The sequence below is a fragment of the Paracoccus sp. MA genome, assembly GCF_020990385.1.
GTDB lineage: Bacteria > Pseudomonadota > Alphaproteobacteria > Rhodobacterales > Rhodobacteraceae > Paracoccus.
In genome coordinates this window covers 394,725-452,395 of the sequence record NZ_CP087599.1, presented here as the reverse complement: position 1 = coordinate 452,395, position 57,671 = coordinate 394,725, and the positions used below count along the sequence as shown (strand labels likewise).

The 57,671-nt window shown below is 68.1% G+C and carries 45 protein-coding genes (2 of these 45 cut by a window edge); 20 read left to right on the top strand and 25 right to left on the bottom strand.

Annotation, left to right across the window (positions count from 1 at the left end; genetic code table 11):
• The 5 genes in view from LOS78_RS21025 to LOS78_RS21005 are tightly spaced (at most 60 nt apart) and all read right to left on the bottom strand, a layout consistent with a single transcriptional unit that may run on beyond the window.
• Positions 1–971: the 5' portion of an ABC transporter permease gene (locus tag LOS78_RS21025; protein ID WP_230378616.1), read on the bottom strand. It extends 22 nt beyond the left edge of the window; the window shows 971 of its 993 coding nt (coding positions 1–971); it begins with the start codon at positions 969–971; its stop codon lies off the left edge, out of view.
• Positions 968–1,939: an ABC transporter permease gene (locus tag LOS78_RS21020; RefSeq protein WP_230378615.1), complete on the bottom strand. Its 972-nt coding sequence runs from the start codon at positions 1,937–1,939 to the stop codon at positions 968–970. The genes LOS78_RS21025 and LOS78_RS21020 overlap by 4 nt, the downstream gene beginning before the upstream one ends.
• Positions 1,936–3,489 (bottom strand): sugar ABC transporter ATP-binding protein, encoded by a 1,554-nt coding sequence (locus tag LOS78_RS21015; protein WP_230378614.1) that lies wholly within the window; start codon positions 3,487–3,489, stop codon positions 1,936–1,938. The genes LOS78_RS21020 and LOS78_RS21015 overlap by 4 nt, the downstream gene beginning before the upstream one ends.
• A gap of 60 nt (positions 3,490–3,549) precedes the next feature.
• Complete coding sequence (rhaS, locus tag LOS78_RS21010; protein WP_028716997.1) at positions 3,550–4,545, bottom strand: rhamnose ABC transporter substrate-binding protein; 996 nt, start codon at positions 4,543–4,545, stop codon at positions 3,550–3,552.
• A gap of 30 nt (positions 4,546–4,575) precedes the next feature.
• On the bottom strand, positions 4,576–5,382 hold the full coding sequence (locus LOS78_RS21005) for a DeoR/GlpR family DNA-binding transcription regulator (RefSeq protein WP_028716998.1): 807 nt from the start codon (positions 5,380–5,382) through the stop codon (positions 4,576–4,578).
• A gap of 186 nt (positions 5,383–5,568) precedes the next feature.
• On the opposite strand from LOS78_RS21005, the gene LOS78_RS21000 reads away from it, so the two are divergent.
• The 7 genes from LOS78_RS21000 to LOS78_RS20970 all read left to right on the top strand — a co-directional run bounded on the left by LOS78_RS21000 (position 5,569) and on the right by LOS78_RS20970 (position 15,668).
• The gene (locus LOS78_RS21000; RefSeq protein ID WP_230378613.1) at positions 5,569–7,671 is read left to right on the top strand and encodes a bifunctional rhamnulose-1-phosphate aldolase/short-chain dehydrogenase; all 2,103 of its coding nucleotides are present in this window, start codon (positions 5,569–5,571) and stop codon (positions 7,669–7,671) included.
• A complete protein-coding gene (rhaI, locus tag LOS78_RS20995) occupies positions 7,668–8,951 on the top strand; it encodes an L-rhamnose catabolism isomerase (RefSeq protein ID WP_230378612.1) in 1,284 nt (427 codons plus the stop codon). Before LOS78_RS21000 ends, rhaI begins: the two co-directional genes overlap by 4 nt.
• Before the next feature lie 542 nt (positions 8,952–9,493).
• Positions 9,494–9,748 (top strand): hypothetical protein, encoded by a 255-nt coding sequence (locus tag LOS78_RS20990; protein ID WP_230378611.1) that lies wholly within the window; start codon positions 9,494–9,496, stop codon positions 9,746–9,748.
• A complete protein-coding gene (locus tag LOS78_RS20985) occupies positions 9,745–9,951 on the top strand; it encodes a hypothetical protein (protein ID WP_230378610.1) in 207 nt (68 codons plus the stop codon). The genes LOS78_RS20990 and LOS78_RS20985 overlap by 4 nt, the downstream gene beginning before the upstream one ends.
• 77 nt (positions 9,952–10,028) lie before the next feature.
• Positions 10,029–11,186 carry an efflux RND transporter periplasmic adaptor subunit gene (locus LOS78_RS20980; protein ID WP_230378609.1) on the top strand — a complete coding sequence of 386 codons (1,158 nt, stop codon included), beginning with the start codon at positions 10,029–10,031 and terminating at the stop codon, positions 11,184–11,186.
• A 4-nt stretch (positions 11,187–11,190) separates the two neighbouring features.
• Positions 11,191–14,295, top strand: a complete 3,105-nt coding sequence (locus LOS78_RS20975; protein ID WP_230378608.1) for an efflux RND transporter permease subunit — start codon at positions 11,191–11,193, stop codon at positions 14,293–14,295.
• The gene (locus tag LOS78_RS20970; protein ID WP_230378607.1) at positions 14,292–15,668 is read left to right on the top strand and encodes an efflux transporter outer membrane subunit; all 1,377 of its coding nucleotides are present in this window, start codon (positions 14,292–14,294) and stop codon (positions 15,666–15,668) included. The genes LOS78_RS20975 and LOS78_RS20970 overlap by 4 nt, the downstream gene beginning before the upstream one ends.
• 602 nt (positions 15,669–16,270) lie before the next feature.
• Here LOS78_RS20970 and LOS78_RS20965 read toward each other — a convergent pair.
• The 9 genes from LOS78_RS20965 to LOS78_RS20925 all read right to left on the bottom strand — a co-directional run bounded on the left by LOS78_RS20965 (position 16,271) and on the right by LOS78_RS20925 (position 25,020).
• Complete coding sequence (locus LOS78_RS20965) at positions 16,271–17,716, bottom strand: aldehyde dehydrogenase family protein (protein ID WP_230378606.1); 1,446 nt, start codon at positions 17,714–17,716, stop codon at positions 16,271–16,273.
• Positions 17,717–17,734: 18 nt separating this feature from the next.
• A complete protein-coding gene (locus LOS78_RS20960) occupies positions 17,735–18,601 on the bottom strand; it encodes a dihydrodipicolinate synthase family protein (RefSeq protein WP_230378605.1) in 867 nt (288 codons plus the stop codon).
• An 11-nt stretch (positions 18,602–18,612) separates the two neighbouring features.
• Positions 18,613–18,954, bottom strand: coding sequence for a ferredoxin family protein (locus LOS78_RS20955; RefSeq protein ID WP_028713583.1), 342 nt, complete (start codon positions 18,952–18,954; stop codon positions 18,613–18,615).
• 5 nt (positions 18,955–18,959) lie between these two features.
• On the bottom strand, positions 18,960–19,736 hold the full coding sequence (locus LOS78_RS20950; protein WP_230378604.1) for an enoyl-CoA hydratase-related protein: 777 nt from the start codon (positions 19,734–19,736) through the stop codon (positions 18,960–18,962).
• Positions 19,733–20,902: a CaiB/BaiF CoA-transferase family protein gene (locus tag LOS78_RS20945; protein WP_230378603.1), complete on the bottom strand. Its 1,170-nt coding sequence runs from the start codon at positions 20,900–20,902 to the stop codon at positions 19,733–19,735. Before LOS78_RS20945 ends, LOS78_RS20950 begins: the two co-directional genes overlap by 4 nt.
• 14 nt (positions 20,903–20,916) lie before the next feature.
• On the bottom strand, positions 20,917–22,281 hold the full coding sequence (locus LOS78_RS20940; RefSeq protein ID WP_230378602.1) for an FAD-dependent oxidoreductase: 1,365 nt from the start codon (positions 22,279–22,281) through the stop codon (positions 20,917–20,919).
• A gap of 80 nt (positions 22,282–22,361) precedes the next feature.
• Positions 22,362–23,165 (bottom strand): ABC transporter permease, encoded by an 804-nt coding sequence (locus LOS78_RS20935; protein ID WP_028713587.1) that lies wholly within the window; start codon positions 23,163–23,165, stop codon positions 22,362–22,364.
• Positions 23,165–23,968, bottom strand: coding sequence for an ABC transporter ATP-binding protein (locus LOS78_RS20930; protein WP_028713588.1), 804 nt, complete (start codon positions 23,966–23,968; stop codon positions 23,165–23,167). The genes LOS78_RS20935 and LOS78_RS20930 overlap by 1 nt, the downstream gene beginning before the upstream one ends.
• 17 nt (positions 23,969–23,985) lie before the next feature.
• Positions 23,986–25,020: an ABC transporter substrate-binding protein gene (locus tag LOS78_RS20925; protein WP_028713589.1), complete on the bottom strand. Its 1,035-nt coding sequence runs from the start codon at positions 25,018–25,020 to the stop codon at positions 23,986–23,988.
• Positions 25,021–25,164: 144 nt separating this feature from the next.
• On the opposite strand from LOS78_RS20925, the gene LOS78_RS20920 reads away from it, so the two are divergent.
• From LOS78_RS20920 to LOS78_RS20890, 7 genes are all read left to right on the top strand, one after another.
• Positions 25,165–26,070 carry a LysR family transcriptional regulator gene (locus LOS78_RS20920; RefSeq protein WP_028713590.1) on the top strand — a complete coding sequence of 302 codons (906 nt, stop codon included), beginning with the start codon at positions 25,165–25,167 and terminating at the stop codon, positions 26,068–26,070.
• A gap of 191 nt (positions 26,071–26,261) precedes the next feature.
• Positions 26,262–27,116: a transketolase gene (locus tag LOS78_RS20915; RefSeq protein ID WP_230378601.1), complete on the top strand. Its 855-nt coding sequence runs from the start codon at positions 26,262–26,264 to the stop codon at positions 27,114–27,116.
• Entirely contained in the window at positions 27,113–28,147 is a 1,035-nt protein-coding gene (locus LOS78_RS20910) for a transketolase family protein (protein ID WP_230378600.1), read from the top strand. The genes LOS78_RS20915 and LOS78_RS20910 overlap by 4 nt, the downstream gene beginning before the upstream one ends.
• A 38-nt stretch (positions 28,148–28,185) precedes the next feature.
• Positions 28,186–28,938: an SDR family NAD(P)-dependent oxidoreductase gene (locus LOS78_RS20905; protein ID WP_230378599.1), complete on the top strand. Its 753-nt coding sequence runs from the start codon at positions 28,186–28,188 to the stop codon at positions 28,936–28,938.
• 61 nt (positions 28,939–28,999) lie between these two features.
• Positions 29,000–29,968, top strand: coding sequence for a TRAP transporter substrate-binding protein (locus LOS78_RS20900; RefSeq protein ID WP_230378598.1), 969 nt, complete (start codon positions 29,000–29,002; stop codon positions 29,966–29,968).
• Positions 29,965–30,528 carry a TRAP transporter small permease gene (locus LOS78_RS20895; protein ID WP_230378597.1) on the top strand — a complete coding sequence of 188 codons (564 nt, stop codon included), beginning with the start codon at positions 29,965–29,967 and terminating at the stop codon, positions 30,526–30,528. The genes LOS78_RS20900 and LOS78_RS20895 overlap by 4 nt, the downstream gene beginning before the upstream one ends.
• A gap of 12 nt (positions 30,529–30,540) precedes the next feature.
• Complete coding sequence (locus LOS78_RS20890) at positions 30,541–31,797, top strand: TRAP transporter large permease (RefSeq protein ID WP_230378596.1); 1,257 nt, start codon at positions 30,541–30,543, stop codon at positions 31,795–31,797.
• Between the two features lie 45 nt (positions 31,798–31,842).
• Here the strand turns inward: LOS78_RS20890 and LOS78_RS20885 are convergent, their stop codons facing one another.
• The gene (locus tag LOS78_RS20885) at positions 31,843–32,799 is read right to left on the bottom strand and encodes a LysR substrate-binding domain-containing protein (protein WP_036698341.1); all 957 of its coding nucleotides are present in this window, start codon (positions 32,797–32,799) and stop codon (positions 31,843–31,845) included.
• Between the two features lie 268 nt (positions 32,800–33,067).
• Complete coding sequence (locus LOS78_RS20880; RefSeq protein ID WP_230378595.1) at positions 33,068–34,306, bottom strand: aromatic ring-hydroxylating dioxygenase subunit alpha; 1,239 nt, start codon at positions 34,304–34,306, stop codon at positions 33,068–33,070.
• A gap of 120 nt (positions 34,307–34,426) precedes the next feature.
• On the opposite strand from LOS78_RS20880, the gene LOS78_RS20875 reads away from it, so the two are divergent.
• The 5 genes from LOS78_RS20875 to LOS78_RS20855 all read left to right on the top strand — a co-directional run bounded on the left by LOS78_RS20875 (position 34,427) and on the right by LOS78_RS20855 (position 39,135).
• Positions 34,427–35,305 (top strand): LysR family transcriptional regulator, encoded by an 879-nt coding sequence (locus LOS78_RS20875; RefSeq protein ID WP_028713599.1) that lies wholly within the window; start codon positions 34,427–34,429, stop codon positions 35,303–35,305.
• 222 nt (positions 35,306–35,527) lie between these two features.
• Positions 35,528–36,160 (top strand): CerR family C-terminal domain-containing protein, encoded by a 633-nt coding sequence (locus LOS78_RS20870; protein WP_230378594.1) that lies wholly within the window; start codon positions 35,528–35,530, stop codon positions 36,158–36,160.
• Positions 36,153–37,094: an HlyD family secretion protein gene (locus LOS78_RS20865; protein WP_230378593.1), complete on the top strand. Its 942-nt coding sequence runs from the start codon at positions 36,153–36,155 to the stop codon at positions 37,092–37,094. The genes LOS78_RS20870 and LOS78_RS20865 overlap by 8 nt, the downstream gene beginning before the upstream one ends.
• Positions 37,091–37,999: an ABC transporter ATP-binding protein gene (locus tag LOS78_RS20860; RefSeq protein ID WP_230378592.1), complete on the top strand. Its 909-nt coding sequence runs from the start codon at positions 37,091–37,093 to the stop codon at positions 37,997–37,999. Before LOS78_RS20865 ends, LOS78_RS20860 begins: the two co-directional genes overlap by 4 nt.
• Positions 37,996–39,135 (top strand): ABC transporter permease, encoded by a 1,140-nt coding sequence (locus LOS78_RS20855; protein WP_230378591.1) that lies wholly within the window; start codon positions 37,996–37,998, stop codon positions 39,133–39,135. The genes LOS78_RS20860 and LOS78_RS20855 overlap by 4 nt, the downstream gene beginning before the upstream one ends.
• Before the next feature lie 106 nt (positions 39,136–39,241).
• On the opposite strand, the gene LOS78_RS20850 is transcribed toward LOS78_RS20855, so the two are convergent.
• The 9 genes from LOS78_RS20850 to LOS78_RS20810 form a co-directional block, all read right to left on the bottom strand.
• Positions 39,242–40,279, bottom strand: coding sequence for a zinc-dependent alcohol dehydrogenase family protein (locus LOS78_RS20850; protein ID WP_028713603.1), 1,038 nt, complete (start codon positions 40,277–40,279; stop codon positions 39,242–39,244).
• Positions 40,280–40,414: 135 nt separating this feature from the next.
• The gene (locus LOS78_RS20845; RefSeq protein WP_230378590.1) at positions 40,415–40,915 is read right to left on the bottom strand and encodes an acetone carboxylase subunit gamma; all 501 of its coding nucleotides are present in this window, start codon (positions 40,913–40,915) and stop codon (positions 40,415–40,417) included.
• Positions 40,916–40,981: 66 nt separating this feature from the next.
• On the bottom strand, positions 40,982–43,297 hold the full coding sequence (locus tag LOS78_RS20840; RefSeq protein WP_230378589.1) for a hydantoinase B/oxoprolinase family protein: 2,316 nt from the start codon (positions 43,295–43,297) through the stop codon (positions 40,982–40,984).
• 20 nt (positions 43,298–43,317) lie between these two features.
• On the bottom strand, positions 43,318–45,408 hold the full coding sequence (locus LOS78_RS20835; RefSeq protein WP_371824733.1) for a hydantoinase/oxoprolinase family protein: 2,091 nt from the start codon (positions 45,406–45,408) through the stop codon (positions 43,318–43,320).
• Between the two features lie 204 nt (positions 45,409–45,612).
• Complete coding sequence (locus tag LOS78_RS20830) at positions 45,613–47,442, bottom strand: sigma-54-dependent Fis family transcriptional regulator (protein ID WP_230378588.1); 1,830 nt, start codon at positions 47,440–47,442, stop codon at positions 45,613–45,615.
• 176 nt (positions 47,443–47,618) lie between these two features.
• Positions 47,619–49,595 (bottom strand): trypsin-like peptidase domain-containing protein, encoded by a 1,977-nt coding sequence (locus LOS78_RS20825; protein ID WP_230378587.1) that lies wholly within the window; start codon positions 49,593–49,595, stop codon positions 47,619–47,621.
• A complete protein-coding gene (locus tag LOS78_RS20820; protein WP_230378586.1) occupies positions 49,592–52,855 on the bottom strand; it encodes an AAA family ATPase in 3,264 nt (1,087 codons plus the stop codon). Before LOS78_RS20820 ends, LOS78_RS20825 begins: the two co-directional genes overlap by 4 nt.
• Positions 52,855–54,729: a serine protease gene (locus LOS78_RS20815; RefSeq protein WP_230378585.1), complete on the bottom strand. Its 1,875-nt coding sequence runs from the start codon at positions 54,727–54,729 to the stop codon at positions 52,855–52,857. The genes LOS78_RS20820 and LOS78_RS20815 overlap by 1 nt, the downstream gene beginning before the upstream one ends.
• Before the next feature lie 10 nt (positions 54,730–54,739).
• Entirely contained in the window at positions 54,740–56,398 is a 1,659-nt protein-coding gene (locus LOS78_RS20810) for a S8 family serine peptidase (protein WP_230378584.1), read from the bottom strand.
• Between the two features lie 1,120 nt (positions 56,399–57,518).
• Here LOS78_RS20810 and napE point away from each other — a divergent pair.
• Positions 57,519–57,671, top strand: the 5' portion of a protein-coding gene (gene napE, locus LOS78_RS20805) for a periplasmic nitrate reductase, NapE protein (RefSeq protein WP_028713611.1). It continues 27 nt past the right edge of the window; the window shows 153 of its 180 coding nt (coding positions 1–153); it begins with the start codon at positions 57,519–57,521; its stop codon lies off the right edge, out of view.

Genomic DNA, 57,671 nt, shown 5'->3' with positions numbered 1-57,671 from the left:
CAGAGCCGCGGGAGGGCGATGACCGAGATCAGCAGCGCGCCGGTGACGATGGACATGACGATGCCGGGAACGTTCAGCAGGCCAAGGCCGAAGGTCACCAGCCCCATCACCAGCGCCGCCAGCACCACGCCCAGGACGCTGCCCGAACCGCCCAGGATGCTGACCCCGCCCAGCACGACGATGGTCACCACTTCGAGCTCGAAGCCGGCGGCGATCGAGGGCCGGGTCGAGCCCAGCCGCGAGGTCAGGCAGATCGCGGCGATGCCGCTCATCAGCCCGGTGAGCAGGAACAGGACGAAGCGGACGCGCTCGACCCGGATGCCCGAGAAGCGCGCGGCGGTGGCGTTGTTGCCGATGGCATAGACCATGCGGCCGAAGCTGGTGCGGTGCAGCAGGATGCCGAAGACCAGCGCGGCCAGGGCGAAGATCACCAGCTCGACCGTAATGACCCAGAAGACATAGCCCTGCCCGAACCAGGCGAAGCTCTCGGGGTAGCCGGTGAAGGCGCCGTCGCCCAGCACGATATAACTGACGCCGCGAAACAGGCTCATCGTGCCGATGGTCACGACGATGGAGGGCAGGCCGAAGCCCGCGACCAGAAGCCCGTTGAACGCCCCGCAAAGCAGACCCGTCCCCAGCCCAAGCAGGACCAGCACCGGGGTCGAGGCGCCTGCCGTCATCGCCAGGCCCATCACCGTCGAGGCCAGCGCGATGATCGCACCCACGGAAAGGTCGATCTCGCCGGCGACGATCAGCATGGCCATGGCGAAGGCGATCATCGCCTTTTCGGTGAAGTTGAAGCTGGCGTCCGACAGGTTCCACGGATCGAGGAAATAGGGCGAGGCCAGCGTGTTCAGGATGAAGATGGCAATGGCGACGACCAGCAGCAGCGCCTCCCAGCTTTTCAGCGCGCGCGCGGCGGGGCTGGTCAGGCGGTCGGGAATGTGGCGTCCGTTGATCGCGGTGGTCATGTCCGATGCTCCGCCTGTTTCAGGATGATGCGGCCGGGATCGCGACGGCTGGCCGCGTTGAAGGCGATGGCCAGAAGGATCGCGCTTCCCGAGATCGCCATCTGCCAGAAGGGCGAGATGCCGACGACCGGCAGCGCGTTCTTGATGATGCCCAGGAACAGCGCGCCCATGACCGCCCCGGCGACCGAGCCCGCGCCGCCCGCGATGGCGATGCCCCCGATCACGCAGGCCGCGACCACGTCAAGCTCGAACCCCGCGGCGATGTCGACATAGGCCACGGCATAGCGCGCGACCCAGAGATAGCCGGTCAGCCCGGCCAGCGCGCCGGAAAGCACGAAGGCCGCGCATTGCGTGCGCCCGACCGAGATGCCGGTATAGACCGCGGCATGGGGATTGCCGCCGACCGCGTAAAAGGCTCGGCCCAGCGGCGTCCGCGTCAACAGCAGCGCCATGGCCGCGATGCCGGCAAGGCCGATCCAGGCCATGACCGGCAAGCCCAGGACGACGGTGCGGGGAAATGCCTTGAACGCATCGCTCATCTGATGGGCGTTGATCCAGGCGCCGCCGGTCATCAGGAAGATCGAGCCGCGATAGATCGTCATCGTGCCCAGCGTGACGACGATGGACGGAATGCCCAGCCGCCAGACCAGCAGCCCGTTCACCGCCCCCAGCACCCCGCCCAGCAGGACCACCGCCAGCAGGATCACCGGCAAGGGCACCCCGGCCCCGTTCATCAGCGCCGCGACCATGCCGCACAGCGCCAGGTTGGCCGCGACCGACAGGTCGATGCATTTCGTCAGGATCACCGCCATCTGACCCAGCGCCAGCAGGATCAGCGGCGAGGTATCGGTCAGCACCCGCGCCAGGTTGCGCGGCGCGACGAAGCCGGGAAAGCGGCTGGCGATGGCGGCCAGCAGCGCCAGGATGGCCAGGGCCAGGATGGTCTCGCGCGATTTCAGCATGCTCATGCGGCTTCTCCTTCGCCGGGGCGCGGGGCATCGCGGTCCAGGCCGACCGCGGCGCGCACCAGGTTTTCCGGCGTCATGCGCTCGCCCGCGAACTCGCCGGCGATGCGGCCCTCGCGCATGACGATGACGCGGTCGGACATGCCCAGCACCTCGGGGATCTCGCTGCTGACCATGATCACTGACAGGCCCTGCGCCGCCAGTTCGGACATGAAGTCATGCACGGCGGCCTTGGAGCCGATGTCGATGCCCTTGGTCGGCTCGTCCAGGATGATGACGCGCGGCCGCGTGGCCAGCCATTTGGCGATGACGACTTTCTGCTGGTTGCCGCCCGACAGCAGCGCCACGTCCTGATCGAGGCTCGCCGCCCGCAGGTCCAGCCGTTGGGTGTATTCGCGGGCCAGCGCGAATTCCTCGGCCAGCCGCAGGAAGCCCGCCCGGCTGGTGCGCGCCAGCGACGGCAGGGTGACGTTCTGAAAGATCGGCAGGCCCTTCACGGCGCCTTGCCGGCCGCGATCTTCGGGCACATAGACGATGCCGGCCTCGACGGCCTGCGCGGTCGAGCGGATGACCCGCACCCTGCCCTCGATCCGGCAGGCGCCTTTCGAGGGCCGGGTGATGCCGAACAGCGCCTGCATCACCTCGGAACGTCCGGCGCCGACCAGCCCGTAGAAGCCCAGGATCTCGCCGCGGCGCAGGGTGAAGGTGATGTCCGCGAACTCGGTCGGGTGGCTGTAGCCTGCCACGGTCAGCACCGGCTCGCCGATCCGGGCCGGGCGTTTGGGATAGATCTGATCGACCGGGCGGCCGACCATCATCCGCACCAGATCGGCCTCGGTCACATCCTCCATCTGCCCCTGGTCGACGAACTGGCCGTCGCGGAACACGGTCCAGCGGTCAGCGATGCGGAAGATCTCGTCGAACTTGTGGCTGATGAACAGGATCGCCTTGCCCTGCGCCCTGAGCTTGTCCACCAGCTCGTAAAGCTCGGCGATCTCCTTGTGCGACAGCGCGGCGGTCGGCTCGTCCATGATGACGACGCGGGCGTCGATGGAGAGCGCGCGGGCGATGGCGACCAGGTGCTTGCTGGCGATGCCCAGGTCGCGCAGCCGCGCCGCCGGGTTCAAATCGGCGCCGATGCCGGCCAGGATGGCGCGGGCGCGGGCGCGCATGGCGCGCCGGTCGATCAGGCCCCAGCGGTTGCGGGGCGCATGGCCGATGAAGATGTTCTCGGCCACCGTCAGCTCGTCGAACAGCACGGTTTCCTGATGGATCGCCGTCACCCCCGCCGCGCCCGCCGCCTGGGCGGTGGGAAAGGCGACGGGCTGGCCATCCACCAGGATCTCGCCCTCGTCGGGCTGGTAGATGCCGGTCAGGATCTTGACGATGGTGGACTTGCCCGCGCCGTTCTCGCCGATCAGCGCCGTCACCTGGCCGGGGTAGAGATCGAGCCGCACGCCGCCAAGCGCGCGCACGCCGGGAAATGTCTTGACGATGCCGCGCAGCGACAGCACCGGGGCCGCGCCGTCCTGCGGCCGATAATCAGCCTGCATGATCACATCCTTTAAGGCGTGGTTCCCCGGCACGCCCTGCGCACCGGGGCGTTTCGGCGGTCAGAAGATCGAGCTGAACTGGTCGATGTTGCCGGCATCGTAGACGAAGGGGTCGGCCATGGCGGCCTCGGTGTTCTCGTCCAGCGTGATCTCGCCCATGCGGCCGATCGGGATGGTGGCGCCCGGCTCGGCCTTGGCGTCGCCCTTGGCCAGGTGATAGGCGGCCATGGTCGCCGAATAGCCCAGGTCGATCGGGTTCCAGATCGCGAAGCTCTTCGATGCTCCCGATTTGACATGCCCCGCCATTTCCGACGGCAGGCCCAGGCCGGTGACGTTCACCTCGCCGATCTTGCCTGCATCGGTGACGGCCTGCGCCGCGGCGACGATGCCCACCGAGGTCGGGGCGATGATCGCCCTGAGGTTCGGATAGGTCTGCATCAGGCCCTGCGCCTCGCGATAGGACTTGTCGGCCAGGTCGTCGCCATAGACCGTCCCCACCACCTTGACGTTCGGGTAGTCGCCCGCGACCTTGTTCATCTCGGCGATCCAAGTGTTCTGGTTGGTCGAGGTGGTAGTGGCCGAAAGCACCGCGACCTCGCCGCCCTCGGGCGGCAGGTGATCGGCGGCCAGCTTGATGATCGTGTTGCCGATCAGCGGCGCGGAGGACGGGTTCAGCTGCATCTGGCGCCCCGCCGGCGCGACGCCGGAATCCCAGCTGATGACGGTGATGCCGCGCTGCATGGCCTTTTTCAGGGTGGGCACCAGCGCATCGGTGTCATTGGCGCTGATGGCGATGGCGTCGACCCTTTGCGCGATCAGGCTGTTGATGACCTCGATCTGGCCCTCGGCCGTGGTGTCGGTCGGGCCGGTATAGATGATCTCGACATCGCCGAGCTCGGTCGCGGCTTCCTGGGCACCCTTGTTGGCCGCCTCGAAAAAGCCGATGCCAAGCGCCTTGGCCACCAGCGCGATGCGCAGGTTCTCGGCTTGGGCGGTGCCGGTCATCAGCGCGCCGGCGATGGCGGCTGTGGTCAGGATCTTGCTCATAATGCTCATGTCTTCCTCCCCTATGAGCGGTGTCGCGCCTTACTCCTCGGCGCGTTTCTTCCGGTTCGACGCCGCCGGCTCGACCACGATCAGGCGGATCTCGGCCGCCTCCAGCATCTTGGCGGCGCGGTCCTCGATCCCGTCATCGGTGATGACGGTGTGGATGCGCGTCAGCGGGCAGAGCAGCAGGCTGGAACGCTGGCGGAACTTCGAGCTGTCGGCCAGCACCACCAGCTCGTCGGCCTGGTCGATCAGCTTCTGCTCGGCCTGGACCAGCAGCGGATCGCCCTCCATCAGCCCCAGCGGCCCCAGGCCGCGGCAACCCATGAACATCAGCCGGGCATAGAAATGGTTGCTGCCGTCCTCGTCGAAGGGCGACAGGATGATGTTCTGTTCGCGATAGATGGCGCCCGCCGGAACCAGCACGGTGTTCTTGGAATGCTTGAGCAGGTGCTCGGCGATGGGAAAGCTGTTGGTAAAGACCTGCAGCCGCCGGGTGGACAGCGGATGCACCATCTGGAAGGTGGTGGTGCCGCCGTTGATGATGATGGCATCGCCATCCTGGCACAGCTCGACCGCCGCCTGGGCGATTGCGCGTTTCTGAGCGATATTGATCGTCTGATCGACCGCGAAGGGCCGCGCATTGATCCCGGCGAATTGCGGCGGCGCAATGGCCTCGGCCCCGCCGCGCACCCGCCGCAGCTTCTTGCCGACATGCAGCTGGGCAATGTCGCGCCGCACCGTCGCCTCGGAAGCGCCGGTCAGCGCACAGAGATCGGCGACGGTCACGACCGGCCGTTCCTGCACGGCGGACAGAATGATGCGGTGGCGCTCGGATTCCAGCATGTCTCACTCCATTGGCGACTCAGTTTCCATCATTTACGCGCATTGTCAATCAATTTTGATCGCATTCTCTGGTATTGATGCGGGATTATGATCGAATATGATTGAAAATGATTGACGGCAAGGCCGCCGCAGGGTTATGTGCATCCTGACCGCGCGGCAAGCCGCCGCCCGCAGGGGGAGGATCGCATGACCACGACAATGACCGCCAACCGCTTGGAAAACCTGTGGGATGACGCCAGGGCGGCATCCATGAGCGAATCGGAAAAACTGCTTTATCGCTCGAACCTGCTCGGCTCGGACAAGCGCGTCACCAATTACGGGGGCGGCAACACCTCGGCCAAGGTGATCGAGACCGATCCGCTGACCGGCGAACCCGTCGAGGTGCTTTGGGTCAAGGGCTCGGGCGGCGATATCGGCTCGATGAAGATGGATGGTTTCGCCACGCTCTACATGGACCGGCTGCAGGCGCTGAAGGGCAAGTATCGCGGCCCCGCGCATGAGGACGAGATGGTCGGCTACCTGCCCCACTGCACCTTCGGGCTGAACCCGCGCGCCGCCTCGATCGACACGCCGCTGCATGCCTATGTGCCCCGTCGCCATGTCGATCACGTGCATTCCGACGCGATCATCGCCATCGCGGGCTCGGTCGATTCCAGGGCGCTGACGGCCGAGATCTTCGGCGACGAGATCGGCTGGCTGCCCTGGAAGAAGCCGGGCTACGAGCTGGGCCTGTGGCTGGAGCGATTTGCCGCCGAGAACCCGCAGGCCAAGGGCTGCGTGCTGGAAAGCCATGGCCTGTTCACCTGGGCCGACGATGCCAGGGAATGCTATGTGACCACCCTGTCGGTGATCAACCGCGCGGCCGAATGGCTGGAGCGGAAATCGGCAGGCAAGCCCGCCTTTGGCGGCGCCTGCCGCCCCACCCTGCCCGCGGCGCAGCGACGCGAGATCGCCGCCCGGCTGATGCCGGCGATCCGGGGCCTGATTTCCCGGGACCGCCACAAGGTCGGCCATTTCGACGATCAGCCCGCGGTGCTGGAGTTTGTCGGCTCGACCATGCTGGAGGGGCTGGCGCCCCTGGGCACCTCCTGCCCGGACCATTTCCTGCGCACCAAGATCCGGCCGCTGGTCGTCGATTTCGACCCCGCCAAGCCGGATCTGGACGCGACCATCGCCGGCCTTGAAAAGGCCGTCGCCGATTACCGCGCCGATTACACCGCCTATTACGACCGCTGCAAGCACCCCGACAGCCCCGCGCTGCGCGACCCCAATGCCGTGGTCTACCTGGTGCCGGGCGTCGGCATGATCACCTTTGCGCTGGACAAGGCCACGGCGCGCATCTCGGCCGAGTTCTACGTCAACGCCATCAACGTGATGCGCGGGGCCAGCGCGGTGTCCACCTATCAGGGCCTGCCCGAGCAGGAAGCCTTCGACATCGAATACTGGCTGCTGGAGGAGGCGAAGCTGCAGCGGCTGCCAAAGCCGAAATCGCTGGCCGGCCGGGTGGCGCTGGTCACCGGCGGCGCGGGCGGCATCGGCGCGGCCACGGCCGAGCGTTTCCTGCGCGAAGGCGCCTGCGTGATGCTGGCCGATATCGATGCCGATGCCCTCAGGCGCGCGCATGACGGGCTGGCCGGCAGCTTCGGCCCCGACGCGATCCGCTCGGTTTCGGTGAACGTCACCGACGAGAACCAGGTCGCAAGCGCCTATGCCGAAACGGCGGTCGAGTTCGGCGGCATCGACATCCTGGTCTCGAATGCCGGGATCGCCTCTTCGGCCCCGGTCGAGGAAACCTCGCTGGCGTTGTGGAACAAGAACATGGACATCCTCTCCACCGGGTATTTCCTGGTTTCACGCGAGGCGTTCCGCCTGTTCCGCATCCAGAAGATCGGCGGCTCGGTGATCTTCGTCGCCTCCAAGAACGGTCTGGCGGCCAGCCCCAATGCCAGCGCCTATTGCACCGCCAAGGCGGCCGAGATCCATCTGGCCCGCTGCCTGGCCCTGGAGGGGGCCGAGGCGGGGATCCGCGTCAACGTGGTGAACCCCGACGCCGTGCTGCGCGGCTCGCGCATCTGGGAGGGCGAGTGGCTGGACCAGCGCGCCTCGACCTATGGCACCGACAAGGAGGGGCTGGAGGAGATGTATCGCCAGCGGTCGATGCTGAAACGCTCGGTCCTGCCCGAGGACATTGCCGAGGCCGCCTATTTCCTTGCCAGCGACCTTTCCGCGAAATCGACCGGCAATATCCTGAACGTGGACGCCGGCAACGTCCAGGCTTTCACCCGGTGACGACCATGATCGAGAAAACCGTGATCGAGGCGGAAAACGCCGCCCGCGAGGCCGATCTGCAGGCCGATTACCAGGCCCTTGGCGCTCGTCTTGCGCGCCGGGGCGTCGATATCGAGGCGTTGACCGCCCGCGCCATGTCCTTCGGCGTCGCCATCCCCAGCTGGGGGACCGGCACCGGCGGCACCCGCTTCGCCCGGTTTCCCGGCGAGGGCGAGCCGCGCGGCATCATGGACAAGCTGGACGATTGCGGCGCCATCCACCAGCTCACCGCCGCGACGCCGCGGGTCAGCCTGCATATCCCTTGGGACAGGGAAGACCCGTCGCTGCTGCGCGAAAAGGCCGAGGAGGTCGGGCTGGGCTTCGACGCCATGAACTCGAACACCTTCCAGGACCAGCCCGGGCAGGCGCGCAGCTACAAGTTCGGCTCGCTCTCGCATACCGACCCGGAGACGCGCCGGCAGGCGGTCGAGCACAACCTGGAATGCATCGAGATCGGCCGGGCCATCGGATCCAGGGCGCTGACCGTCTGGATCGGCGACGGCTCGAACTTTCCCGGCCAGACCTCGCTGTCGCGGCAGTTCGACCGCTATCTCGACTCGATGAAGGCGATCTATGCCGGGCTGCCCGAGGACTGGCGGATCTTTTCCGAGCACAAGATCTATGAGCCGGCCTTCTATTCGACCGTCGTGCAGGACTGGGGCACCAGCCTGATGACCGCGCAGGAGCTGGGCCCGCAGGCGCAATGCCTGGTGGACCTGGGCCATCACGCCCCGAACGTCAATATCGAGATGATCGTGGCGCGGCTGGTGCGGGCCGGAAAGCTGGGCGGCTTCCATTTCAACGACAGCAAATATGGCGACGACGACCTGGACAGCGGCACCATCGAGCCCTTCCGCCTGTTCCTGATCTTCAACGAACTGGTCGAGCTGGAGGACACGCCCGGCCTCGACCTGGCCCATATGATCGACCAGAGCCACAATGTCACCGATCCGATCGAAAGCCTGATCGTCTCGGCCGGCGAGATCCAGCGCGCCTTCGTGCAGGCTTCGCTGGTCGACCGCGCGGCGCTGGAGGGCTTCCGGGCGGAAAACGATGCGCTGATGGCGGCGGCGACGCTGCGCGCGGCCTTCCGCACCGATGTCGAGCCGATCCTGCAAATGGCACGGCTGCGCGCCGGCGCGGCCATCGATCCGGTCGCGACCTTCCGCGCCTCGCGCTATCGCGCCCGCGTTGCCGCCCAGAGACCCAAGGCAATGTCCGGGGGCGGAGGCATCGTCTGACTTCACCTCGATCCGCCCACAAAGGACGAACGCGAGACCTCCCCCCAGGCTCAGCCAATAGACTATCAGTATTCCGATATTCGGAACATCTGTTCACCGAAGCAGCTGTATATATGCTTGCTTATTCCTCCTCAAACATTCGGGTCGCTGGGCCCGTCGCCGCCCTAGGGCGGGGTCCGGTGATTTTGGCGAACCTTCCGGCCTCGTTCTGCGCCGGCGCACCGGCGACCAGCAGGGCGCCGAGGATCAGCGCGACTGGTATGGTCCTGCGGATCGGACATCCCCCGCCCGACTCTGGCGCGAATCATCCGGCTCCGCGCGGCGGCGGAGGCCCGGTTTCCATATAGCCGCGGGCTGTTTCCGCCGTTCGTCCTCGCTGTATCCGTGTGTTTCCCGAAAAACCGAATTTGTAACGAAGCATTTCTCGTCGCCTTTCAGAAACAATTCCTTACAAAACTCTGCGTGCGTCCGGACGATTGATGGGCATCATGGTTTCGGGTGGCGGCAAGACGCCGCCCGAAGACAGGTGACAGGACGCGAAGATGGCCAGCAAGACCCTAGCCGAAGCCCGGCGGCGCATGACGCCTTGCGCGACGCGCGGGGATGCGCAGGCCGATGCCGGCGCGGCGCGGATGGTGTCGTCCAGCCTGATCGGGTTCGGCGGCGAAAGCCTGGTCTTTCGGCCGGGCCATGTTCGCGGCGGCCTGCTGGACCTGGTGCCGAATGCGGCCGTCGCCGACGCCCTTTGCGACGGCCTCCCACTGGCCGGCGCGTCTCGGGAAGGGCGGGTCGGATGACGCTGGGCCACGACCACGACTGGCCGACAAGGCTGTTCGGCGCGCTCATCTGGTTCGCCATGACGCTGGCGCTCAGCGTCGAGGTCTGTGCGCTGATCGGCTGGGCCTTCGGCCATGCCGGGCGCGGCGCCGCCATCGGCGGGCTGCTGAACGGGCTGTTCTGGCTCTGGGTGCTCTGGGACAGCGCGGAGAACCGGCGATGAAACCGCCCCCTCCCGCCCCGGCGCAACCTGTGGCAGGCTGAACCGAACCAATCCGTTTTCGACCAGGGATTATCCGCATGAACTTTCGCTCGTTTCTTCTGGGCCTCGTCCTGGCCGCCCTTTCCGTTGCGGGGCAGGCCGAAGCCCAGCAGCAGCCGGCATCCGGCCCGAAGGAAGTCGGCGTCGTCGCGGTCAAGGCCGAATCCGTGCCGCTGGTCAGCACCCTGCCCGGCCGGGCCGTGGCGCGCGACGCGGTGGATATCCGCCCGCGGGTGGACGGTTTCGTGACCGAGGTGCTTTACAATCCCGGCCAGCCGATCAAGGCGGGCGATCCGATGTTCCGGATCGACCCGACCACCTACGAGGCCGCGGTCGAGGAGGCGCGGGCCAATCTCGCTTCCGCCAGGGCGGCCGTGCCGCAGGCCGAGGCCGCCTATGAACGGGCGCGCAGGCTGCAGGGCTCGGGCTCGACCCAGGCGGCGCTGGAACAGGCCCAGGCCACGATGGAGCAGGCGCAGGCCGCCGCCACTGCGGCCGAGGCGGCGCTGAAGCTGGCCGAAACGCAGCTGTCCTGGACCACGATCGCCAACCCGCTGGACGGGCTGCCCTCGGTCGCCGCGGTCTCGCCGGGCGACCTTGTGACCTCGGGGCAAAGCGACGCGCTGGCGACGGTGACGCAGCTCGACCCGATCGACGTGGACATGTACGAACCCTCGGCCCGGCTGCAGCGCATCCGCGACCGCATCGAGTCGGGCCAGATCGAGATGAGCCAGACGCTGAAGGCGCAGCTGACGCTGGAGAACGGCGCGACCTATGCCGCCACCGGCGAGATGGTGGCGCCGGGCTATACCGTCTCGACCTCGACCGGGGCCATCGATTTCCGCTTCCGCTTCGACAATCCCGAGCGCCGCATCCTGCCCGGCATGTTCGTGCGCGGTCGCATCGAGATCGGCCGGATCCAGGCGATCCTGGTGCCGCAGATGGCCGCGACGCGCAGCCGCGACGGCACGCTTTCGGCCTGGGTGGCCGAGGATGGCAAGGCCGCGAAGCGCGTGCTGACCGAGGAGGGCGTGCATCAGAACAGCTGGATCGTCAGCGCCGGGCTGCAAGCAGGCGATGCGCTGATCGTGAACGGCATCACCGGCCTGGCCGAGGGCGCCGAGATCGCCGCCACCCCCGTCGAGATCGACGAGAACGGCGTGGTCCGCGACCTGCCGGCGACGCAGGCGGAGTGATCCGATGGCCCGTTTCTTCATCCACCGGCCGGTCTTTGCCTGGGTTCTGGCCATCATCACCATGCTGGCCGGGGTCTATGGCCTGTCCAGCCTGCCCATCGCGCAATATCCCGACATCGCGCCGACCACCGTGCGCATCAGCGCCACCTATACCGGCGCCTCGCCCGACATCGTCGAGAACTCGGTGACCTCGATCATCGAGGACGGCATGACCGGGCTTGACGGCTTGACCTACATGACCTCGACCTCGTCGCAGGGGTCGAGCTCGATCCAGCTGACCTTTGACGACAGCGTGGATCCGGACATCGCCCAGGTGCAGGTGCAGAACAAGCTGCAACTGGTGACCTCGCAACTGCCCGACGCCGTGCAGAGCCGGGGGGTCTCGGTCACGCGCTCGACCTCGTCGATCCTGCTGGTGGGGGCGCTGACCTCGACCGACGGCAGCATGACCTCGCTGGAACTGGGCGATCTGGTCGCGCAGGTCATCGAGGACCCGGTCAAGCGCACCGCCGGCGTCGGCTCGATCAACAGCTTCGGCTCGGGCTATGCGATGCGGATCTGGCTCGATCCCGACCGGATGCTGCAATACCAGGTCACGCCCTCGGACGTGGTCTCGGCGGTCAGCGAACAGAACACCAACGTCACCGTGGGCAGCCTCGGCAGCCAGCCGACGATCAAGGGCCAGCAGCTGAACGTGCCGCTTTCGGCGCAGTCGCAGCTGACCTCGGTGCGCGAGTTCGAGCGCATCCTGCTGCGCACCGACAGCGACGGCGCCACGGTCTTCCTGGGCGACGTGGCCGATATCGAGATCGGGCAAGAGGATTACGGCTCGTCCTCGCGCTACAACGGCATGCCGGCGGCGGGCTTCGGCGTGAACCTCGCGACCGGAGCCAATGCCGTCGATACGGCCGCCGCCGTGCGCAACGTGCTGGACGGGCTGCAAGCCTCGCTGCCGGCCGGGGTGCAGATCGTCTACCCCTACGACACCTCGCCCTTCGTCGAGGAATCCATCAACCAAGTCTATCACACGCTGATCGAGGCGGTGGTGCTGGTCTTCCTGGTCATCCTGGTCTTCCTGCAAAGCTGGCGGGCGACGCTGATCCCGACGCTGGCGATCCCGGTGGTGCTGCTGGGCACCTTCGGGGTGCTGTCCTTCTTCGGCATGTCGATCAACACCCTGACCATGTTCGCCATGGTGCTGGCCATCGGCCTTCTGGTCGACGACGCCATCGTCGTGGTCGAGAATGTCGAGCGGGTGATGGAGAAGGAAGGCATCGGCCCGGTCGAGGCGACCGAGAAGAGCATGGACGAGATTTCCTCGGCGCTGATCGGCATCGTGCTGGTGCTGTCGGCGGTGTTCCTGCCGATGGCCTTCATGTCCGGCTCGACCGGGGTGATCTATCGGCAGTTCTCGGTCACCATCATCTCGGCCATGGTGCTGTCGCTGGGCGTCGCGCTGATCCTGACCCCGGCCATGTGCGCCACGCTGCTGAAGCCGCGCGGCCATGGCGGCGGCATCGCGCCCGCGCGCTGGTTCAACCGCAGCCTGGACCGCGCCACGAACGGCTATGCCGGGGTGGTGGGCGCCTTCGTGCGCCGGCCCTTCCGCTTCCTGGTCGTGCTGCTGGCCTTCGGCGCCGGGGCATACATGCTCTATCAGAAGCTGCCCGGCTCGTTCCTGCCGTCCGAGGACCAGGGCGTGCTGATGGTCATGGTCGAGACCCCCGAGGGCTCGACCGCCGAGCGCACCAGGGCGCTGGTCGAGGAGGTCGAGCAATACGTGCTGGGCGAGGAAAGCGACACCGCCGAAAGCGTCTTCGCGGCGCTCGGCTTCGGCTTCGGCGGCTCGGGCGCGCGCAATGCGATGATCTTCATCAAGCTCAGGGATTTCGACCAGCGCGAGGGTTTCGACGCCGCCTCGATGGCGACGCGGGGCAACATGAGGTTCATGTCGAACAAGAACGGACAGGTGTTCTTCATGCAGCCGCCGGCCATCCAGGGCATGGGCAATACCGCCGGCTTCACCATGCAGCTGATCGACCAGGCGGGCAACGGGCAGGAGGCGCTGGCCGCGGCCGCCGACGAACTGGTCCGGAAGGCGACGCAGGACGGCCGCGTCACCAGCCTGCAGGGCAATGACGCGCCCTTCGAGACCTCGCGCCGCATCGACATCGACCAGCAGAAGGCCGCGGCCTATGGCCTGTCGATCTCGGACCTGAACACCACGCTGTCGGTGATCTTCGCCAGTGCGAACGTCAACGATTTCGCGCTGGGGGCCGAGCTGCGCCCGGTGATCGTCCAGGGCGCGGCGGGCGCGCGGATGCAGTCCGACGACATCGAGAAATGGTATGTCAGGAACAGCGACGGCGACATGGTGTCCTTCGCCGCCTTCACCGCGCAGGAATGGGACCAGCAGGCGCAGAGCCTGGCCCGCTATGGCGGCACCCGCTCGATGGAGATTTCCGGCGCCGCGGCGCAGGGCGTCTCCTCGGGCACCGCGATGGAGGTGATGGAGGAACTGGTCGCCGGCATGGATGGCGGCTACGGCACCGCCTGGACCGGGCTGTCCTATCAGGAGCGGCTGTCGGGCAACCAGGCGCCCATGCTGTTCGCGCTGTCCGCCCTGGTGGTGTTCCTGGCGCTGGCGGCGCTTTACGAAAGCTGGTCGGTGCCGCTTTCGGTGATGATGACCGTGCCCATCGGCATCGTCGGCGCCATGGCGGCGGCGCTGGCCTTCGGCCAGTCGAACGACGTCTATTTCAAGGTCGGCCTGCTGACCACCATCGGGCTTGCGGCGCGCAACGCCATCCTGATCGTGGAATTCGCCGAGATGCTGCACCGGCAGGGCAAGCCGCTGCTGGAGGCCGCGGTCGAGGCATCGCGCATGCGGCTGCGTCCGATCCTGATGACCACCCTGGCCTTCATGCTGGGCGTCCTGCCCCTGGCGCTGGCCAGCGGCGCGGGCGCGGCGGCGCAGCACTCCATCGGCATCGGCGTGCTGGGCGGCATCGCGGCCTCGGCGGTGATCGGCATCTTCCTCGTCGCCGTCTTCTACGTCGCGGTCCTCAGGACCGTGCAGCATTTCACCAGCAAGAGAGCCAAGACGTGATTTCCCCTTCCCGATTCCTCGGCCCGGCGCTGCTGCTTCTGGCGGCGGGCTGCACGGCCGTCGGACCCGATCCCGACGACCGACCCGCAATCCCCGTGCCCGCGACCTTCGCCGAAGGCGAGACCGCATCCGCCGGCAAGGTCGCCACCCGCGCCTTCTGGGCCGAATATCGCGACCCGGTGCTGAACGAGCTGATCGCGCGCGGCCTGAAGCAGAACCTGGACGAGGCGGCCGCGCGCGAGCGCATCCGCGCCGCCGCCGCCGACCTGCGCGGCACCGGGGTGCTGGCGGCGCAGACATCCGGCTCGGCCGATGCGTCGCGCGAACGCGGCTCCACGGCGGGCGCGGCGGTGCAGAACGTTACCACCTCCAGCCTTGGCGCGAATTTCGTCTTCGACCTGTTCGGCGGCGCCCGGCGCCAAAGGCAGGGCGCGGCGGCCAGCCTCGAGGCCGCCAAGGCGGATCTGGGCACGGCGCGGCTGGCTTGGATCGCCGAGCTGATCGACGCCTATAGCGACGCGCGCTATTACCAGCAGGCCCTGGCGCTGACGCGGCAGACGGTTTCGAGCCGCGAGGAAACCGTCCGCATCACCCGCGAGCAGCGCGAGTTCGGCGTGGTCAGCGAGTTCGACATGGCCCAGGCCGAGGCGCTGCTGGCTGCCGCGCGGGCCGAGATCCCGGGCTATCAGGCACAGTTCGACGCGCAGGTTTTCAGCATCGCGACGCTGCTCAACGAACCGGCCAGCTCGGTTCAGGCGCAGATGCGGCGCGGCTCGGGCCAGCCCCGCATTCCCGGCAGCGCCCGCGCCGGCGTGCCGGCAGACCTCTTGCGCAACCGGCCCGATGTGCGCTCGGCCGAATACGACCTGGCCGCGGCGCTGGCGGCGGTGGGGGTGGCGACGGCCGACCTGCTGCCCTCGCTGACGCTAACGGGTTCGGTCAGCGAAAGCGGCGGGGCGAAGACCTGGGGCTTCGGCCCGGCGATCTCGTTTCCGGTGCTGAACCAGGGCGCGCTGCAGGCCACCCGCGCGCGGCGCATCGCCGAGGGGCGCGAGGCCGAGATCGCCTGGCGGGCCAGCGTGTCGCAGGCGGTCGAGGACGTGCAGGTCGCGCAATCGAACCTGCGCCGCTATCGCCAGCAGGCCGCGGCGCTGGAAGGCGCGGCAGCGGCCTATGACCGGGCCTATCGGCTGGCCCGGACCAGCTTTGCCGAGGGCGGGCTGGCGCTTCTGGACCTGCTCGATTCCGACCGCTCGACGGCCAGCGCCCGGCTCTCGGCCGCCTCGGCCCGCAACCAGGCCGCCAAGGAATGGGCGGCGCTGCAGATCGCCACGGGCGCCGGTGCCGGCGAGGTGGTGCTGGTCAGACGCTAGCGCCGGCGCCGCATGGTGAGTTGATCTGCGCGTGATGCGATCGCTTTGCGAGTCTTCCGGACTGCGCTGCGCAAATGGCCTGATGGGATGCACGGCGCAGGTCTGCTGAATCCGCCGCCTGGGGCCCGGAGTCTGTTCGGTGACGGCCCTGGACAGCAGCCAGATGGCCACGGCCCGCCGGCGGAATGCCGGCGGAACGACCACAAATGCCCGGCGCGACGGGCCAAGCCGCCCTCTGATGGTCCTGACGCAGCTGAACCTGGCCGCGACCCCCGCCATGACGGGAGCCGCCGGGCGCTGCGGGCAGGCCGACCGGCGCTGTGTGGTCAAGACCGAGGCGGTGGGGCAGCCCGCCGTCCCCGACAGCAGTGAACAGACCCGCGAAGGCCCCAAGGTCGGCAATGTCGTGACGGCGGCCCGCACTGAAGGGTGCCGAGGCGCGCAAGCTGACAAGGCGCCGGTTGCAGCTCCCAATGCTCGCCCGTCTCGGGTCTGGGCAGCGCGTGGTTGCGGTGGTCGACCACACCGCCACGCGCCGCGGGCTCGACAACCGCCGGTGCCGTGCCGCCGGGATAGCGGTAGATATGCGGACGGCACGATTGCTAGGCCAGCTGATAAGCTGTCTTCACCACCGTGTAGAACTCGGCAGCATAGCGGCCCTGTTCCCGCGGGCCGAAGGACGAGCCCTTACGCCCTCCGAACGGCACATGATAATCGACGCCTGCGGTCGGAAGATTCACCATGACCATTCCCGCCTCGACCCTACGGCGGAATTCCGAGGCGTGTTTCAGGCTGCCCGTGCAGATGCCGGCCGAAAGGCCAAATTCCGTGTCGTTGGCAGTGGCCAGGGCCTCGTCGAAATCCTCGACCTGGATGACGGAAGCGCAGGGGCCGAAGATTTCCTCGCGGTTGATGCGGGCGCCGTTCGTCGTGTTCAGGAACAGGGCCGGCGCCTGGTAGAAACCGGGCTTGTCCAGCTCCAGCCGCTCGCCGCCAAGCACCTCGGCGGCTTCGCTTCGGGCCAGGTCCACATAGGCAAGGTTGGAATCAAGCTGGCGCTGATCGACCACCGGCCCGATCTGGGTATCCGGCTGCAAGGCATCCCCGACGCGCAGGGCCCGCATTTCGCGGCCAAGCCTCTCGACAAAGGCATCGTGGATGCCTTTCTGCACGATCAGCCGCGAAGACGCCGTGCAACGCTGCCCGGTCGAGAAGAAGGCGCCATTCAGGCAGGCCTGAACCGCGGTCTGCAGATCGGCGTCGTCCATCACCACCATCGGATTCTTGCCGCCCATCTCAAGCTGGACCTTCCGGCGCAGGGTGCCGCATGTCGCGGCGATGCGCGAGCCGGTCGCCACCGAACCCGTGAAGGACACCGCATCGATTCCCGGATGCGACACCAGGGCATCGCCCAAGACCGAACCCTGCCCCATCACCAGGTTGAAGACGCCGGCCGGGCAGCCATGCTTGTGCAGAAGCTGCGCGATCACATGGGCGCAGCCCGGCGTCAGTTCGGCGGGCTTCAGCACCACGCAATTGCCATAGGCAAGCGCGGGCGCGATCTTCCAGGCCGGGATGGCGATCGGAAAGTTCCAGGGCGTGATCAGGGCGATGACGCCCAAAGGCTCTCTGGTGACGGCGACGTCGATGCCGGGGCGGACCGACTGCTGGGCATCGCCGGCGACGCGCAGCGCCTCTCCGGCAAAGAACTTGAAGACCTGGCCCGCGCGGACGGTCTCGCCCATCGCCTCGGGCAGGGTCTTGCCTTCTTCCCGTGCAAGGAGGCGCCCGATCTCTTCCTTGCGCGCCAGCAATTCGGTGCCGACGGCATCAAGCAGGTCGTGCCGGACCTGCGGACCGGCGGAGGCCCAAGCCGGAAAGGCCGACCGGGCAGCGTGGACGGCCTGATCGACCGCGGCGCGGTCCGCAGAGGCAAAGAACCCGATGATGTCGCGGGTATCGGAAGGGTTCACATCGGGGCGGCAGTCGCCGTCCGACAGCCATTCGCCGCCGATCAGGTTGCCCTGGATTTCGTTCCTGTCTTTCATGGTCTTCTCCTGCTGGGTTCAGGCTGCGACGCGCTCGGACGCCAGCCGATCCAGCGATGCGATGGCGGACGCGCCAAGGGCCGTGAAGGGCGGCAGCACGTTCTGCCATTCGGGGTTGGCGGCGCGGCGGGCCACCAGATACTTGACCGCGGGGATCAGAGGGCATGCCGATATGGCGGCCCGCAACTCGGCCAAGCGGGGCACCAGCCCCGTCTCTCCCCGCCAGAGGCGCGCGCAGATCGGGGCTGTGTGGTTCGCCGTGGCCGAGATGCAGCCTGCGAAGCCGTCCCTTCGTCCCTCGGCCAGCGTGGTTTCCGAACTGGGAAAGACCTGCAGGCCGGGGAGCCGGGAGACCAGGCCGCGGCAATAGGAAAGGTCGCCGGAACTGTCCTTGATGCCATCGAACCGCTGCGGCGCCACGGCGTGCAGATGCGCGATCACCGTCTCGGGTATCACGAAGCCGGTCATCTGCGGAAAATTGTAGAACCAGACCCGGATCGGCCGGTCGCCCAGCGCCGCGTGAAGCGCCAGGTACCAGGCGATCAGCCCGGCTTCGGACGGGGGCGTATAGTAATAGGGCGGCAGAACCAGGGCCACGGGATAGCCCAGGTCATCGGCATGGCGGGTCAGGCCGATGGTTTCGTCAATCGACGGCGTGCCGGTCCCGACCATCAGGCGGCGGCGGTCCAGCGTCTCGGCGGCGTGGGTCATGACGGCACGGCGCGTCCCGGCGTCGAAGGAATTCGCCTCGCCGGTGGATCCCAGGACGTTCAATCCGTCACAGCCGTTGGCCAGGGCCCAGCGCGCATGTTCCACAAAGGCGGCCCCGAGGAAGCGGCCCTGTGCATCGATCGGTGTCGGCACCGCAGCGACGATCCCTTTCATCCTGTTCTCCTTCAGATTGCCTGCATGACGGGACGGGGGCGGACCGGCAGATCCGGATGATCCGGCCGGGGCGCCATGCCACGGGACCAGCCGCCGGGTTCTTCCATCTCGCCGGCCTCGTTGACGAAGACCTCGCGGTTGATGCGCGCGAAGATGGCATTTTCGGGGTCCAGCTCGTCCTCGTATCGGATCGCATCGACGGGGCAGATGCTTTCGCACATGCCGCATTCGATGCATTCGGTCGGGTGGATGTAGAACATCCGCTCGCCCTCGTAGATGCAATCGACGGGACAGGAGGTGGTGCAGATCCCGTCCTTGACGTCGATGCAGCGGCCCTGGATGACAAGCGCCATGGCACTTACCGGCCGCGCCAGACGGGGGCGCGCTTCTCGCGGAATGCGGCGACGCCTTCGATCGAATCCTCGGATTTCAGGGCAGCGATCAGGGCCGGGCGGCGCAGGTCGCGCGCTTCATGCGGATTCAGATGGGCCGTCGAACGGATCGTGTCCTTGATCGCGGCCACCGACAAGGGCGCGCAGGACAGGATGTCCGCGACCCAGGCATCGACTTCGGCATCCAGCCGGTCGGGCGGCACGACCGCGTTGACCAGCCCGAACCGCGCGGCCTCTTGCGCGGACAGCATCCGGCCCGTCATCATCAGCCCGGCCGCGATGTTGCGGGGGATCAGGCGCTGAAGGGCGACCATGCCGCCGTCCAGCGGCAGGCGACCGACCCGTGCCTCTGGCAGCCCGAACCGGGCCTCGGTCGAGGCGATGACGATATCGGCGCCCAGCACCATCTCGAACCCGCCGCCAAGGGCAAGGCCGTTGACCCGGGCGATGACGGGCACGGTCAGGCTTTGCCGCAGGGCGATGCCGCCGAAGCCGTTCGGATTGGCGGCGCCCCAGTATTCCAGCCCGCTGAGCCCGTTCGCGGCCTTCATGTCCGCGCCCGCGCTGAAGGCCCGGTCCCCCGCCCCGGTCAGGACCACGCAGCGGATATCGCTGCGCCCCTCGATTTCCGACCAGATGCGGTCAAGCCTGGCATCGGTCGCAGCATCGACGGCATTCATCCGGTCGGGACGGTCGATGGTGACGCGCGCGACCTGATCGACGACTTCGAAGCGGACGGTCATACCGCCTCCTTCCGCGCGACGGCGTTCAGGTTGAATTCGCGGATGATCTCGTCGGTATGCTCCCCCAGCCGCGGCGGCGCATGGCGGATCACCAGAGGGGCCTCGCTGAGATGAACGGGCGACCCGACCAGGGTGATCTTTCCCAGAATCGGGTGGTCCAGGTCCAGCAACATGCCATTGACCGCGGTCTGGGCGTCATCCAGCGCCTCGCCCAGGGAGCGGACGGGGGCGCAGAGCAGGTCCTGATCCTCAAGCCGCTTGATCCAGTGGGCGGTCGTGTTGGTCGCAAAGGCGTCGCGGAATCGTCCCTGCAGATAGGGCTTGTTGGCCCGCTGCGACGCAAGGTTGGGATAATCGGCCGACAGATCCTCGATCTGCAAGGCCGCGCAGATGTCGCGCAGCGGATGCGGCTTGAAGGCGCCGACCACCACCACCGCCCCGTCGGTCGTGTCGAAGACGCCGGTCAGCGGCATCGCGGCCCAGTTCAGCACCTCGCGGTGCTTCGACCATTGCGCGGCCTCTTGCATCTGCATGGCGATCATCGAGTCATAAAGCGAGACGCCGACCTTCTGCCCGCGCCCGGTCCTGGCCCGCGCCAGCAGCGCCGCAAGGATCCCCTGCACAAGATGCATCCCGGCCGTGTAGTCGCAAAGCGTGGTCGGATAGATCGACTTCGGAACCGCCGGGTCCTGGGTCTTTTCCATGACCCCGGTCATCGCCTGGGCCAGCACGTCCTGGCCGCCCTTGTGGGCATAGGGGCCGACCTCTCCGAAGCCGGTGCCCGAGGCGCAGATGATGGCGGGGTTGATCTTCGACAGCGTGTCATAATCGAAGCCCAGGCGCCGCATCACCCCGGCGCGGAAATTGTCCACGACCACGTCCGACTGGGCGACCAGCTCATAGATCATCCGGCGGCCGGCCTCGGACTTGGTGTCGATCTCCACCGACCGCTTGTTGCGGTTGAGCGAGGCGAATACCGCGTTGTTCATCGCCTCCTCGCTCGGCTCTCCGAAGAAGTTGCGCGACAGGTCGCCCTCGCCGGGGCGTTCGACCTTGATCACGTCCGCACCGAAATCGGCCAGCATCTGCGTGGCGCAGGGACCCATCATCACCTGGGTAAAGTCGAGGACGCGGATGCCCTCCAGCGGAAGGTGCTGTTTCGTCATGGTGGTTCCCTTTCTCAGGCGGCGGCGATTGGTTCGATCAGCGCATTGGCCGAGGGCACGTCGCCCGGATCGGCGCCCTGCGCCCGCATCTGCTTCTGGATGGCCCTGACATCGACGTCGCGCAGCGCGCAATTGGCCTGAAGCGCCTTGGCCACGGCCACGCCGGCAGCCTCGCCCTGGGCCATGCAGGGGGGGATTTCACGCGATTGCTTCTGCGCCTCGCTTTCGACCGAATAGTGCCGGCCGGCGACGATCAGGTTGTCGATCCCCCGGGGCAGCAGCGCCCGATAGGGGGTATAGTAGTCCCTGCCCCGGCAGACCGAGTCCGCGAAATGGCGCCGCTTCTTCACGTCGTCCTTGGTGACGATGTATTCGCCCTGCAACAGCCGCGTCTGCCGGATGCCCATCTGTTCCGCCCCCCCCAGCATCTTGGCATTCTCGAAGCCCGGCAGGTTGGCGCGGGCGAAGTCCAGCAGCGCCATCATCCGGCGGCGGCCTTCATATTCGGCCTCGACCATGTGTTCGGGCGACAGGCCGTCATAGCCCGGCATGTGCGGGCAGTTGCACCAGACCACGCCGGGCAGCGGCGTCTTCAGCCACCACATCCCCCAGGCCCCGCCGATGACGCGCCTGGCCTGGCGGTCGAGGGCCTTGAAAGCTTCGGGGTTTTCGTATTCGAACGCTTCCGCCCTGGCGGTGTCCACGTCCATCAGGCGGAAGACGGTCGTGACGATGAACTGCCCGGTCGCGAAGGACGCGCCCGCCGAGGCCGCCACGTCCAGGTCGCCCGAGGCATCCACCACCATCCGCGCACGGATCGCCTGCCGGCCCAGCTTGGTCTGCACGATCACGCCGGTGACACGGCCGTTCTCGACGATGGCTTCGGAAAACCAGCTATGGGTGCGCAGCTCGATCCCGGCCTCGGCGACCAAGTCCAGGCTGACGCGCTTCCAGGCATCGGGGTCGAAGGCGACCGCGTGGATGATCGGCTGCGGCATGCCCTGCTTGTGAAAGTCGATGCAGCCCCAGCGCGCCCATTTCTGCCACATCTCCCAATTGGTCTGGCAATCTTCGGGCGGGGGAAAGACGGCGCCGTCCTGGCGCTGCATCCGGTCCACGAATTCGCTGACGATGCCGGTGGTGACGATCTCGGTTCCCTCGTTCACCATGTCGTCCAGCACGAGGACCATGCCGCCCGACGCCATGCCGCCCAGGTGGTGATAGCGTTCCACCAGCGTCACCCGCGCCCCGTTGCGGGCGGCCGACACGGCGGCGGACAGACCTGCCGGGCCCGCCCCGATCACCACCACGTCGGTGTTGCTGACGACCGGCACCTGCTCGGCCCTGGTGGTGAGAAAATCCCTGATGCGATCGGTCATTTTGGACAAGCTCCTCCTGTCACGCCGGGGCGGGTCAGGACCGCGGCGTCGATTTTCCGGTTGTTTCGAATGGTCTCAGGTTACCAGCGCACGATCCGGCGTTCGGCCAGCGTGACCAGGGCGAACATCAGCACCGACAGCCCCGAGGACATGAGCACCGTGGCGTAAAGCAGCGGCGAGTTGAAATTGAAGGTCGCGTCGATGATCAGCGCACCCAGGCCCAGATCCGCACCGACCCATTCGCCGACGATGGCACCGATGACCGAGGTGGTGGCCGAGATCTTCAGCGCCGAGAACAGGAACGGCAGCGACGACGGCAAGCGCATCTTCCAGAAGACCTCGGCCTTCGACGCCGACAGGATCCGCGCCAGTTCCAGCGTCTGCGGGCTGACCGACTGCAAACCGCGCACCATGTTGACCAGCGTCGGGAAGAAGCAGATCAGCGCGGCGATCACCACCTTTGCCGTCATGCCCGGCCCGAAGATCAGCACAAGGATCGGCGCGATGGCCAGGATCGGGATGGTGTTGACGAAGACGGCGATGGGGAAGAACGCCCGCTCGACATTGCGGGAATGGACGAAGGCCACCGCGATCAGGATGGCGGCAAGATTGCCCACCACGAAGCCCGCCACGCTTTCAAAGAAGGTGGGCCAGAAGTTCTGCATCAGCAGGGGAAACTTCTCGACTAGGGTGACGGCGACGTCCGACGGCGCGGGGGCGATATAGGTCGGGACGCCCAGGGCCCTGACCCCCAGCTGCCACAACCCGACCAGCGCGACGGCTGTTCCGATGGGCACGATGGTCGAGACCAGCCTTTCCCTGCGCGCCGCGCTTCGGGCGAGGGCCTGGGGATCGGCGATGCCAAGGTTTTCGATGACGGCCATCAGCAGGTCTCCAGAAGTTCGCGCAGATAGCTGCAATAGCGGTTGAATTCGGGCGTATCGCGCAGCTTCATCTGCCGCGGCTCGGGCAGGTCGATATCGACGATTTCGCGCAGGCGTCCGGGATTGGCGCGCAGCATGATCACCTTCTGCCCCAGGAAGACCGCCTCGGAAATGGAATGGGTCACGAACAGGATCGTCGTTCCCGTCTCCCGCCAGATGTCCAGCAGCTGAAGGTTCAGCCGGTCGCGGGTCATCTCGTCCAGCGCGCCAAAGGGCTCGTCCATCAGCAGCAGCTTGGGCTGGCACAGCAGCGCGCGCGCAATGGCGACCCGTTGGCGCATCCCGCCCGACAGTTCATGCGGAAGGGCGTTTTCGCGGCCCTTCAGGCCGACCAGCTCCAGCAATTCGCGGGGGCTGCGCGGCCCGGTCGGGATCACGGCCCCGCGCTTGCGCCCGATTTCCAGCGGCAGCTCGACATTCTTCAGGGCCGACCGCCACGGCAGCAGGGCGGCATCCTGAAAGACGAAGGCGAATTCCCGCGCCAGCCGTGCCTCTTCGGTCGTCTTGCCGAAGATCGAGACATCGCCCCCCGCGGCGGGGATCAGGTCCGAGACCAGCCGCAGCAGCGTGGACTTGCCGCATCCCGACGGGCCAAGGATGGTGTAGAACGCGCCGGCCTCGATCCGGAGGTCAAGCTTGTCGATGGCGGTATAGGATCCGAAGCGGACCGTTGCCGCGTCCAGCGTGGCCGCCGGAGCCTTCACCCGCGTCGTGTCGACCGGCTGCCCCACAAGGGTTTCCATGGGTTCCATCATGTCGTTCAACCGTATACCGGCCGCACCGCGGCGATTTCATCCAGCACCGAAAGGGTCATGACGTCGTCGACCGCAGGCGCCCCGCCTTCGAACTGGCCGAGGCGGTCGTAGATGTCGATCTGCGCCTGCCAGTTTTCGCGCGTCATCGTGCCCCAGCCGCGTTCGCGCGTCGCCTCGTCGAAGCTGTATTCGACGACAGCACCCACCGCCGCGAGTTCGGCATCCCGGTCAAGGTTGGGATAACGCGACACGAGGATGTCGACGGCGGCTTCGGGATTGTCATGCACCCAGCCCCAGCCGCGTGCGATCGCGCGCAGCATCCCGCGGACCTGCTCGGGGTTTTCGTTCAGCGACCTGTCGGTGACGTAATAGGGATTGGCGTAAAGCCTGATGCCCGCATCCCACAGGGTCATGTCGACCCGCTCCGGCCCCAGCACCGACAAGGCGCTGACATTGGTTTTCCAGCCGGTCACCACATCGGCCTGGCCGGTCAGCAGCGGCGACATGTCCGCGCCCATCACCCGCACCTCGACCTGGTCCTCGGGGATGCCATTGGCGGCCAGCAGCGCCTGCAACAGAATCCGCGCGGTGCCGTTGGTGGCCACGGTCTTGCCGATCAGATCCTTCGGCTCGCGCACCGGGTTCTTTTCGAGCGAAAAATAGGTGAAGGGATGCTGCTGATACCCTGCCGCGATGCACTTGACCGGCAGCCCCTGCGAGCGCGCCAGCATCAGCGACGGGCTGGAGCTGATCGAGCCGATCTCGGCCCGCCCCGACGCGACCGAGGCCACGCCGTCCACGTTCGGACCTCCGGCGACGACTTCCAGCGCCAGCCCTTCCTCGGCGAAATAGCCGTTCTCATCGGCGGCCAGTTCCCCCAGGATGCCGTTCCCCGCCAGCCACCCGAGCTGCAGCTTGATCGTATGGATATCAGCGGCCCAGGCCCGTTCGATACCGATCCGGGTTCCGACAAAGGCGGCCCCAAGGGCCGTCATGCCCTGCAACAGACTGCGCCGGTCGAGCTTTGTTCTGTGTCGCATCTTTCCATCTCTCTGTTGGTGGTGGGGCGGCCCTTGTTTCGACCTTGTTGCACTGACTTTAGCGTTGCGGATGCAGTGCAGATAGAAGAAAGTTTTACCAACAGTGGTGCAGAAAACGCATCACCCCCCTGGCGTCGAGGCAGCATGCATACCAGCTTCCTGAAGTATTTCGACGAGGTCGCCCGGCAGCGGTCGATCCGCAAGGCGGCGCAGCTTCTCAACGTTTCGTCCACCTCGGTGAACCGCAAGATCCTCAACGTCGAGCAGCGGCTGGGCGTCTCGATCTTCGACCGCACCCCGGAGGGCGTGGAGCTGACGGCCGTGGGCGCGATCCTTCTGGAGCATTGCCGTACGGTGCTTCACGATTTCGAGCGCACCAAGATCCTGATCGACGACATGCGCGATCTGCGCACGGGGCATATCAACATCTGCACGATCGATTCGATTGCGATGGGCTGCCTGCCCCGGGCGATGAACGAATTCGGAAAGATCTATCCCGACATCTCGATCTCCGTCACGACCGCCCAACCCGAGGACGCAGTGCAGGCCGTGGCCAGCGGCGCGGCCGAGATCGGCATCGCCTTCACGTTCTCGGATCATCCCGGCGTCAGGCTGCTATCCGAAAAATCCGCGCCCTTTGGCGTCATCGTTCGTCCCGACCATCCGCTTGCCGGCCGAACCAGCGTCACACTCGACGACATTGCCGCCTACAGGCTGGTGCGCACCATCGATGCCCGCGGCGGGAACTCGATCATCGATCAGGCGATCACGACATTGGTCACGCCGCTGTCGACACATATCTTCACGAACACATTGTTTCTTGCGAAGCAGATGATCCTGGGCGGTCATGGTATCGGGCTTTATACCAAGATCGGCTTCTACGACGATATCGAAGACGGCCAGCTCCGCTTCGTGCCGTTGATCCAGGAGATGCTTGCCAACATCCGGGTGGGGATCTTCGTCTCCACCTCAAGCCCCATCGACCCGGCCAAGCACCTGATGTGCAACGCGCTTGCAAGGGAAATGGCAGGCATGCGTCTGGATTCCTGAAGGGGTTGCTGCGCAAGCACGGCCGGAGGCGGCGGCCTTCCTGTCCTGCCATGGGTCCTTCGTCCCGCGCGGGCAGGCCGGCTTGCGGATATCTGAAGCTCACCTTCACAAACTGTAAAGAAAACATACAAGACTACGGGCCTGATTCGGCGCAAGCTTGCTCTCACGGCCCAAGCCGATGGGAGGAATTCATGACAGATCAAAGCCGCGTATCTGCGGCGTCCAACGTTTCGTTGGCGCTGCGGGCATGGAATATTCGTCGCAAGGCCCTGCTGATGGGCGAGGTGCAGGGACAGGGCTATATCGGCCAGGCGCTCGGCGTGGCCGATGTGCTGGCCGCATCCTATTTCCACGCCCTGAACTACGACCCCCGAAACCCGGAATGGGAAGGCCGCGACCGCTTCCTGCTGTCGATCGGGCATTACGCCATCGCGCTTTACGCCGTGCTGATGGAGGCCGGCATCCTGCCCGAGGAAGAGCTTGAGACCTACGGCATGGATGATTCCCGCATGCCGATGTCGGGCATGGCCTCCTATACTCCGGGGATGGAGATCACCGGCGGTTCGCTGGGTCACGGGCTGGGCATCGCCGTCGGCATGGCGATGGGGCTGAAGCGCAAGAACAGCCCGGCCTTCGTCTACAACCTGATGTCGGACGGCGAATTGGGCGAGGGATCGACCTGGGAGGCAGTGATGTCCGGCGTCCAGCACCGGCTGGACAACCTGATCTGCCTTGTCGATTTCAACGACCAGCAGGCCGACGGCAAATCGACCGCCGCGCTGGCCCAGGGCGACGAGCGTGCCAAATGGCAGGCCTTCGGCTGGCACGCGCAACGGGTCGACGGCAACGACCTTGCGGCCGTCGTCGCGGCCCTGGACGCGGCACGCGAAACCGACCACCCCGGCCCCCGCGTCATCATCTTCGACACCACCATGTGCAAGGGCGTCGATTTCCTGGAGAAACGCGAAATCACGCATTTCGTCCGCGTCGAGGCGGATGAATGGGCCAAGGCCCTGGCCGTCTTGGAAGAGGGGAAACCGCAATGACGCTGGCATCCATGAAGCGTAAATACGAACCGCGCAAGCTGCCCGAGGGGCCGCGCGTGGCCACCACGGCGATGATCGCCTCGCTGGCGGCCGAGGGCTATGACACCGTGGCGGCGCCCTTCGGCCATGCGCTGGTCGAGGCGGCGCAGAAGGACGACAGGATCGTCGGCCTGTCCGCCGACCTGGCCAAATATACCGACCTGCACATCTTCGCGCAGGCGATGCCCGACCGCTTCTATCAGATGGGCATGGCCGAGCAGTTGCTGATGTCGGCCGCCGCCGGGCTGGCGCGCGAGGGCTTCAACCCGTTCGCGACGACCTATGCGGTCTTTGCCAGCCGCCGCGCCTATGACTTCATCGCCATGGCCATCGCCGAGGAGAACCTGCCGGTCAAGATCGTCTGCGCCCTGCCGGGCCTGACCACCGGCTACGGCCCCAGCCATCAGGCGACCGAGGATCTGGCGATCTTCCGCGGCCTGCCGAACATGACCGTGATCGATCCCTGCGACGCCGACGACATCATCGGCATGGTGCCGCAGATCGCCGCCCATGACGGCCCGGTCTACAGCCGCCTGCCGCGCGGCAAGGTGCCATCGGTTCTGACCCGCCACAAGCCGGACTACAGGTTCCAGTTGGGCAAGGCGCAGGTAATTCGCGAGGGCGGGGACGTGCTGATCGTCTCGACCGGGTTCATGACCATGCGCGCGCTGGATGCCGCCGAGGCGCTGGCCCGGGACGGGGTCGATGCGGCGGTGCTGCATGTGCCGACGATCAAGCCCCTGGATACCGAGACGATCCTGGCCGAGGCGCGCAAGGGCGGGCGGCTGGTCGTCACGGCCGAGAACCACACCGTCGTTGGCGGCCTGGGCGAGGCGGTCGCCACTACGCTGCTGACCAACGGCGTCACCCCCGCCTTCCGCATGATCGGCCTGCCGGACCAGTTCCTGGAGGCCGGAGCCCTGCCGACCCTGCACGAGATGTATGGGCTGACGGTCGGCAAGATCACCGAACGCATCAAGGGCTGGCTGTAAGCCGGCCCCCCAATTCAGACAATCAGGAGGAGAAGGCCATGGGCCTGCTGGACGGAAAATTCGCGGTGGTGACCGGAGCGGCCTCGCCGCGCGGCCTGGGCAAGGCCACGGCGCAACTTTTTGCCGAACATGGCGCCACCGTCGCCATTCTGGACCTGGACGCCGATCAGGCCAGGGCCGCCGCGGCCGATCTGGGCGAAGGCCATGTCGGGCTGGCCTGCGACGTGACCGACCTTGACGCCTGCAAACGCGCAGCGGACGAATTGCTGCAACGCTGGGGCCGCATCGACGTGCTGGTCAACAATGCCGGCATCACCCAGCCGCTGAAGATCATGGATATCGCGCCCGGAAACTATGACGCGGTTCTGGACGTGAACCTGCGCGGCACGCTCTACATGAGCCAGGCGGTCATTCCCGCCATGCGCGAACGGAAGGCGGGCAGCATCGTCAACCTGTCCTCGGTCTCGGCGCAGCGCGGGGGCGGCATCTTCGGCGGTCCGCATTATTCGGCGGCCAAGGCCGGCGTGCTGGGCCTGACCAAGGCCATGGCGCGCGAACTGGCGCCGCAGAACATCCGCGTGAACGCGGTCTGCCCCGGCTTCATCGCCACCGACATCACCGCCGGCAAGCTGACGCCCGAGATGATGGACGGCATCCTTGCCGGCATCCCGATGGGCCGCGCCGGCGAGGCGCGCGACGTGGCCGGCTGCTGCCTGTTCCTGGCCTCGGATCTGGCGTCCTATTGCACGGGAACCGAGGTCGACGTGAACGGCGGCTCGCTCATTCACTGAAAAAAAGGCCTGCCGCGAGGAGGCGGCAGGCCCCATCATCTGCTTATTGGGAGGAAACACCATGAACCGCACCATCCTTGGGGCAATCCTGTCCGGCACCGTCTTTGCCGGTGCCGCCGCCGCCGATACCATCATCCTGGCCCATGCGCAGCCGCCGGGCAATCCGCGCTCGCTGGCGGCCGAGTTCTTCGCCGAAAAGCTGTCGGCCTGCACCCAGGGCCGCATCACCGTCAACGTGGCGGGCGCCGCGACGATGGGCGACGATGTCGAGGCGCTGACCTCGACCTCGGCCAATGTGATCCAGATCACCGCCAACAGCCAGGGCGCCACGGCGCAGATCGTCCCGGAACTGAACGTGATCGGCCTGCCCTTCCTGTTCGCGGATGCGCCGAGCGCCTGGAAGGCGATCGACGGCGAGATCAAGGCGCAGATCGACGAAAGGGCGCAGAATGCCGGGCTGAAGCTGCTGGGCTTCTGGGACAACGGCATCCGCCATGTCAGCCACCTGTCCCGGTCGATCACCACGCCGGCCGACCTCAAGGGCGTCAAGATCCGCACGCCGCCCGACGACATGACCATCGCGATCTTCAAGGCGCTTGGCGGCAACCCGGCGCCGCTGACCTTCGCGGAACTGCCGACCGCGCTGCAATCCGGGGTCTTCGAGGCGCAGGAGAACCCCCTGACGAACATCTATTCGTCCAAGCTGCACGAGATCACCAGGCATATCTCGCTGACCGGCCATAAATACGAGACCTCGCCGCTGCTGGCCAGCATGGCCTGGTGGGCGTCGCTGTCGCCCGAGGATCAGGCCTGCGTCCAGACCTCCGCCGACGAGGCGACGGCGTTCCAGCGGCAGACTGCCGAAGAGCAGGAGGTGGAGGTCCGCCAGAAGCTGGAGGCCGAGGGCGCCATCGTCACCGAACTCGAAGATCGTCAGGCTTTCATCGACGCGACGGCGGGGGTCTATGACGAATATCGCGCCCGCTTCCCGGAACTGGTCGATGCGATCATCGCCGAGGCCGCAAAATGACCGGCGCGCTTCATCCCGACACCGCCGGAAAGGAGGGGCGCCCGGCGCCCCCCGTCCTGCGCGGCATCGTCGCGGCGCTGGACATGTCGGGGCGGCTGGTCTGCGTCGCGACCCTGATCGTGCTTTTCGTGGGGCTGATGGCCAATGTCGTCCTGCGCTATGTCTATGGCCAGGGGCTGGACTGGGCCTATGAGATCCATGCCATCCTGCTGCCCTGGATGATCGCCGGCGGGGTGGTGATCGCCACCGTCCACAGCCGCAACATCGCCATCACCATCCTGCCGGACCTGCTGTCCGACAGCGGCCGCAGGGTGCTGTTCATCCTCGTCTCGGTGCTGACGCTGCTGATCTCGGTCTTCGTGGTCTGGTCCGCGTTCCCGATCATCCGCGCGGCGCAATACCAGCGTCTCAGCGCCCTGGGCGGGATCAGCCAGCTTTGGGGCTATGCCAGCCTTGTCTACGGCTTCGGCGGCATCGCCGTGATCTGCGCCTGCGACCTGATCGCCGCGCTGATGGGCCGGACGCTGCGCAATGTCGAAACCGCTTCGAGCCTGAGCTGAGGAGGACCCGGAATGACCCCGATTCTCGTGATCGCATTCTTCGGCCTGATGGCGCTGTCCGTGCCGGTGGCCCATGCCATGCTGGGCGGCACCGCGCTGGCGCTGCTGGCGGACGGCAAGCCGCTGGCGGTGATCGCCCAGCGCCTCTATGCGCCGACGCAGGCCTTTCCGATGCTGGCGATCCCCTATTTCATCCTGGCCGGCTCGCTGATGATGCACGGCAAGTTCGGCGAATACCTGGTCAATATCGCGCGGCTGATCGTCGGGCGCTATCGCGGCGGGCTGGGGCAGGTCAGCATCCTCGGCTCGGTGATGTTCGGCGGCGTCTCGGGCTCGGCGGTGGCCGATGCCTCGGCCATGGGCAATGCGCTGATCCCGGTGCAGGTGCGCGACGGCTATCCCGCGCCTTTCGCGGCGGCGATCAACGCCTCGTCCTCGACCATCTCGGTGCTGATCCCGCCCTCGATCCCGCTGATCCTCTACGGGCTGGTGGCGAATGTCTCGATCGTGGACCTGTTCGTCGCCGGCATCCTGCCGGGCCTGCTGCTGGCCGCGGGCATGATGACCATGGTCTGGTTCGTCGCCAGGCGCCGCGGCCTGCCCGCCGCACCGCTGCCCGGCGGCTTCCGCGCCTTCAGAAGCCAGATCGTCTTCGCGCTGCCGGCGCTTCTGATGCCGATCTTCATCATCGGCACCCTGCGCTTCGGCATCGCCACGCCCACCGAGGTCAGCGTCATGGCTGTCGCCTATGCGCTGCTGATCGGCATCTTCTTCTATCGCGACGTGACGCCCCGGCTGATCTGGAACGCGCTGGTCGATACCGGCATGATGACCGGCGCGGTGATGCTGATCATCATGGCCTCGGGCACGATCCAGTGGATCCTGACCGCCGAGCAGGTGCCGCAGAACCTGGCCGGCTTCGTCTCGACCCACCTGACGCAACCGTGGATGGTGCTGATCGCGCTGAACCTGGTGATGCTGGTCGTCGGCATGTTCCTGGACCTGCCTGCCGCGGTGCTGCTGCTGGCGCCGCTGTTCGTGACCATCGGCAACACGATCGGGCTGGACCCGGTGCAGCTGGGGCTGATGATGGTGATCAACCTGTCGATAGGGCTTTACACGCCGCCGGTCGGGACGACGCTGTTCATCTCGATGGCCATCGCGCGGACGGGGATCGGCCAGACCACCAGGGCGCTGCTGCCCTTCTATCTGGTGGCGCTGGCGCTTTTGCTGGCCTTCACCTTCATCCCGGCCCTGACGATCTACTGAGCGGCCGGAAACCGGGAATGCCGGGCATCATCGCCCGGCATTCCTTCATCGCTCCTCGGACGTGACGAAGGCCGCCCGGCGCTCGAAGCGGGTCCGGTGCCCGCGTTCCTCCAGCCAGGCCCGCGCCTCGCGCATATGCTGGCGGCCCCTGTCCTTGACCCAGTCCGAGAACAGCCGCACCGCCCGGCGTCCCACATGGCGATGCGGGCAGACGATCCAGTATCCCGGAAACTCGATCACCTCGAACGCGGTCGAGAAGGGCACCAGATCGCCGCGCCGCAATTCCTCGAAGGCCAGCGTCATGCTGTCCAGGATCACACCGCCGCCGTCCATCGCCATCTGCACCGACATGCTCGACCGGTCGAAGCGGCAGGGATAGGACATCGAGGTGCCCTGCACGCCGTTGCGGGGCAGCCAGTAATCCCAGCGGTAATAGGCCTTGACGCTGTCGATCAGCCTTGCATGGCGCAGCTGCTCGCGCGGGTCGTCCGAGATCCTGCGCAACTCCTCGCGATAGGCGGGCGAGCACATGGGAAAGACGAAATCATGCACGACGCAATCGGTATGCAGCCCCTCCCAGTCGCCTTCGCCATAGCGCAGGTCCATGTCCACGACCTCGGTGTCGAATTCGGTGAAATTGGGCGTCGCATCGACCCGGACATCCCATTCCGGATGCCTGCGGCAGAAATCCGCAAGTCGAGGCGCCAGCCAGCGCACCCCGAAGGACGGGCTGACCCGGATCGACAGATTATGCGTTTCGCGCTGGCGGATGATGGCGGCGCGGACCTCGCGGATGGACTGGAAGGCCTGCGAGGTGGTCTGGAACAGCCGCTCGCCGTCGATGGTCAGACGCAGATGGCGCTTTTCGCGATGGAACAGCTTCACGCCCAGATTCTGCTCCAGCAGCTTGATCTGCTGGCTGACCGCCGAAGCCGAGACCTGCAATTCCTCGGCGGCGCGCATGACCCCGCCCAGCCGGGCGACGGCCTCGAAATGCGCCATGGACAGAAGATTGAGGTCGCGGGCCACAGCTTTGCTCTTCAGGTGGAATGCACAGACAGGTAAGTCTGGCTTATCTGCGGCCGGCAGCAAAGGGGTTTGCGCGGCCAGCGGACGCATGGACGCCCCGGGCCCGGATTTTCAGGCAGCCCCCGGCACCGGTAGCTGAAAAGCGCGCCGGAGGGGCCAGGGAAGCAGAAGACCGTCCCATCCGGCGCCTCGGCAGGAGCGAGGCGCCTTCCCGTTCAGAAGGCCCGCGGCGGGTTCATCGTCACTCGGCCGCCATGCGGCTGGGGGCGAGGCTGCGTTCCATCCATGCGGCATACCAGTCGATGAACTGGATCACGCCGCTTTCCCAGTCGGGCGAATAGGGGCCGGGAACATAGGCCGGCGAGAAGATGCCTTCCTGGTTGGTCTCGACGATCTCACGATCCTCGTCATTGGTGGCGATCCAGACCTCGGTCAGGCGCTGAAGATCGTAATCCACCCCCTCGACCGCATCCTTGTGCACCAGCCAGGTGGTCGTCACCTCGGTCTCGGTCGGGCTGATCGGGGTGACGCGGAAGGTCAGCGAGTGATCCGGCAGGAAATGGTTCCAGGTCGAGGGATAGTGAAAGACCAGCAGCGAGCCGGCGTCGGGCTTGGCGACGCGGCCCAGCTGGCGCGTCACAGCCGCCTTGCCGTCCATCGTATAGCTGACGGCGGTTTCCTGCAGCGGCATCCGCGCCAGCCGGAACTGGCCGTCGCCGCCCAGCAGGAACTGCGCCGGGGCGCCCGCCGAGGCACAGGCGTCGAAATGCGTCTGCAACCGCGCCGAGATCGAGCCGTCGGCCGAAACCCCCGCCACCTCGGGATCCAGCGGGAAGGACCGGCACAGCGCCGGATGGTTGCCGCTGCAATGATAGCATTCGCGGTTGTTTTCCCACACCAGCTTCCAGTTGCCCTTCTCGATGATCGAGGAGCTGTAGGCGACCTTGGCGTCCTGAAGGTCATGGACCGCCAGATAGGGCTCGGCCTGGCGGGCGAAGGTCTCGAAATCCGGCGGGTTGTCCGACAGGCAGATATAGATCAGCCCCTTGAGGTTGCGCAGCGCCACCCCGCGCAGCCCGTGCTGGGTCGGGTCGAAATCGGGGCCCATGCTGTTGGCCCAGATCAGCTTGCCGTCCAGGTCGTAGGTCCATTGGTGATAGGGACAGACCAGCTTGGCCACCTGACCCTCGCGCTGCTTGCAGACGATCGAGCCGCGATGCCGGCAGGAGTTGTGGAAGGCGCGGATTTCCCCGTCGCGGCCCTTGACGATGACGATGTTATAGGCGCCGACCCGCAGCGTCGCGTAGCTGCCGGGCTTGACCAGCTGGCAGGCCGGGATGGCATAGAGCCATTCGCGGTAGAAGATATGCTCCAGATCCTGCTGATAGATCTCGGGCGAGGTATAGAAGGGCTGTTCCAGCGCGTGTCCGGGAATCCGGCGGGCAAGCAGGTCATGCAGATTCGTGTTGGTGGCGGACATGTTCGGCTTCCAGGGGATGAGGGTGAATCTGCCCTGACGTTCCCCCGGATGCGCCGGCTTGACAACGGCATTAAAATTCACCTTGGATTATTTCAGCTAATCCAAGACCGCAGGAGGCGCATGGCTCGGCCCTACGACTTCGCTTCGATGACCGCGCTGATCTGCTTCGAGGCCGCGGCGCGCAACGGCGGTTTCAAGGCGGCGGCGCGCGAGATGAACGTCACCCCCGCCGCCATCAGCCACCAGATCAAGGCGTTGGAGCAGGATCTGGGCTGCGCGCTGTTCCTCCGCCGGCATCGCGGGGTCGAGCTGACCGAGAAGGGCGCCTTCCTGCTGGTCGCCCTGCAGCGCGGCTTCGAGACGATCTCGGACACGGTCGGCCAGTTGCGCGCCCGCCCCGATGCGGTCGATGTCACCATCCGCGCCACGACCGCGGTCAGCGCCCTGTGGCTGACGCCGAAGATCACCGCCTTCTGGAAGGCCTATCCCGCCATCACCGTCTCGCAGATCGTCAGCGACGTGCCGCGGGCGGCCAGCCGGCACGACATCGGCATCGGCTATGTCCGGCCGGGCCAGGACGGCGGCGAGCGGCGCGAGATCTTCCGCGACCGCATCCGCGCCTATGGCACGCCGCGCTTTGCCGAAAACCACCGCATCGCCGGAATCGGCGACCTGCTGCGCGCCCCGCTGATCCACCTGAACGACGACGACAATGCCTGGCCCGGCTGGGCGGAATGGTTTTCCGAACTCGGCCAGCCGGCCCCGTCCGGCCGCAGCCTGTTCGTCAACAACCACATGATCGCCCTGCAGGCCGCCCAGGACGATGTCGGCGCGGTGCTGGGCTGGGAGGGGCTGATGGCCAGGCTGCTGGCCGAGGGGCGGCTGGTCGAACTGGTGCCCGAAAGCGTGCCCGCGCCGGCAGGGTTTTCCCTTGCCATCAGCCCCCGCGCCTCGGCCAAGGCCCGGCTGTTCGCCGACTGGCTGGTGCGGAACGCCTGAGGCAAGGGCGGCGAGGCCCACAAGTGGCAGGCGACGCGCGCCCCGGTATGGCGCAACTCCCCCCGCCGCCGGGCCTCTGACCGGCCCCGCGCGGCGGAGATGCGCGACGCGCCGCCCTACAGCCCCGCATCGGGAGCCCCACACCGGGCTTGACTCGGCGGGCTCGACTCGGCGGGGAAAATCCTGTATCAAGCGATTGATTGAATACAGCGCGAGACCGGCATGGACCCGCATCCCACCCGCATGTCGCTGATCCGGGCCGCCCTGCAGCAATTCGGGCGCGGCGGATTCGAGGCCGCCTCGACGCGCGCCATCGCCGCGCAGGCCGGGACGAACATCTCGTCGATCGCCTATCACTTCGGCGGCAAGGACGGGCTGCGCATCGCCTGCGCCGACGCGGTGGCCGAGCAGGTGGCGCAGGTCGCCCGGCCCCTGCCCGGCTTGCAGGACCGGCCGGACCCCCGCCAGGCCCGGATGATCCTGCGGCGGCTGGTGCGCCGCATCGTCACCTTCATGATCGTCAGCCCCGGCGCCAGCGATGCCGTGGCCTTCGTCCTGCGCGAGCTGGCCGAGCCGGGCAGCCCGGTGCTGGACCGGCTTTATGCCACGCTGGTCGAGCCCCGGCACCGGGCGCTTTGCGCGCTGTGGTCCGCCGCGACCGGCGCGCCGGCGGAATCCGAAGAGGTGAAGCTGGCCGTGTTCTCGCTTGTCGGGCAGGCGGTCTATTTCCGCGTCGCCGCGCCCATCGTCCAGCGCCGCATGGGCTGGCGGCACTATGCGCGGCCCGAGGCGCGGGCGATCACGCGGCGGATGCTGACCAATCTGGACCGGATGACCGGGGGCGGGGATGGCTGATCTCATCTGCTCGCTCGCCTTTCTGGCGGCGCTGTTTGCGCAATGCGGCCCACCGCCGCCCCTGGGCACCGGCTATGTCGAGGGCGAGTATGTGCAGATCGCCCCGGTGGCGACGGCGCGGGTCGAAACGCTGGCCGTGCAGCGCGGCGACCGCGTCGAGGCCGGGCAGGCCGTGGCAATGCTGGAGAGCCGCGACGCCGCGCTGGCGCTGGCCGCGGCAAGGGCCGCCGAGGCCCGCGCCGCCAGCGAGCTGGCCAATCTGGAAAAGGGCGGGCGCCAGCCCGAGATCGCCGCCGTCGAGGCGACGCTCGCCTCGGCCCGCGCCAATGCCGAGCGCGCGGCGCGCGAGGCGGCGCGGCAGGAACGGCTGCTGGCGCAGCGCGTCAGCTCGCCCGCGCAGCGGGACGAGGCCCGCGCTGCCGCCGACATGGCCGAGGCGGCGATGCGCGAGGCCGAGGCGCGGCTGGCCGTCGCCCGCCTGCCCGCCCGCCCCGATGCCATCGCCGCCGCCCGCGCCGCGCTGGCCCGGGCCCGGGCCGACCGGCAGGCGATGGAATGGCAGCTGCAGCAGCGCCGCCTGACCGCGCCCGCCTCCGGCACCGTCACCGACATCCTGCGGCATCGGGGCGAGCTTGCCGGGCCGTCGGCCCCGGTGCTGTCCTTCCTGCCCGAGGGCGCAGTCACGCTGCGCTTCTATGTGGCCGAGGCCGATCTGGCCGCGCTGTCGCCGGGCATGCGGCTGCGGGTCGGCTGCGACGGCTGCACGTCCGGCAGCGCCACGGTTTCCTTCATCGCCGACGAGGCCGAGTTCACCCCGCCGGTCATCTATGCCCGCGACGCCCGGCAGAAGCTGGTCTATCTGGTCGAGGCCCGCCCCGATCCCGGCAGCGCGCTGAAGCCCGGCCAGATCGTCGATGTCTGGAAGGCGCCATGACCGGGGCGACGGCCATCGACGTGACCGGGCTGACGAAATCCTTCGGCGGCAGGCGGGTGGTGGACGACGTCGCGCTGCGGGTGGCCGAGGGCGAGATCGCCGGCTTCCTGGGGCCGAACGGCTCGGGCAAGACCACCTGCATCCGCATGATCTGCGGCCTGCTGACGCCCGATGCGGGCAGCGGCACCGTGCTGGGCCTGGACGTGCGCCGCCAGCAGCGCGCGATCCGGCGGCAGGTCGGCTACATGACGCAGAAATTCTCGTTCTACGAAGACCTGTCCATCCAGGAGAACCTGGCCTTCGTCGCCGGGCTCTACGGCCTGCCGCGGCAGGCGGTGCGCGACACGCTTGAGGATCTGGGCCTGACCTCGCGCAGGACGCAGCTGGCCGGCAGCCTCTCGGGCGGCTGGAAGCAGCGGCTGGCGCTGGCCGCCTGCATCATGCACCAGCCGCGCCTTCTGCTGCTGGACGAGCCGACCGCCGGCGTCGATCCCAAGGCCCGCCGCCAGTTCTGGGACGAGATCCACGCCCGGGCGCTGGGGGGCATGACGGTGCTGGTCTCGACCCATTACATGGACGAGGCGGAACGCTGCCACCGCATCAACTACATTGCCTATGGCCGGCTGGTGGTCTCGGGCACGGTGGCCGAGGTGATCGCGGGCGCGCGGCTGGTGACGCTGACCGTGCGATCGGCGCGGCCGGGCGAACTGGCCGAGCGCCTGCGCCGGGCCCCGGGCGTCGGGCAGGTCGAGCCCTTCGGCACCGCGCTGCATGTGACCGGCACCGACCGCAAGCAGCTCGAAGCCGCGCTGGCCGCCGAAGGCGTGACGGGCCGGCCGGCCGAGACCAGCCTCGAGGACGTGTTCATCCGGCTGATGGAGCTCTCCGAGGACAACATGCGATGAGCTTTTCCCCGACACGGCTGCGGGCGCTTCTGCGCAAGGAGTTCATCCAGATGCGCCGCGACCGCGTGACCTTCGCCATGATGCTGGGCGTGCCGATCATGCAGCTTTTGCTGTTCGGCTATGCGATCAACAGCGACCCGCGGGACATGCCCGCGGCGCTGGTCGCCCCGGCGCAGGACCGCTTCGGCCGCAGCTTCGCCGCGGCGCTGGAGAACAGCGGCTATTACCGCATCACCCATCCCGCGGCCTCGGCCGGGGAAGCCGAGCGGCTGATCACCCGGGGCGAGGTTTCCTTCGTCGTGACGGTGCCCGCCGATTTCGGCCGGCGCATGCAGCAGGGCGACCGGCCGCAGATTCTGGTCGAGGCGGACGGCTCGGACCCCTCGGCGACCAGCGGCGCCATCGCCGCGCTGCCGCGCCTTGCCGACAGCGCCTTTCGCCGCGACCGGCCGGCCGAACCGGTCCAGGGCACGCCCGAAATCGTCGCGCCTCGCGCGCCGGAGATCATCGTGCATCGCCGCTACAACCCCGAGGGCGTCACGCAATACAATATCGTCCCCGGCCTGCTGGGGGTGATCCTGCAGATGACCATGGTGATGATGACCGCCATGGCGCTGACCCGCGAGATCGAGCGCGGCACCATGGAGAACCTGCTGGCCATGCCCGCCACCCCGGCCGAGATCATGCTGGGCAAGATCACCCCCTTCCTGGCCGTCGGCGCGGTGCAGGTCCTTGTCATCCTGGGGGCGGCCTGGGCGGTCTTCGACGTGCCTTTCGTCGGCTCGCTGGGCCTGCTGCTGGCGGGGGTGATGGTCTTCGTGCTGGCGCTGGTGCTGCTGGGCTATCTGATCTCGACCGTGGCGCGCACGCAGATGCAGGCGATGCAGGTCGCGATCTTCGTCTTCCTGCCCTCGGTCCTGCTGTCGGGCTTCATGTTCCCGTTCCGGGGCATGCCCGGCTGGGCGCAGGCCCTGGGCGAGGTGCTGCCGGTGACGCATCTGCTGCGGCTGGTGCGCGGCATCATGCTGAAGGGCGCGGGCTTCGCCGATGTCGCGCCGCAATTCGCGGCGCTGGCGGCCATGGTGGCGGTGCTGGGGCTGCTGGCCCTGCTGCGGTTCCGCCGGACGCTGGACTGAGCGCCCGCCGGCACAAGAACCGGGGCACCCGATCCCGCGGCCGCCGCAAGGACCCTTTCCACCCCGTGCGGTCCCGGCGGCGGGCGGCCGGGACCGGCAGGCTTGCTCAGGCGGCCAGGATCACCTTCATCGCCTTTTCCCGCGCGGCATTGCCGAAGACCTCATAGGCCTGCAGGATCTCGTCCAGCCGGAAGCGATGCGAGACCAGCTGCCCCGGATCGACCCGGCCCGATTGCAGGGTGCGAAGCAGCATCGGCGTGGTATTGGTGCAGACCAGCCCGGTCGAGATGGTGATGTTCTTGATCCAGAGCTCTTCCAGATGCAGCTCGACCGGCTGGCCATGCACGCCGACATTGGCGATGTTGCCGCCGGCCGAGACGATCTTCTGGCAGATGTCGAAGGTCGCGGGCACGCCCACCGCCTCGATCGCCACGTCGACGCCCTGCCCTTCGGTCAGCTCCATGATCCGGGCCACGGCGTCCTCGGCCCCGACCTGGATGGTGTCGGTGGCGCCGAAACGGCGCGCAAGCTCCAGCCGCGCGGGATCGGTGTCCAGCATGACGATCCGCCCCGGCGCGTAGAATTGCGCCGTCAGCAGCACCGACATGCCGACCGGCCCGGCACCCACCACGGCGACGGTATCGCCCGGCTTGACCCGGCCGGCCTGCACGCCGATCTCCAGCCCGGTCGGCATGATGTCCGACAGCATCACCAGCGCCTCTTCGTCCGCGCCGGCGGGGATCGGATAAAGCGAATTGTCGGCATGCGGGATGCGGACATATTCCGCCTGGGTGCCGTCGATCAGATGGCCGAGAATCCAGCCGCCATCCGCGCAATGTGCGTAAAGCTGGCGCTTGCAGTTCGGACAGGCCCCGCAAGAGGTGATGCAGGAGATCAGCACCGCGTCGCCGGGCCGGAAATTGCGCACGGCCTCGCCGACCTCCTCGACCACGCCGACGCCCTCATGGCCCAGGGTCCGCCCCGGCGTCACCGTGGGCACGTCGCCCTTCAAGATGTGCAGGTCGGTGCCGCAGATCGTCGTCCTGGTGATCCTGACGATCACGTCGGTCGGCTTGCGGATCGCCGGCCGGTTCTTTTCCACCCAGTCCTTCTGGCCCGGACCGTTGTAGACCAATGCCTTCATGGCCTTTTCCTCCATTGGCATCCGCGCGTTCCTGCCGACTCTACCCTGCCGCGGCGGCCAAGGCCCGTCCGAATTTCGGACAAATCCGCGCATGGGCAAGGGCGGCCGGGGATGGCCGCCCAAGGCACGGCGCGCTCAGGCGCGCTCGGGGACGGGCAGATCCAGCCAGTCCTTGTAGAAGGTCTCGATATCCGGCTCGAAGTCGTGGATGACCGGATACCAGGGCGTCGGCGCCTCGACATCCAGCAGATCGCCGGAAAGCGGGCAGAAATATTCGCGGATCACCTGCCATTCCGGCGAGGGCGCCATCAGGCGGGGATAAAGCTCCTCCATCCTTTCGGCGGTCTCGCGCACGCGGATGCGGGCGTGCAGCTTCCAGTTCTGGTCCCATTCGCAGAAATCGTGGCCGGCCTGGCTGCGGATCATCCATTTCCGGTCCGACTTGCGCTGCACAATGTAAAGCTTGGGTCCCAGCGGCAGGATGATCGGGTCGTCCCAGTCCACCTGTTCCTGCAGGATCTCCAGGTAGATCTGGAAGCGTTCGCGGTCCTTGGGCGTGGACAGCATGGTGTGCAGCGTGTCGCGGTCGATCTTGCCGTCTACCAGGTCTTTGATCTTGGCTTTGGTATAGGCCATCTTTTCCTCCATTGGATGGGCCTGAAAGAACGGCTGCGCCCGAGGGGGCGGGCGCAGCCCCGGGCGTCATTCCTCGACGAATTGCACGGTCCGGACGTCCGGCAGTTCCGAGATGTCCATCGAGTATTCGCGCCCGTAGGACGGGATCGGCAGGTCGGCCTCCATCAGCCGCCAGTCGACCGGCAGGTCCCAAAAGCTGCGGAACTGCTGTTCGAAGCGCGGGCCGAGCTTGAAGGAGGCGGCATACATCTGCTGGACATGCACGCCGGCCTCCTTGGCCAGGATGCGCTGGCGTTCACCCGCCATCCATTCCTGCGTCGGCACCGATTCCTCCAGCCGTTGCTTGCGGATGGCGCGGCGCCGGGCCTCGGTCGCGGCGGCGTCCACGCCCTTCATGCCGTCGCCGGCACCCTTCAGCACCACGCCATAGACGCTGTCAGCAAAGCGGGGCAGCAGATAACCGCCGTTCACGTCGTCGGCCACTTTCTGCGGCTCGCGGTCCAAGGGATCGCCGAAGCCCGGCCCGCCGCGCATGTAGTTCAGATAGAGGTCGTAATCCTTGAACATCGCCTCGGTGGTGATGGCCTGCTTGTCGCGCTTGATCCGCGCATCGGGCAGCATCGCCTCCCAGGTTGGGTTCTCGGGGTCGGTGTCGCCGCCATGCGGGATGGCGCCGCCATCGGCGATGATCTCCTGAAGCCGGGTGTCATGCGCCTCGAAGCGATAGCCCGAGGCCGCCGGATAGCCGCCCATCAGCCCCCAGTCCGAGCTGATATGACCGTTGCCCATGAAGAACATCGTCCAGTCCTTGGCGTTCCAGACCATGCGCAGGCTTTCGAAGCCGCAGCCGCCGCGATACTTGCCGGCGCCGCCGGAGCTGGCCTTGATCTGCCGGCCCAGATAGACCAGCGGCTCGGCCAGCTCCCAGATCTCCATGTCGCCCATGTCGCCTTCGGGGTTCCAGACCGCGGCGGCATGGCTGATGCCGTCCATATGCGCGCTGGCGCCCACGCCGTTCGCCGCGCATTCGAACGAGTTCACGGCATGGATCTCGTCATACTGGTTGAAGCCGCCGCCCTGCAGCCAGTTCGAGGTATTGGCGTTGCCCGCGTTCACCTCTTCCAGGTAGCCGCGGCCGAAATAGGCCCGGCTGAGACCCCGCCACAGCGCCGTCCAGGAACTGACCAGGAAGTGCCAGGAATAGCTGAAGGCGACGCGCCGGTCGTCCGGGTTCATCCAGGTGCCCTTGGGCAGGCGGAACTCGGTCCCGTAGGCGGCGCCGTCGTTGATCATCTCGGTCGGGATCAGCGATTGCGTCATCATCACCCAGATGCCGCTGGTGAAGCTGACCTGATGGGCGTTGTAGGTGTGCCAGCCCCAGCGGCTTGATCCCTCGAAATCCAGCCGCCAGGTGCCGTCGCCGCGGATGGTGATTTCCGACGGGGTATGCATGATCGTGTCGACCTTGGCGAAGTCGGAGGGCACCCGCACGTCGTCATGCGCATAAGGCACGTCCACGAAGCCCACTTGCCGGTATTTGCCGGGGATGGTCATCGCCTTGATGCGGGCCTGCAGGCCGATGCGGCCGTGTTCGACCGATTCATAGGCGAATTTCCAATAGGCCTCGATGCCCTCGTCGGCGATCACCTCCTGCACCAGGTCGCGGATCATGTGGCAGCCGGCGACGCGGGTGCGCTCGTCCAGCATCCAGTAGCGGGTGGTGCGCACCATGCGCTGGCTTTCATGCAGCCAGTCGCGCTTCAGCTCGTCGTTCTCGCCGATCTTGCGGCAGGTGATGGAGTAGCCGTCGCCGAAACGCTGCACCTGCCCGGTGGACATCGAGCCCGGCCCGACCGAGCCGGTGTCGATCACATGGGTCACGCCGCCGACCCAGCCGATCAGCTCGCCCTCGTGAAAGATCGGCACGATGGTGTGGATGTCGCAGGGATGGACATTGCCGATCAGACTGTCGTTGTTGCAGAAGATGTCCTTGTCCTTGATGCCGGGGTTCTGCTCCCAGCCGTTCTCGATCATGTATTTGATCGCCGCGCCCATGGTGCCGACATGGATGATGATGCCGGTCGAGGTCAGGATCGAATCGCCCGCCGCGTTGTAGAGGGTGAAGCACAGCTCGCCCTCCTGCTCGACGATGGGCGAGGCGGCGATCTTCTTGGCGGTCTCGCGCGCGTCCACCACCCCGGCCCGCAGGCGGGAAAACAGCTTGTTGTATTTGATCGGATCGCTGTCGCGCAGCTCCAGCCGGTCGAGGCCGGCGTAATGTTTCGTCCGCTTGGTGGCCTCCATCAGCCGGTCGCGGTGCTGCTTCAGCGTCTCGCCGCCGCGGACGATGCCGCGCGTCTCGACTTTGGATTGCATGTTCATGATGTTTCCTCCCCGGGAAATCAGACTTCTTTCAGGTGGAACAGGCGGTGGCCGTCCAGCCAGGTCTCGAACCCGCCCGGCACCACGAAGGTCGTCGCGTCGGATTCGATCACGGCGGGGCCGGTGATGCGGTTGCCGGGCTGCAGCGCCTCCATCCGGTAAAGCTGGGCATCCACCCATTTCTTGTGCCGGTAGAACTTGCGCGTGCCGAGCTTGGCCTCCTCGGGCGGGGTCGGGCCGGCCTCGGGCTCTTTCGGGATCTTCGGCTTCGGGATCGGCACCGTGCCGCGCATGATCGCGCCGGTCACCGAATAGCCCAGCTCGGGCGAGCGCGCCGAGGCGGCATAGACCCGGCCATAGGTGTCGTTGAACGCCTCGACCAGCTTGTCCCAGTCCTCGGCGGAATGCGCCTCGGTGATCGGGCTTTCGATCTCCAGGTCGTTCAGCTGGCCGCGATACTGCATGCGGAAGCCGGGCTGCAGCTTGACCCGGTCGGGGCTGTAGCCGTTGATCTCGAACTCTTCCAGCACGCGCTCGCGCAGTTCCTCCCAGGCGGCTTGCAGGGTCTTGGCCTGGTTGGCCTTCAGATCGGCGCTTGCGTCGCTGGCGATGTTGATGTCCAGCGACTTGTCATAGCGGTATTCGAAATCCGCCGCCGCGCAGCCGAAGGCGGAAAAGCCCGCCGCCCAGGCCGGCACGATCACGTCCTCGAAGCCCAGCCCCTCGGTATAGCCGTAGGTATGGACCGGACCGGCGCCGCCATAGCTGAAGCAGACGAAGTTGCCCGGCGTCGAGCCCTTGCCCGAGATCATCGAGCGCAGATAGTCGCGCAGGTCGCTGTCCAGAAGCTCGATGACGCCCGCCGCCGCATCCTCGACCGTCAGGCCCAGCGGGTCGGCGATCTGCTCCTTCATGGCGTTCCAGGCGCGTTCGCGGTCCAGCTTGACCTGCCCGCCCAGGAAATTGTCGGGGTTCAGATAGCCCAGGATGACGTGGCAATCCGAGATGGTGACGGTCTCGATCCCCGACTCGGCCCAGCAGACGCCGACGCGATAGCCGGCGCTGTCCGGCCCCAGCTTGATCGCCTTGGTATAGGGGTCCAGCCGGATGAAGCTGCCCGCCCCCGCGCCGACCGAATCCATGGCGACCAAGGGCAGCGACAGCACCAGCCGCGCCATATCCGGGTCGTTGCGGATCGTCAGCTCGTTCTGGGTGATCAGCGCCACGTCGAAGGAGGTGCCGCCGATATCCGAACAGGCGATGTTGGAATAGCCCAGCACCTCGCCCAGGTATTTCGCCCCGATCACCCCGCCGATGGGGCCCGAGACGATGGTGCGCGCCAGTTCCTTGGCCTTCCAGCTGATGGTGCCGCCATGCGTCGCCATGACCCGGAAGTCGAATTTCGAGCCGTTCTCCTTGAAGGCGCTGGTGATCTTGTTCAGCGTCTGGCGCGAGGGCTCGGCGGCATAGGCTTCCAGGATCGTGGTGTTGGTGCGGTGGGTTTCCTTGCGCACCGGGTAATAGTCGGTCGAGGCGAAGACCGGGATCGCCTTGCCGGATTTCTGGATCTCCTCCAGCACGATGTCGCGCACCCGGCGTTCATGGCCGGGATTGCGATAGCTGTGCAGAAGCGAGATCACGATGCCCTCGACATCCTGGGCGATCAGGTCGCGGGCGGCCTGGCGGGCGGTGTCCTCGCGCAGCGGGATGACCACGGTGCCGGACATGTCCACCCGCTCCATCACGCCGCGCGTCAGGTGGCGCGGCACCAGCGGCTCGTCGTAGTAATGCGTGTTCAGGTGGATGCGGTCCTCGTAGGCGAAGCCCAGATAGGCCTGGATGGCGCGGCCCATGCGGTGGAAATCCTCCATCCCCGCATTGACGATCAGCCCGCAGCGCAAGCCCTTGCGCTGCACCACGCGGTTCAGCATGGCGGTGCCGGAATAGACGCCGGTCTGGATTTCGGACAGCGCCTCCTCCAGCGTCAGGCCCCAATGTTCAAGCCCCTCCCTGGAACTGGCGATCAGGCCGAGCGCCTCGTTCTGCGGCGTCGATTGCGCCTTGCCGACGACGAAGTCGCCCTCGGCATCGACGAAGAACGTGTCGGTCATGGTGCCGCCGGCATCGATGCCCAGCACCTGCACCTTGCGATTGTTGGATTTGTCCAATGGCACGGTTTTCTCCTCCCATTGCGCCACCCTCCCGTGGCGTAGGGTCAGGATGTCGTGCCGGGGGGCGGCCGTGTTGTCCGGTTTTCGGACGGTCCGTCGGACATGCTGCGGACGCCTTGCCGCGTCCGCGAAACCGGCGCCGGCTCAGTCGCGACGCGGACGCGGGATGCCGTATTGGTCCAGTTTCAGATACAGCGTCGAACGCGCGATCCCCAGCCGCCGCGCCACCTCGGTCATGTTGCCGCCCGCCTCGGCGACGGCGGCGGCGATCTCGGCCCGCTCGCGGTCGCGCAGCGTCTCTTCGCGGCGGGGGCCGGCGGGCCGGGCCAGATGCGCGGGAAGATCGGACCGATCGACCAGCCCGCTGAGCGAGGTCGCACCCAGCGATTCCATGAGGTTGCGCAATTCGCGCAGATTGCCGGGCCAGTCATGCGCCTGCAGCTGCCGCATCGCCGCCGGGGTGAAGCGCAGCGGCTTGCCGCGGCGGCGCTGCGGATAGGCCTGGGCAAAGCGGCGGATCAGCCCGGGCAGGTCGTCGCGCCGCTCGGCCAGGCCCGGCAGGCGCAGGGTGGCGGCGGCCAGCCGGAAATACAGGTCGCCGCGCAGATCGCCCTGTGCCATCCGCTCGGCAAGGCCGACCGAGGACAGCGACAGGATCTGCGGCGGCACCGGCGCGGCGCGGGCCAGCCGGGCCAGCGCCTGCACCAGCAGCGGCTGCGCCTGGCGCGGCGTCTGGGCCGGCTCGTCCAGGCACAGCGTGCCGCCGGCCTCGGCCAGCCGCGCCAGCCGCGCATCGATCAGGTCGCCGCGCAGCGTCTCGGGGTCCAGCAGGCTGCAATCGAGAAACTCCAGCGGCTGGCCGGACAGCGGCCCGGCCAGGTGCAGCGCCCGGGCCAGAGTCTCCTTGCCCGCGCCGACCGGCCCCTCGATCAGCAGCGGCACGCCACTTTCCAGATATTTCCGCGCGGCGGCGCAGATCGGCGCCATGGCCGCGCCGCTTTGCGCGATCTGCGCCAGGCTCACCGCCGGGTCCGGGGCCGGCCGGCCCCGCGCACCGGGGCGCTGCAGCGTGACCATCACCCCCAGCATGTCGCCGCGCTCGACCAGCACGTCCACATCGGCATGGGGCAGGACCTGCCGCAGCCGCGCGGCCAGATTGCCCGGATCGCCCTGATGCGCGTCGGGCGGCAGCGGCAGGGCCGCCCCGGCCTCGTCGCCCCAGGCCCGGCCGGCGGCCGAGCGGAAATCGGCGCTGGACCAGACCGGCTGGCCGAAGCGGTCCAGCACCATGATCTCGTCGCCGCGCTGGCCGCGGCGCTCGGCCAGCAGCCGCTCGATCAGCCGCCGGTGTTCCTGCAGCCCGGCATTGCGGATCGCCTCCTCGATCTGCATGGCCAGCGTGACCGAGAAGGCCGCGACCTGCCCGAAGGACTGCCCCGAGGGCCCCGAGATGTCGATGGCGCCCAGAAGCGCTCCGTTGAACGGGTCGCGGATCGGCGCGGCGGCGCAGGACCAGCGCTGGATCGCCTCGCAGAAATGCTCGACGCCCGAGATGGTGACCGGCTTGGCCAGGTGCAGCGCGGTGCCGATGGCGTTGGTGCCGATGGCGTCCTCGTCCCAATGGCCGCCGGGATGCAGGTGGTTTTCCTGGCCGCGCGACAGGATGCGGGCATCGCCCTCGGCCTCCATCACCACGCCGCCGCGGTCGCAAAGCAGCAGCATCATCCCGGCATCGTTCAGCATGTAGCCGGCGCGGCGGATCGCGGTCTGCGCCGCCGAGCGCAGGCGCTGGTTGCGGTTGCGGATGGCGCGCAATTCGTCCTGGGCGACGCTGGGCGCGCGCTTGAGGGTCTCGATCTCTTTCCGCCCCCTGGACCTGACCCAGGATCTGAGCACGACCTCCCGAATGCTGGGGGGCACGCTCCCCAGCGCGCGGAATCGCTCCCAGTCCTCCTTCTGGATGCTTTCCGGCATATGCTGCGCCCTGTGTTGAGGCTGGGCGATAGTAAGGGGCCGGCCCCAGCCGGTGTCAAGAAAAAGCCGGATCGGCCCCGGCCGGCGCGGGCCACCGGCGCAATCCGCCGAAACCCTGCGAAGGATGAAGCGGCGGCAAAGCCCGGCCGTCGCCGTCGGGCGCGTGGCGCGGGGGCTTACAGCACGATGTCGTCCAGGCTCTGCAGTTCGATCACGCCGCGCGGCGGCCGGCCGGGGGCGCCGCCCCTTTCCACCAGCGCGGCCAGCGGGTCGGCCGCCTTCAGCGCGCCGAAATCGAAGCCGCTGATGCGCTCCAGGTCGCACAGGCGCAGCTGGAACGTGCGGTAGCTGGCGAAGTCGAAGCCCTCGACCGATTCGATCACCTTCTGCTCTTGCAGCAGCCGCTGGATCAGATCGGCCTGGCTGAGCAGATAGGCGCTGGCGCTGAGGCCCAGCTCGCCGCCGCTGCCCCCGATCTCGGCCAGCATGACCACGACCTTGAAGTAGCGCATGGGAATGCCCGCGGCCGCCCCCTCGGGCCGGGGATCGTCCTCGTGCAGGATCGGGCCGTGGAACAGGACGCAGCGGAAGCCATGCGTGCGCGGGCTGGTCAGGATGTGGTCCTCGATCCCGGTCCAAAGCGCGTTGTCCGGCCCCAGCCCCAGATGCCAGGGACAGGCGACGGGGCAATGGAAACCGTCGGCAAAGGCGAGGGCCGCGGTTTCCTCGTCATCGCCCCAGGCCATTGCCGCCGGCCGGACCAGGGAAACCGCGACGACCGCCGGATCGCCCTGGTCCGTGGCCCCGGCCTGCAGGTCGGCGGCGATGCGACCGTCCCTGCGCCAGCCCTGCGGGTGGCGCTTTTGCGGGCGCCGCTTGCGGGCATCGATATTCGCCGCCGCCAGCAGCGGCAGCCGGCGCGCCACCGAGAACAGGATGCCGAAATTCTGGTATTTCAGCTCATGCGGGCGCTCGGCGCTGGCATCCGAGGGAACCGCCAGCGGCAGGTGCTGGCCGGGCTGCGGCAGAGGAACCGGATGGGTCTGCAGGAAATCCGGGTCATACCCCGGCCGCCCGGCCAGAGAGGCCGCGGCGGGCGGCGGATCGGGCAGCGAACCGACCACGGTGGACGTGCGGCTCGTCCCTTGCGGGATGCTGTCGAGCACCGCCCGGATCGTCGAGGCGCGCACGGCGGAATTGCCGATGCCGAAGCGCCCGGCGAAATGCAGGCCGACCACCTTGCCGCTGCAGAGCGATATCACCGGGCTGCCGGAATTCCCGCCCAGGGTCGTGCAGTCGTGGCGCAGGATCTGCGGGCCCTCGGCCGCCATCAGATAGCCCGGCGAAAAGCGTTTCACGTCGTAGATGCCGGTAAAATACCGCTCCATCAGCGTCGGATCGTTGCGCAGGGAATCGCGGGCCGGATAGCCGACGACGGCGACCAGCTCGTCCTTGGCGATGTCCTGCTCGGCCAGCGTCAGCGGCTGCAGGGCCAGCGGCGATCCGGCCGGCGGGCAGGCGATGCGGCCGATGGCGATATCGGCGGCGATGTCGTCGGCAAGATAGACGAAGCGGTCGATGGCCAGCACCGTCCGGGGGTCGGGGTCCAGGCCCAGCTCTTCGGCGAAATCCACCGCGGCGCCGTATTGGACATTGCCCGGGGCGAACATATAGACGGCATCGCCGCGCGCGGTGCGCCGCGCCACCAGCCGGGCGACATGGCGGTTGGTGACGACCAGAAGGTGATCGTCGCGCCTCTGCACCACCCAGGCGGTGCCGCCCCAGCTCTGGTCGTGGTTCAGGAACTCGACCCTGCCGACCGAGCCCAGCAGCGGCTCGACCGCGGTGATCCGGCCGTCGATATCGGCGGGAAAATCCGCGCCCAGCTTGTGCTTGCCCTGGACGGCGCCCTGCACCACCATCAGCGGCGGCCGGCCGAGCGCGCGGACGATCGCCTCGAGCTGCGAGGGCTGCGAGCCGACCGATTCAAGCTGCGTCGGCTGCGTCGAAAGCAGCTCGCGCGCGCGGTCCGGGGTCAGGCCCAGCTCGCGCAGGATCGGCGGATCGTCGTCCACCAGGACGCGGGCGCGGTCGATGGCGCCGCTGCCCGAGAGCCGTTCCAGCCGGCCCAGGCTTTCCTGTTCATGGTTCATCCTGCCTGCCCTCCTGATCGTAAAGCCTGGGTGATGGTGCCGCCGCCCTGTTCCAGGACCGGCAGCCAGTGGCCATCGCTGCCGTCGCGCCGGCTCAGCACCGCGAGCGGGGCTTGCTGGACCGGAATAATCCCCGCGCGCTGCACCAGCGCCAGCCGCTCGTCCAGCCCGGCGCCGGGCGGCAGATCGGTCGCGATCCCGGCCAGCGCGGCGCGCAGCGGCGGCGAATCCGCCGGCGGCGGCCGGTCGGGCGACGCCTGCCAGATGTGAAAGGCGCGCCGCGCCGCCTCCGTGGCGTCGGGCCGGGCCAGAAGCCGCAGCGCGCGCTCTTGCGCCAGCGGGTCGATCCGCGCCTCGCAGGCCCAGCCGGCCGGGCGGTTCCGGCCATAGCCCCACAGGCCCAGCGTCGCCTGCTGCCAGCGCGCCGCGGCGCGGGCCAGCACCAGCAGGTCGGGCGCCGGCACCAGGGACGACACCCCGCCGGCGAATTCCGCGACCAGCCCCATGGCCTGGATCAGCGCCAGCGCCTCGCGCCCGCCCGAGGCCAGCCGCGCCTGCGCGGTATCCAGCCCCGACAGCCCCGGTATCAGCAGCGCCGACAATTCGTCCAGACGCGGGCCCAGGCCTTCGGCCGCCTGCGGAACCCGCGCCGCGCCGGCATCGGCCAGCGTGTCGATCAGGGCGCGGATCGGCTGGCCGTAGGGATTGACCGGCGCCATCGCCAGCGCCGCGCCGCAGGCATCCATCTCGCGCGGGTCCTGCCCGGCGGGGGCAAGTTCCAGGCCGAAACCGGCCCGCAGCGCCTGCGCCCGCGCATGCAGCGCCAGGGCGGCATGGGGCGGGGCCTCGGGCAGCCAGCGCGCGACGGCGCCGGCGGCCTCGTTCTCGCCGGAAAGCCCCGGGCCGCGCGCGCAGAGCATGGCGAATTCCAGCGCCGCCGCGCGCAGGCCGCCGCGCCCGATCTGCCCCAGCGCGCGGCCGGCCAGCGCCAGGAAATCGTCCTGCCGCAGCCGCGCGCAAAGCTCGTCAAAGCGGAACTCGGCCCAGATTTCCAGCAGCACCAGCCCGGTCAGCCCCACGTCGTCGTGCAGCGCCCCTTCCAACGCCGCCATGTCGAGGCAGGGCTGAAGCCGGCGGACGATCCCCCATTGCCCGGTCCGCCACTGATGCGCCAGCAGCAGCAGCCCGGTCGGGCCGTCGGCGGGAAAGGGCCGGCGGAACCGCTGCCGGACCAGGAAGGACGCCTCGCGCAGCGCCCCGGCTTCAAGCATGTTGCGCAGGTCGGTCAGGTCGCCGGCGTTTTCGGGCTGTCCCTCGGCCGGCGGGTCGATGCGCATCAGCCGGGCGCTGCCGGGCGCGACCTGCAGCCAGGCCATGCCGGCGCGGTCGGGGCGGCGGCGGGGACGGGCGGCGCCGGGCAGGCGCGGGGCCGGATCGGCGCGGCGGCGCGGCGGCGCGGTCCCGCGCGCCCGTTCGCCGCGCGCGCGCAGCACCGCGTCGCGCGCCGGCGGCGGCAGGTCGTCGAACAGCCGGCCGGTAAGGCGCAGCGCCAGCGCGGCATCGATCCCGGGCATGGGCTCCCCGGCCCGGGTCAGCTGCAGCAGGTGATACAGCCTCAGGGCCGGATCGCGCCCGTCGTGATGGGCGGCGGCGCGGCGGTTGATCTCGGCCGCGCCTTGCGGGTTTTCGGCATAGGTCAGCTCAAGAAACTCGGCCCGCAGCTCGTCGCGATGCACCAGCCCGCCCGCCGGATCGCGCCGGACCAGCCAGGACTGCGCCGCCAGCGTCTCCAGCAGCGCCTCGGCCTCGGCCGGGCTCAGCACCTGACCCAGCGCGGGCGCCACGATGCCGGTCAGGGCCTCGGCATCCAGGCAGGGCAGGATCAGCCCTTCCGAGGCGATGCGGCGGATGTCGGCGGGCACGCGCGACAGGATGGCGCGATACAGATAGCCGTTGGTGGATTGCCGGATCTGCTCTTCCCCCAGCGAACCGCCGCTTTCCTGGACCGCGCGCGTGACCAGCAGCAGGCGCAGGGGGTTGCCCTGCGACAGCCGGGCGATGCGGCGGCGCAGCCCCGGCTGCACGCCGCGCCGTTCCAGGATCGCCTGGATCACCTGATTTTCCAGCCCCTCCAGCGGGATGAGCGCCCGGAGCCGCGGGTGATCCTCGCCGAAGATGCTGCCGCGCCCGGCCGAGATGAGGTTGATCGGGATGCTGCCCGGCGCGGCGAAGCGGTCCAGCTCTTCGAGCAGCCGCCCGACGAAGGTTTCGCCATGGCCGTGCAGCACCTCCAGCGTGTCCAGCAGGAACAGCAGCCGCCGGCCCCGGCCCGCGACCAGTTCGATCATCTGGTGCAGATGCTCGAAGGGCGCCACGGTTTCGGCAGTGTTGGCCCCGATCGAGGTGCGCCGCTCGGCCTCGCGCAGGCGCTGGTCCTGCAGGGCGGCGGCGGCTTCGGGAATGGTGGTGCCGATCTGGCGCGAGATTTCGTCGAAGACCGCCGCGATGTCGCCGGTCTGCAGCGAGGAGCGGTCGAAATCCAGCCGGATCAGCACCATGTCCGGCAGGTCGCGGCATTCGCGGATCACCTGTTCGAGCAGGAAGGTCTTGCCCAGCCCCGGCAGCCCCTGGATATGGACAGTCTGCAGCGGAGGCGCCCGCTGCGGGGCGGCGAGCGCCGCGCGGATGCGGGCGATTTCCTCGGCCCGGCCCAGGATGCCCTGTTCCAGCAGCGCATCGGTCAGCGCCGCGCCGCGCAGGCGGTCCAGCAGGCTGCCAAGGCCCGCCAGAAGCGGATGGCCCGGCGCCCCCGGCCCCGCCTGTTCCAGAACAGCCACCAGCCCGGCCAGTTCCTCGGCGGCGACCGGCTCCAGCCCGTCGATCAGCCGGCGCAGCCGGTCGGGCGCGAAACCGTCCCGGCCTTGCAGCGCCCGGACGATGGGCGTGTCGGGCAGGTCGCCCGACAGGTCTGCGGACAGGTCTGCGGCCGGATCTCGGGCCGGGGCGGCGGCCGCGAGCGACTTGTGCCGCGGCAAGAGCCGCATCCGCCACAGCGCGCCGCCCTTTTCCGGGGCGACGCCGGCTTCCTCGGTGCAGGCCTCGCGCAGCGCCGACATCAGCTGGCCGCGCAGCTGCAGGTCGATGCGCTCCTCGCCCTGCAGCACCTCTTGCAGCAGCAGGCGCGGGGAAAAGCTGTCGCTCAGGGCAGCGCGGAGAAACAGCCTGTGGCGCAGCTGGCGGTATCGGTCCGGCATCGCCATCAGCGCATCCCCATCCGTTTCCTGACGCAGCTCTGCAGGCGCCTGGTCGCCCGCCGCATGTGATCGAAATCATAGATGCCGGGATGCAGCTGCGGCAGGCCATGCGTGACCTGCCGCACCATGTCCTCGGCCAGCACCGGGTCCAGCGCCTCCTCGCCCGTCAGGTCGCGCAGCATCGCGGCCAGCGTCACGGCGATGTCGGCATCGGTAAAGCGGCCCAGCGGATCGACCAGCAGCCCCGGCCGCCGGGCGGTCAGCGCCTCTTCGGCGTTCTGGAAGCGCAGCGGGGCCAAGGCATATTGCTCGAACCCGGCCAGGATCAGGCGCAGGTTGCGATGGGCGACCAGCCATTCGACCAGATGCTCGAACTCGGCCAGAACCGGCTCGGCCAGCTCGCCGCCGGGGGGCGTTTCCAGGAAGAACCAGAAGATGCGGTCCTCGGCCTCGGCGCGGCGCTGCAGCTCCTGGGCCAGGCGCTGCGCGCGGTCGCGCTGTTCGGCGACGCGGCTGGTCTCATGGCCGCGCACCCCGGCATGGGCCTCGGCGGCGGGGCGGTCCAGCGCCATCCGCGCCAGCCCGTCCAGCAGGTTTTCGGTCGAAAGCGCAGTCGGGACGCGCCAGAGCACATCGCGCACCATGGCCTGCGCGGCGGGCCGCTGGCTGGCCAGAAAGGCGCGCAGCATGTCGAAGCTGAAGCCCAGTCCGGTCGCCCGGCTGGTGTCGAGCCGGCGGATCCACAGCCCGCGCAGCAGCGAATCCGGCTGTTCGACCATCGCCGCCAGCCCGGCGAAGAACTGCTGGCGGCCGATGATGATCGGCCCGTCCAGATTGCCGTCCAGCGACCACAGATAGCGCGGCGGGCAATCCTGCCGGATCGCGTCCAGAAAGGCCGGCTCGGCCGCGAACTGGCTGTGCGGCACCAGCCGGCCCCGGCCCCCGGTCCGGCCCTGATGCAGCCCGATGAAGCGCAGGTCGGTATCGAAGCCCGGGCCGCCGGAGGAACCCGGCTCGGTGGCGATGTCGTGCTGCAGGCGGATGTCGTCCTTGCGGCGCAGCACCCGGCCCGAGACGAAGCCCCGCGCCTTGCCGCGCGGATAATGCACCAGCGCCAGCATCCTGGGGCCGGTCCATTCGACGGGCTGCGGGGGCAGCTCGATATGGCCGTAGCTGTGCCCCAGCGGCAGCAGCACCCGCAGCAGCGCCACGTCGCGGTGGCTGGCCGCCTCGGCAGGCGGCGGCAGGCCGCCGTCGTGTTCGCAGGCATGGACCGGCGAATGCCAGACCAGCCGGGCGGGATAGCGCCTGCCATCCGAGGCGAGGATGCGGATCTGATGCAGGTGCGGGCCCGCCGCCGGCACGGCTGCCGGATCGGCGCCGGGAAGGGCCGGCTGCGGTTGCCGGGCGCAGATGAGCTCCTCGATCACATGGGCCGCGGTCAGCACCAGCCGGGCCGAGACGAAAGCCCCCGACCCCATCACCCGCCGGTCCAGCAGGATGCGGCAGCGGAACTGCCGGGCCCGGGTGGCAAAGGCCGCCAGCGGGTCGAAGGGAAAATCGTTCGGCTCCGGCTCGGGGATCGCGCTTTCGGCGCCCCGCCGGCGCCGCACCGCATCCCAGATCGGCGCATTGGGCTGCAGGGGGCGCAATTCGATGCCGCGCGCGCCCAGAAAGGCGATGAAGCTGCCGCTGGTGCCGCTGTCGTTCAGCACGGCGGCAAGGACATCGGCCAGGTCGTCGCCCTCTTCGGCGGCCTCGCGCAGCCCGTCCAGATTCACCGGCCGGTCGGGATCGGGGAACAGGAAGGCCAGCGCCTCTTCCACGGTGGCGGCATGGGCGCCCAGCACGGCGCGGATGCGGTTGGCCGTGACCGCCATCGCCGCCCCGTCACAGGCCGACCGCGGCGCGCAGGGCGGGGGCGTCGCGCAGGACCCGGGCCAGGGCCTCGGTGGGCTGGTCCGCGCCGGCCACGGCCGGAGGCATGGCTGCGGGGACACCGGGGGCTTCGGTCCCGGCCACGGCCTCGGCCAGCGATTCCAGCGCCCTTTGCCGGGCCGCCGCGCGATAGCTCAGCCAGATCAGCTCGGGCGCCAGGTCCGCCATGGCGGGGTCGACCTCGCCCAGGATGCCTTCGTCGATGCCGGCAAGATGCATCTGCAGGATGTCGAGCGTCGGGGCCGCATCCGGCGGCGGCGCCGGCGGCGCCTCGGTCGCGGTCGGCAGCGCGGCGCCAAGCGCCCGGGCGGCGTTGATGACCCCCGCCCCCAGCCGCTGCGAGCCGTTCCAGACCGGCGGCGGCGTCATGCCCTGCGTCGCGCAATGTACCCACATCGCCTGCACCGTGGTGCCGCGCTGCCGCGCCGCCTGCTGCAGCTTGGCCCGCCCGCCATGCCTTGCCACCCACAGCGCCGCCACCCCGGCGCTGATCGAGGTCGCCAGCGTCGTGCCCTGGCTGGCGCGGATGCCGGCATCGCTGTCGCCGGCGCGGTTCTTCGCCGCCCCCCAGACATGCTCGCCGAAGGCCGAGAAGGTGACCTGCGGGCCCCTGCCGGTCTTGGCCCAGGGCCGCAGGTCGGGTTGCAGCGCCGCCACCGCGGTGCAGATGCCCAGCGGCGCATAGGCGGCCGGGAACACCACCAGAGGCCAGCAATTGCCCGCGGCGCAGACGATGACCACGCCCTGCGCCACGGCGCGGCGCAGGGCCGCCTCGGTGCTGGCGACGCGCGTCGGGCCGCCCAGGGCCATGGCGATGACGTCCGCCCCCTGCGCGACGGCATGGTCGATGGCCGCGGCGATCTGGCGCTGGCTGAAATCCACCACCGACCGGATGGTGCGCAGCGGCATGATCCTGGCCTCGGGCGCGGTGCCGGTGATGCCGCCGGGCTTCTGCGTCTCGCCCGCCGCATCGGCCGAGCCGCGCGAGGCGATCACCGACATGACCAGCGTGCCATGGCCCGGCTGCATCAGCGGCCCGGTCGAGAAACGGTCGCGGGCATCGGTGCCGCCCTCGACGAAATTGCGCTCGGCCCGCAGGTCCAGGACATCGGCCAGCTCGTTATGGCTGCTGTAGCCGGTATCGATGACCGCCACCGTCGCCCCCTGCCCCCGCGTCGTCTGCCAGGCGCCGATGGTGTCGATCAGCGGGTGATGCCAGCCCCAGGGGCGGCTGCTGTCGGGCCTGGTCGCGCAGAGCCCGGCCAGGCTTTCCTGTTCGGCGCCCAGATGGGCCGAGCCGTAAAGGCTGTCGGGCAGGACCGGATTGGCCTCGGCCGCGCCGACGGCGGCGCGCAGCTCGCGGGCGAAGGCGAATATCTCGCGCTCTTGCCCATGCGGGTCGATCCGGGGGAAATCCACGAAGAAATAGCGGTCGGCCTCGGCGTCGAAAACCGGCTCGACCGACAGTTCGGCATCCGGCAGGGCGGCGGCCACCCGGGTCCGCACCGCCTCCGCCGGCTGCTCGGCGGCATAAACCAGTTCGACGGTCAGCGGGTCCACCTCCTCGACCGGAATGCCCTGACGCAGGGCCATGAAAGACGCCATCACCATGTCCACCTCCTCCTGCTGCCGCCCCGGCCTGCCGCGGGGATCGCGGGGCCGGTCTGGCGGCGGCGGCGTGCGCCCCGAATGCCGGATCGCCCGGCGCGGAAGGCCGATTGCGAATTGCCGCCGCGGTTGAAAGCGGCGCGAAAAACCAGCGCATTATCCGGGATACCGCCGATGCAGCGGCCTTGGCCGGGCATTTTCAATCCCGGCCGGACTTCGGTCCATGTCGGGCTGTCTGAAAAAACCCGGACATTCTGGCAATCGCGAAACGGTAATGCACACATCTCAGAGCTCATAAACGGGTGGGTCACTCTGATCTTCTTGAAAGTTAGCAGATTTTAATCACAGGTAAAGCGATTCGGCATGCAATGCGGCAAGGCGGGGATTCTGCGGCATCGGGTTTTCCCGGAGCCTGCGCATTTCTTGCCGGAATCCCCGGGCTGCGAAAGTTTTTGGAATAGGATTTTCCGAATCTTTTTGTTTTATTCAGGGCTGTGCGATGAATGCGCGCCCGAAATTCCATTCGTTCGGGGTCGCCATGCCGGCCGGCGCGGTCTCGCGGGGTTGTGGCGGAGCCGGGCAGGATGAACGGCCCGCCGCAAAAGGTGGTCGTCAGAAACCCCGGGAAGCCCATCCGCTGGCAAAGGGGCGCTGGCTCCGGCCCGAGCGATTCCGGCTTGCCGGGCTGGGGCAAGAGATGGCGCGCCCGGCCGGCATTGCGTCGGATTGCGGCAAGATTGTGACGCTTCCTCTACCCAAGGATGTATCCGGCAGCGGATTTCGCACGGATGCAGGTTTCCTCGGACCCGGCCGGTCAACGATTCGGCCTCCCGCGGCGGTGCGGTGCGCCGACAAGCCGGGCGCCGCGCCGTCCTTCAGGCCCGCGCCCCGTCACGCGGCGGGCGCGCGGGGCAGCAGTCTTGCCGCATGATTTTGCTGGTCTTTCCCTCCCTGCCCAGGCGGTGGCATCGCAGCGGCAGGCGGGCCGGGTTTCGCCGGGACGCCCGATTGCCCGTAAATCGGGCAGGAACCTTTTTGACTCTTCACGGTTTTGTGGGAAGAATGAACCAAGGCGTCCACCGAAGCTTCCAGCGACGCGCCTGCACGCGAAGGTTGCCAGACCATGATCGATTCCGCCAAAGAAGCCGGTCATCCCCCGCAGCGCAAGCGGGACGAAATCCTTGCCTTCCTGATCCTCGCCGTGGTGATCTGGCCGATCCTGTCGGTGGCGATCGTCGGCGGCTACGGCTTCCTGGTCTGGATGTGGCAGATCATC

What these genes read in the sequence shown, in the direction of transcription:
- LOS78_RS20905 (WP_230378599.1), top strand. Translation starts at nt 28,186, where the DNA reads ATGGGCCTGCTGGACGGAAAATTCGCGGTGGTGACCGGAGCGGCCTCG.
- LOS78_RS20865 (WP_230378593.1), top strand. Translation starts at nt 36,153, where the DNA reads ATGGCTGATCTCATCTGCTCGCTCGCCTTTCTGGCGGCGCTGTTTGCG.
- LOS78_RS20910 (WP_230378600.1), top strand. Translation starts at nt 27,113, where the DNA reads ATGACGCTGGCATCCATGAAGCGTAAATACGAACCGCGCAAGCTGCCC.
- LOS78_RS21015 (WP_230378614.1), bottom strand. Translation starts at nt 3,489, where the DNA reads ATGCAGGCTGATTATCGGCCGCAGGACGGCGCGGCCCCGGTGCTGTCG.
- LOS78_RS20990 (WP_230378611.1), top strand. Translation starts at nt 9,494, where the DNA reads ATGGCCAGCAAGACCCTAGCCGAAGCCCGGCGGCGCATGACGCCTTGC.
- LOS78_RS20890 (WP_230378596.1), top strand. Translation starts at nt 30,541, where the DNA reads ATGACCCCGATTCTCGTGATCGCATTCTTCGGCCTGATGGCGCTGTCC.
- LOS78_RS20935 (WP_028713587.1), bottom strand. Translation starts at nt 23,165, where the DNA reads ATGGCCGTCATCGAAAACCTTGGCATCGCCGATCCCCAGGCCCTCGCC.
- LOS78_RS20930 (WP_028713588.1), bottom strand. Translation starts at nt 23,968, where the DNA reads ATGGAAACCCTTGTGGGGCAGCCGGTCGACACGACGCGGGTGAAGGCT.
- LOS78_RS20820 (WP_230378586.1), bottom strand. Translation starts at nt 52,855, where the DNA reads ATGGCGATGCCGGACCGATACCGCCAGCTGCGCCACAGGCTGTTTCTC.
- LOS78_RS20915 (WP_230378601.1), top strand. Translation starts at nt 26,262, where the DNA reads ATGACAGATCAAAGCCGCGTATCTGCGGCGTCCAACGTTTCGTTGGCG.
- LOS78_RS20815 (WP_230378585.1), bottom strand. Translation starts at nt 54,729, where the DNA reads ATGGCGGTCACGGCCAACCGCATCCGCGCCGTGCTGGGCGCCCATGCC.
- rhaS (WP_028716997.1), bottom strand. Translation starts at nt 4,545, where the DNA reads ATGAGCATTATGAGCAAGATCCTGACCACAGCCGCCATCGCCGGCGCG.
- LOS78_RS20885 (WP_036698341.1), bottom strand. Translation starts at nt 32,799, where the DNA reads ATGGCGCATTTCGAGGCCGTCGCCCGGCTGGGCGGGGTCATGCGCGCC.
- LOS78_RS20880 (WP_230378595.1), bottom strand. Translation starts at nt 34,306, where the DNA reads ATGTCCGCCACCAACACGAATCTGCATGACCTGCTTGCCCGCCGGATT.
- LOS78_RS20920 (WP_028713590.1), top strand. Translation starts at nt 25,165, where the DNA reads ATGCATACCAGCTTCCTGAAGTATTTCGACGAGGTCGCCCGGCAGCGG.
- LOS78_RS20965 (WP_230378606.1), bottom strand. Translation starts at nt 17,716, where the DNA reads ATGAAAGACAGGAACGAAATCCAGGGCAACCTGATCGGCGGCGAATGG.
- LOS78_RS20855 (WP_230378591.1), top strand. Translation starts at nt 37,996, where the DNA reads ATGAGCTTTTCCCCGACACGGCTGCGGGCGCTTCTGCGCAAGGAGTTC.
- LOS78_RS20830 (WP_230378588.1), bottom strand. Translation starts at nt 47,442, where the DNA reads ATGCCGGAAAGCATCCAGAAGGAGGACTGGGAGCGATTCCGCGCGCTG.
- LOS78_RS20925 (WP_028713589.1), bottom strand. Translation starts at nt 25,020, where the DNA reads ATGCGACACAGAACAAAGCTCGACCGGCGCAGTCTGTTGCAGGGCATG.
- LOS78_RS21005 (WP_028716998.1), bottom strand. Translation starts at nt 5,382, where the DNA reads ATGCTGGAATCCGAGCGCCACCGCATCATTCTGTCCGCCGTGCAGGAA.
- LOS78_RS20900 (WP_230378598.1), top strand. Translation starts at nt 29,000, where the DNA reads ATGAACCGCACCATCCTTGGGGCAATCCTGTCCGGCACCGTCTTTGCC.
- LOS78_RS20845 (WP_230378590.1), bottom strand. Translation starts at nt 40,915, where the DNA reads ATGGCCTATACCAAAGCCAAGATCAAAGACCTGGTAGACGGCAAGATC.
- LOS78_RS20840 (WP_230378589.1), bottom strand. Translation starts at nt 43,297, where the DNA reads ATGAACATGCAATCCAAAGTCGAGACGCGCGGCATCGTCCGCGGCGGC.
- LOS78_RS21000 (WP_230378613.1), top strand. Translation starts at nt 5,569, where the DNA reads ATGACCACGACAATGACCGCCAACCGCTTGGAAAACCTGTGGGATGAC.
- LOS78_RS20985 (WP_230378610.1), top strand. Translation starts at nt 9,745, where the DNA reads ATGACGCTGGGCCACGACCACGACTGGCCGACAAGGCTGTTCGGCGCG.
- LOS78_RS20895 (WP_230378597.1), top strand. Translation starts at nt 29,965, where the DNA reads ATGACCGGCGCGCTTCATCCCGACACCGCCGGAAAGGAGGGGCGCCCG.
- LOS78_RS20860 (WP_230378592.1), top strand. Translation starts at nt 37,091, where the DNA reads ATGACCGGGGCGACGGCCATCGACGTGACCGGGCTGACGAAATCCTTC.
- LOS78_RS20975 (WP_230378608.1), top strand. Translation starts at nt 11,191, where the DNA reads ATGGCCCGTTTCTTCATCCACCGGCCGGTCTTTGCCTGGGTTCTGGCC.
- LOS78_RS20945 (WP_230378603.1), bottom strand. Translation starts at nt 20,902, where the DNA reads ATGACGAAACAGCACCTTCCGCTGGAGGGCATCCGCGTCCTCGACTTT.
- LOS78_RS20940 (WP_230378602.1), bottom strand. Translation starts at nt 22,281, where the DNA reads ATGACCGATCGCATCAGGGATTTTCTCACCACCAGGGCCGAGCAGGTG.
- LOS78_RS20950 (WP_230378604.1), bottom strand. Translation starts at nt 19,736, where the DNA reads ATGACCGTCCGCTTCGAAGTCGTCGATCAGGTCGCGCGCGTCACCATC.
- LOS78_RS20980 (WP_230378609.1), top strand. Translation starts at nt 10,029, where the DNA reads ATGAACTTTCGCTCGTTTCTTCTGGGCCTCGTCCTGGCCGCCCTTTCC.
- LOS78_RS20835 (WP_371824733.1), bottom strand. Translation starts at nt 45,408, where the DNA reads ATGACCGACACGTTCTTCGTCGATGCCGAGGGCGACTTCGTCGTCGGC.
- LOS78_RS20960 (WP_230378605.1), bottom strand. Translation starts at nt 18,601, where the DNA reads ATGAAAGGGATCGTCGCTGCGGTGCCGACACCGATCGATGCACAGGGC.
- LOS78_RS20955 (WP_028713583.1), bottom strand. Translation starts at nt 18,954, where the DNA reads ATGGCGCTTGTCATCCAGGGCCGCTGCATCGACGTCAAGGACGGGATC.
- LOS78_RS20810 (WP_230378584.1), bottom strand. Translation starts at nt 56,398, where the DNA reads ATGGTGATGGCGTCTTTCATGGCCCTGCGTCAGGGCATTCCGGTCGAG.
- LOS78_RS20875 (WP_028713599.1), top strand. Translation starts at nt 34,427, where the DNA reads ATGGCTCGGCCCTACGACTTCGCTTCGATGACCGCGCTGATCTGCTTC.
- LOS78_RS21020 (WP_230378615.1), bottom strand. Translation starts at nt 1,939, where the DNA reads ATGAGCATGCTGAAATCGCGCGAGACCATCCTGGCCCTGGCCATCCTG.
- LOS78_RS20825 (WP_230378587.1), bottom strand. Translation starts at nt 49,595, where the DNA reads ATGAACCATGAACAGGAAAGCCTGGGCCGGCTGGAACGGCTCTCGGGC.
- LOS78_RS20850 (WP_028713603.1), bottom strand. Translation starts at nt 40,279, where the DNA reads ATGAAGGCATTGGTCTACAACGGTCCGGGCCAGAAGGACTGGGTGGAA.
- LOS78_RS20870 (WP_230378594.1), top strand. Translation starts at nt 35,528, where the DNA reads ATGGACCCGCATCCCACCCGCATGTCGCTGATCCGGGCCGCCCTGCAG.